51 protein-coding genes (2 of these 51 only partly in view) are annotated in these 57,671 nt (G+C 55.4%); 26 read left to right on the top strand and 25 right to left on the bottom strand.

The features are described 5' to 3' along the window. The 5 genes from LF95_RS13715 to LF95_RS13695 all read left to right on the top strand — a co-directional run. Positions 1-2,388 carry the 3' portion of an EAL domain-containing protein gene (locus LF95_RS13715; RefSeq protein ID WP_252509765.1) on the top strand. Its footprint begins 108 nt before the window's first position, so only the last 2,388 of its 2,496 coding nucleotides appear in the window; its start codon lies off the left edge, out of view; its stop codon occupies positions 2,386-2,388. 93 nt (positions 2,389-2,481) lie between these two features. Further along, positions 2,482-2,859 (top strand): response regulator transcription factor, encoded by a 378-nt coding sequence (locus LF95_RS13710; protein WP_073956288.1) that lies wholly within the window; start codon positions 2,482-2,484, stop codon positions 2,857-2,859. Further along, a complete protein-coding gene (locus tag LF95_RS13705) occupies positions 2,852-3,484 on the top strand; it encodes a chemotaxis protein CheC (RefSeq protein ID WP_073955602.1) in 633 nt (210 codons plus the stop codon). The genes LF95_RS13710 and LF95_RS13705 overlap by 8 nt, the downstream gene beginning before the upstream one ends. Positions 3,485-3,541: 57 nt before the next feature. Beyond that, a complete protein-coding gene (locus LF95_RS13700; protein WP_083607683.1) occupies positions 3,542-5,239 on the top strand; it encodes an ATP-binding protein in 1,698 nt (565 codons plus the stop codon). 57 nt (positions 5,240-5,296) lie between these two features. Further along, positions 5,297-5,677, top strand: a complete 381-nt coding sequence (locus LF95_RS13695) for a MerR family transcriptional regulator (protein WP_073955601.1) — start codon at positions 5,297-5,299, stop codon at positions 5,675-5,677. Between the two features lie 21 nt (positions 5,678-5,698). On the opposite strand, the gene LF95_RS13690 is transcribed toward LF95_RS13695, so the two are convergent. Then, positions 5,699-6,097, bottom strand: a complete 399-nt coding sequence (locus LF95_RS13690; protein WP_143182042.1) for a YbaN family protein — start codon at positions 6,095-6,097, stop codon at positions 5,699-5,701. A 165-nt stretch (positions 6,098-6,262) separates the two neighbouring features. On the opposite strand from LF95_RS13690, the gene arfB reads away from it, so the two are divergent. Together arfB and LF95_RS13680 are read left to right on the top strand one after the other, a co-directional pair. Continuing rightward, the gene (arfB, locus tag LF95_RS13685; RefSeq protein WP_073955599.1) at positions 6,263-6,679 is read left to right on the top strand and encodes an alternative ribosome rescue aminoacyl-tRNA hydrolase ArfB; all 417 of its coding nucleotides are present in this window, start codon (positions 6,263-6,265) and stop codon (positions 6,677-6,679) included. 129 nt (positions 6,680-6,808) lie between these two features. Continuing rightward, on the top strand, positions 6,809-7,603 hold the full coding sequence (locus tag LF95_RS13680) for an acyl-[acyl-carrier-protein] thioesterase (protein WP_252509764.1): 795 nt from the start codon (positions 6,809-6,811) through the stop codon (positions 7,601-7,603). A gap of 5 nt (positions 7,604-7,608) precedes the next feature. On the opposite strand, the gene LF95_RS13675 is transcribed toward LF95_RS13680, so the two are convergent. The 17 genes from LF95_RS13675 to LF95_RS13595 all read right to left on the bottom strand — a co-directional run bounded on the left by LF95_RS13675 (position 7,609) and on the right by LF95_RS13595 (position 26,352). Beyond that, positions 7,609-8,229: a ribonuclease HII gene (locus LF95_RS13675; protein ID WP_073956285.1), complete on the bottom strand. Its 621-nt coding sequence runs from the start codon at positions 8,227-8,229 to the stop codon at positions 7,609-7,611. Between the two features lie 132 nt (positions 8,230-8,361). After that, on the bottom strand, positions 8,362-8,754 hold the full coding sequence (locus LF95_RS13670) for a VOC family protein (RefSeq protein WP_083607781.1): 393 nt from the start codon (positions 8,752-8,754) through the stop codon (positions 8,362-8,364). A gap of 203 nt (positions 8,755-8,957) precedes the next feature. After that, entirely contained in the window at positions 8,958-9,359 is a 402-nt protein-coding gene (locus LF95_RS13665; RefSeq protein ID WP_073956283.1) for a Na+/H+ antiporter subunit G, read from the bottom strand. 11 nt (positions 9,360-9,370) lie between these two features. After that, complete coding sequence (locus tag LF95_RS13660; protein WP_073955598.1) at positions 9,371-9,640, bottom strand: K+/H+ antiporter subunit F; 270 nt, start codon at positions 9,638-9,640, stop codon at positions 9,371-9,373. Continuing rightward, entirely contained in the window at positions 9,637-10,131 is a 495-nt protein-coding gene (locus LF95_RS13655; protein WP_252509763.1) for a Na+/H+ antiporter subunit E, read from the bottom strand. The genes LF95_RS13660 and LF95_RS13655 overlap by 4 nt, the downstream gene beginning before the upstream one ends. An 18-nt stretch (positions 10,132-10,149) precedes the next feature. Continuing rightward, positions 10,150-11,706 carry a monovalent cation/H+ antiporter subunit D gene (locus LF95_RS13650; protein WP_073955596.1) on the bottom strand — a complete coding sequence of 519 codons (1,557 nt, stop codon included), beginning with the start codon at positions 11,704-11,706 and terminating at the stop codon, positions 10,150-10,152. After that, on the bottom strand, positions 11,706-12,059 hold the full coding sequence (locus LF95_RS13645) for a Na+/H+ antiporter subunit C (protein WP_073955595.1): 354 nt from the start codon (positions 12,057-12,059) through the stop codon (positions 11,706-11,708). The genes LF95_RS13650 and LF95_RS13645 overlap by 1 nt, the downstream gene beginning before the upstream one ends. Positions 12,060-12,063: 4 nt before the next feature. Beyond that, positions 12,064-14,931 carry a monovalent cation/H+ antiporter subunit A gene (locus tag LF95_RS13640; RefSeq protein ID WP_073955594.1) on the bottom strand — a complete coding sequence of 956 codons (2,868 nt, stop codon included), beginning with the start codon at positions 14,929-14,931 and terminating at the stop codon, positions 12,064-12,066. Positions 14,932-15,163: 232 nt separating this feature from the next. Further along, on the bottom strand, positions 15,164-16,369 hold the full coding sequence (locus LF95_RS13635) for an MFS transporter (RefSeq protein WP_073955593.1): 1,206 nt from the start codon (positions 16,367-16,369) through the stop codon (positions 15,164-15,166). Positions 16,370-16,412: 43 nt separating this feature from the next. Beyond that, the gene (locus tag LF95_RS13630) at positions 16,413-17,588 is read right to left on the bottom strand and encodes a trans-sulfuration enzyme family protein (RefSeq protein ID WP_073955592.1); all 1,176 of its coding nucleotides are present in this window, start codon (positions 17,586-17,588) and stop codon (positions 16,413-16,415) included. A gap of 296 nt (positions 17,589-17,884) precedes the next feature. Continuing rightward, the gene (locus LF95_RS13625) at positions 17,885-19,123 is read right to left on the bottom strand and encodes a phenylacetate--CoA ligase family protein (protein WP_073955591.1); all 1,239 of its coding nucleotides are present in this window, start codon (positions 19,121-19,123) and stop codon (positions 17,885-17,887) included. A 67-nt stretch (positions 19,124-19,190) separates the two neighbouring features. Continuing rightward, positions 19,191-20,012 carry an ABC transporter ATP-binding protein gene (locus LF95_RS13620; protein WP_073955590.1) on the bottom strand — a complete coding sequence of 274 codons (822 nt, stop codon included), beginning with the start codon at positions 20,010-20,012 and terminating at the stop codon, positions 19,191-19,193. Between the two features lie 172 nt (positions 20,013-20,184). Next, complete coding sequence (locus LF95_RS13615; protein WP_073955589.1) at positions 20,185-21,426, bottom strand: ABC transporter substrate-binding protein; 1,242 nt, start codon at positions 21,424-21,426, stop codon at positions 20,185-20,187. A 103-nt stretch (positions 21,427-21,529) separates the two neighbouring features. Beyond that, positions 21,530-22,603 carry a branched-chain amino acid ABC transporter permease gene (locus LF95_RS13610; protein WP_073955588.1) on the bottom strand — a complete coding sequence of 358 codons (1,074 nt, stop codon included), beginning with the start codon at positions 22,601-22,603 and terminating at the stop codon, positions 21,530-21,532. Between the two features lie 18 nt (positions 22,604-22,621). After that, on the bottom strand, positions 22,622-23,515 hold the full coding sequence (locus LF95_RS13605) for a branched-chain amino acid ABC transporter permease (RefSeq protein ID WP_073955587.1): 894 nt from the start codon (positions 23,513-23,515) through the stop codon (positions 22,622-22,624). A gap of 66 nt (positions 23,516-23,581) precedes the next feature. Then, positions 23,582-25,534 carry a long-chain fatty acid--CoA ligase gene (locus LF95_RS13600; protein WP_073955586.1) on the bottom strand — a complete coding sequence of 651 codons (1,953 nt, stop codon included), beginning with the start codon at positions 25,532-25,534 and terminating at the stop codon, positions 23,582-23,584. Between the two features lie 2 nt (positions 25,535-25,536). After that, the gene (locus LF95_RS13595; RefSeq protein ID WP_073956282.1) at positions 25,537-26,352 is read right to left on the bottom strand and encodes an ABC transporter ATP-binding protein; all 816 of its coding nucleotides are present in this window, start codon (positions 26,350-26,352) and stop codon (positions 25,537-25,539) included. Between the two features lie 990 nt (positions 26,353-27,342). Here LF95_RS13595 and acnA point away from each other — a divergent pair. Together acnA and LF95_RS13580 are read left to right on the top strand one after the other, a co-directional pair. Continuing rightward, a complete protein-coding gene (gene acnA, locus LF95_RS13585; protein ID WP_073955584.1) occupies positions 27,343-30,033 on the top strand; it encodes an aconitate hydratase AcnA in 2,691 nt (896 codons plus the stop codon). A 199-nt stretch (positions 30,034-30,232) separates the two neighbouring features. Next, on the top strand, positions 30,233-32,857 hold the full coding sequence (locus LF95_RS13580) for an EAL domain-containing protein (RefSeq protein WP_083607682.1): 2,625 nt from the start codon (positions 30,233-30,235) through the stop codon (positions 32,855-32,857). Positions 32,858-32,964: 107 nt separating this feature from the next. Here the strand turns inward: LF95_RS13580 and LF95_RS13575 are convergent, their stop codons facing one another. Further along, complete coding sequence (locus LF95_RS13575) at positions 32,965-34,299, bottom strand: sodium-dependent transporter (RefSeq protein WP_073955583.1); 1,335 nt, start codon at positions 34,297-34,299, stop codon at positions 32,965-32,967. A gap of 266 nt (positions 34,300-34,565) precedes the next feature. On the opposite strand from LF95_RS13575, the gene LF95_RS13570 reads away from it, so the two are divergent. The 10 genes from LF95_RS13570 to LF95_RS13525 all read left to right on the top strand — a co-directional run bounded on the left by LF95_RS13570 (position 34,566) and on the right by LF95_RS13525 (position 42,959). After that, positions 34,566-35,336, top strand: coding sequence for a DUF1223 domain-containing protein (locus LF95_RS13570; RefSeq protein WP_073956281.1), 771 nt, complete (start codon positions 34,566-34,568; stop codon positions 35,334-35,336). A gap of 191 nt (positions 35,337-35,527) precedes the next feature. Next, positions 35,528-36,298, top strand: a complete 771-nt coding sequence (ccmA, locus tag LF95_RS13565; RefSeq protein ID WP_083607780.1) for a heme ABC exporter ATP-binding protein CcmA — start codon at positions 35,528-35,530, stop codon at positions 36,296-36,298. Further along, positions 36,295-36,960, top strand: a complete 666-nt coding sequence (gene ccmB, locus LF95_RS13560) for a heme exporter protein CcmB (RefSeq protein ID WP_073955582.1) — start codon at positions 36,295-36,297, stop codon at positions 36,958-36,960. Before ccmA ends, ccmB begins: the two co-directional genes overlap by 4 nt. A gap of 120 nt (positions 36,961-37,080) precedes the next feature. Beyond that, complete coding sequence (locus LF95_RS13555; RefSeq protein WP_073955581.1) at positions 37,081-37,857, top strand: heme ABC transporter permease; 777 nt, start codon at positions 37,081-37,083, stop codon at positions 37,855-37,857. Further along, positions 37,854-38,054 (top strand): heme exporter protein CcmD, encoded by a 201-nt coding sequence (ccmD, locus tag LF95_RS13550; protein ID WP_073955580.1) that lies wholly within the window; start codon positions 37,854-37,856, stop codon positions 38,052-38,054. Before LF95_RS13555 ends, ccmD begins: the two co-directional genes overlap by 4 nt. A 15-nt stretch (positions 38,055-38,069) precedes the next feature. Further along, the gene (gene ccmE / locus LF95_RS13545) at positions 38,070-38,558 is read left to right on the top strand and encodes a cytochrome c maturation protein CcmE (protein WP_073955579.1); all 489 of its coding nucleotides are present in this window, start codon (positions 38,070-38,072) and stop codon (positions 38,556-38,558) included. A gap of 149 nt (positions 38,559-38,707) precedes the next feature. Next, a complete protein-coding gene (locus LF95_RS13540) occupies positions 38,708-40,819 on the top strand; it encodes a heme lyase CcmF/NrfE family subunit (RefSeq protein ID WP_073955578.1) in 2,112 nt (703 codons plus the stop codon). Further along, the gene (locus LF95_RS13535) at positions 40,816-41,355 is read left to right on the top strand and encodes a DsbE family thiol:disulfide interchange protein (protein WP_073955577.1); all 540 of its coding nucleotides are present in this window, start codon (positions 40,816-40,818) and stop codon (positions 41,353-41,355) included. Before LF95_RS13540 ends, LF95_RS13535 begins: the two co-directional genes overlap by 4 nt. After that, positions 41,352-41,855 (top strand): cytochrome c-type biogenesis protein, encoded by a 504-nt coding sequence (locus tag LF95_RS13530; RefSeq protein ID WP_252509762.1) that lies wholly within the window; start codon positions 41,352-41,354, stop codon positions 41,853-41,855. The genes LF95_RS13535 and LF95_RS13530 overlap by 4 nt, the downstream gene beginning before the upstream one ends. A 60-nt stretch (positions 41,856-41,915) precedes the next feature. Then, positions 41,916-42,959, top strand: coding sequence for a tetratricopeptide repeat protein (locus LF95_RS13525; RefSeq protein WP_073955576.1), 1,044 nt, complete (start codon positions 41,916-41,918; stop codon positions 42,957-42,959). Between the two features lie 44 nt (positions 42,960-43,003). On the opposite strand, the gene LF95_RS13520 is transcribed toward LF95_RS13525, so the two are convergent. The 4 genes from LF95_RS13520 to LF95_RS13510 all read right to left on the bottom strand — a co-directional run bounded on the left by LF95_RS13520 (position 43,004) and on the right by LF95_RS13510 (position 46,780). Further along, positions 43,004-43,513, bottom strand: coding sequence for a hypothetical protein (locus tag LF95_RS13520; protein ID WP_143182041.1), 510 nt, complete (start codon positions 43,511-43,513; stop codon positions 43,004-43,006). A gap of 23 nt (positions 43,514-43,536) precedes the next feature. Then, positions 43,537-43,689, bottom strand: a complete 153-nt coding sequence (locus tag LF95_RS22980; RefSeq protein ID WP_168173705.1) for a hypothetical protein — start codon at positions 43,687-43,689, stop codon at positions 43,537-43,539. After that, a complete protein-coding gene (locus LF95_RS13515; protein ID WP_083607779.1) occupies positions 43,664-45,514 on the bottom strand; it encodes a lytic transglycosylase domain-containing protein in 1,851 nt (616 codons plus the stop codon). Before LF95_RS13515 ends, LF95_RS22980 begins: the two co-directional genes overlap by 26 nt. 360 nt (positions 45,515-45,874) lie before the next feature. Then, on the bottom strand, positions 45,875-46,780 hold the full coding sequence (locus LF95_RS13510) for a uracil-DNA glycosylase (protein ID WP_073955574.1): 906 nt from the start codon (positions 46,778-46,780) through the stop codon (positions 45,875-45,877). A gap of 236 nt (positions 46,781-47,016) precedes the next feature. Here LF95_RS13510 and LF95_RS13505 point away from each other — a divergent pair, with 236 nt between their 5' ends. Then, positions 47,017-48,654 carry an electron transfer flavoprotein-ubiquinone oxidoreductase gene (locus LF95_RS13505; protein ID WP_073955573.1) on the top strand — a complete coding sequence of 546 codons (1,638 nt, stop codon included), beginning with the start codon at positions 47,017-47,019 and terminating at the stop codon, positions 48,652-48,654. An 89-nt stretch (positions 48,655-48,743) separates the two neighbouring features. On the opposite strand, the gene LF95_RS13500 is transcribed toward LF95_RS13505, so the two are convergent. Together LF95_RS13500 and LF95_RS13495 are read right to left on the bottom strand one after the other, a co-directional pair. Then, positions 48,744-50,279, bottom strand: a complete 1,536-nt coding sequence (locus tag LF95_RS13500) for an aldehyde dehydrogenase family protein (protein WP_073955572.1) — start codon at positions 50,277-50,279, stop codon at positions 48,744-48,746. Further along, positions 50,276-51,175, bottom strand: coding sequence for an NAD(P)-dependent oxidoreductase (locus LF95_RS13495; protein ID WP_252509761.1), 900 nt, complete (start codon positions 51,173-51,175; stop codon positions 50,276-50,278). Before LF95_RS13495 ends, LF95_RS13500 begins: the two co-directional genes overlap by 4 nt. A 255-nt stretch (positions 51,176-51,430) precedes the next feature. Here LF95_RS13495 and LF95_RS13490 point away from each other — a divergent pair, with 255 nt between their 5' ends. The 6 genes from LF95_RS13490 to LF95_RS13465 all read left to right on the top strand — a co-directional run. Further along, positions 51,431-52,360: a LysR family transcriptional regulator gene (locus LF95_RS13490; protein ID WP_073955571.1), complete on the top strand. Its 930-nt coding sequence runs from the start codon at positions 51,431-51,433 to the stop codon at positions 52,358-52,360. A 175-nt stretch (positions 52,361-52,535) separates the two neighbouring features. Beyond that, positions 52,536-53,366 carry a DUF3100 domain-containing protein gene (locus LF95_RS13485; RefSeq protein ID WP_073955570.1) on the top strand — a complete coding sequence of 277 codons (831 nt, stop codon included), beginning with the start codon at positions 52,536-52,538 and terminating at the stop codon, positions 53,364-53,366. Positions 53,367-53,368: 2 nt separating this feature from the next. Continuing rightward, positions 53,369-53,857: a hypothetical protein gene (locus LF95_RS13480; RefSeq protein WP_073955569.1), complete on the top strand. Its 489-nt coding sequence runs from the start codon at positions 53,369-53,371 to the stop codon at positions 53,855-53,857. A 95-nt stretch (positions 53,858-53,952) separates the two neighbouring features. Continuing rightward, on the top strand, positions 53,953-55,137 hold the full coding sequence (locus tag LF95_RS13475) for a M20 aminoacylase family protein (protein WP_073955568.1): 1,185 nt from the start codon (positions 53,953-53,955) through the stop codon (positions 55,135-55,137). 90 nt (positions 55,138-55,227) lie between these two features. Continuing rightward, positions 55,228-55,851, top strand: coding sequence for a DJ-1/PfpI family protein (locus LF95_RS13470; protein ID WP_073955567.1), 624 nt, complete (start codon positions 55,228-55,230; stop codon positions 55,849-55,851). 216 nt (positions 55,852-56,067) lie between these two features. Continuing rightward, positions 56,068-57,671, top strand: the 5' portion of a protein-coding gene (locus tag LF95_RS13465; RefSeq protein WP_073955566.1) for a tetratricopeptide repeat protein. It continues 115 nt past the right edge of the window; 1,604 of the gene's 1,719 nt are visible here — the first part of the coding sequence; the start codon lies at positions 56,068-56,070; the stop codon falls past the right edge of the window.

Genomic DNA, 57,671 nt, shown 5'->3' with positions numbered 1-57,671 from the left:
GGCTTTAGTGCGCTTCAGATTTTCTGGGACCTGCACGGAGAGCGCAATCAGATTGACCGCACCGTTAATCAGGTTCTCTCGACAGTGCGCGAATCCGCCACCCAGGCGGCCTATGGCCTGGATGAAAGCCTTGCAGAACGTGTGGTTTCGGGCCTGTTTGAATATGACCCGATCTATCACGCTTTGATACGCGATGATTTTGGCAATATTTTGGCCCAAAAACAGCGCCAGCAATCTTCATCCAGTCTGAACTGGCTGACCTCGATCATGTTTGGCGACAATCAGCATTACGAGATCCCGCTAACCGTTGGCGACTCCGCCGATCTGGTTGGCTATCTTGAAATCGATGTCGATACCGGCCTTATTGCTGCCGGTTTCATCAATCGCTCTGTTGTTATTCTGGTTTCCGGGCTGGTGCGCAATTTCCTTTTGGGCATTGCGCTGACCTTCTTTTTCTATCTGACCCTGACCAAACCCCTGTTGCGTCTTGTGCATTCCCTGCGCCAGGTAGACCCGGGCAGCCCCGCCACCACCAAGGTCGATATTCCCAACAGCCATTCCAGGGACGAACTGGGTTTGCTGGCCCACTCCACCAATGGCCTGCTCACAGAAATTGACGATAATCTGTGGCGCCTGCGCGAAGCGGAACAAACCCTGCGCGAACGGGAAAACCGCCTGCGCGGCATCATGCAGAACGTCGCCGATGGTATTATCAGTATCGATTCGGATTGCCGGATTTTGCAATGCAACCCGGCCTGCCTGCAATTGCTGCACCTGCCCGCCGATGCCGAACTGGTCGGGCACAATCTGCTGGACTATATCGTCGATGCTTCCCAGCTTAATCTGGCAGAGGTTCTGGCACGAACCGGCAACGACAATAACGGCACGTCTTTCCGGCCTGCGCTGGATCGTTCCGTCGAACTGATCCTGCGATGTGCCGATGGCAACAAAATCCGGGTGGCATCGGTTTTCCAGCCCATGCAGCTTGAAGACAACCTGCTTTATACCGTCGTGTTTCATGATGTAACCGCACAGCGCCGCTACGAAGAACGCCTGGTTTATATGGCGAATCACGACCCGCTAACCGATCTGCCCAATCGTGCGATGCTGGAACTAAGCCTGCGCGACGCCCTGCAAGGCTGCGACACCCTGACAGCAAACAGCACAGAAGGCGACATCCCCCGGGATATCGCGACGGCCTTATTGTTCATCGACCTTGACCGTTTCAAACTGATCAATGACAGCCTCGGGCATGATTTTGGTGATCTATTGCTTAAGGAAGTGGCCAATCGCCTGCGGGACATCATGCGTCGCAACGATACACTGGGCCGTTTGGGCGGAGATGAATTCCTGATCATTATTCCGCAATTGAGCGAAACCCAGGAAGCAGCAACACTGGCGCAAACCGTGATCGACGCTTTCTCGCCCACCTTTGAAATTCGGGGCCGGCAGCTTTTTGTAACTCCCTCCATCGGCATTGCCCTTAGCCCGGCGGATGGCGATGATTTTGCCACCCTGATGCGCAATGCCGATGCCGCCATGTATAGTGCCAAGGCACGCGGCGGCGGGACCTATCATTTCTTCACCAAAATGATGAATGAAAGTGCCGCTGCCCGGCTGGCAATGGAAAACGACCTGCGCGATGCCATCAAGCGCGAACAGTTTGAAGTCTATTATCAACCCAAAATACATCTGGCGACCGGTCGCCTTTCGGGGCTGGAAGCCCTGTTACGCTGGAACCGGCCGGGGCGCGGTTTTGTTTCCCCCATGCAGTTTATTCCCATTGCCGAAGAAACCGGACTAATTGGAAAAATTGGCGAATGGGTGCTACGCCGCGTTTGTGAACAGATCGTTGAATGGGATGCCCAGGGGGTCAGCCCAGTTGTGGTAGCGGTCAATCTGTCAACGCGGCAACTGATCGAAGGCCGGATCACCGAAACCGTTGCCAATATTCTTCACGAAACGGGTGTTCCTGCATCGCGCCTGGTTTTGGAAATTACCGAAACCGTAATGTTGCAGGGCATGAACCGCGCCATTGCCATCCTAAACGAAATCCGCAGGCTAGGTGTCCAGATCGCGATTGACGATTTTGGCACCGGCTATTCATCCCTGACCTATCTGAAACGGCTGCCCATTAATTCCATCAAGATCGACCGGTCCTTTATTCGCGATATTACCACCGACCCGGACGATGCCGCGATTACCAACACCATCATCCTGATGGGGCGCAATCTTGGTTTGCGCGTGATTGCCGAAGGGGTGGAAACCCACGACCAGCTGGAATTCCTGCGCGCCCATAACTGCGACGAGGTCCAGGGTTTTCTGATCTCCGAAGCACGGCCGCCTGCCGAAATCGTGCCCTTGATGGAACAACTGGAACAGGTATGACAATCTGGCCTATACTGACATGCCCCTGCACCTGTATAAAACGGCCAGGTCTTTTGCTCCGCCAGCTTCGTGCTGCACCAATTTGAGGATTTCATGTCATATCCCCGTTCCGTTCTTTTGGTTGATGACAGCAAATTTGCCCGCCTTCTGATCAGGGCCTTTATCGAAAGCGGTTTTCCCGACTGGACAATTGATGAAGCCGCCGAAGCCGAAAGCGCACAACAAAAGGCCGACGCCAGAAGTTTTGATTATTTTATCATCGACTTTAACATGCCGGGCAAAAACGGGCTGGAACTGGGTGCCATTATCCGCCAACAGCACCCCGATGCCACCGTGGCCCTGCTGACCGCCAATATCCAGCAGGATATTCAAAAGCAGGCCGAAGCCCTTGGCATGGATTTCATTGCCAAACCGCCGACCCAGGAAAAAATCACCGCCTATTTCTCAGCCAAAGAAGCCGCTCATGATTGATTTATCCGATCTCGAACGCGACACGATTACCGAGCTGATCAATATCGGTGTTGGTCGGGCGGCGGCGTCGCTCTCGGAAATGGTGGATCAATCTGTCGAACTGACCGTCCCCTCAATCAGCTTTGTGCAACGTTTTTCCGATGCCAACCTGATTGCAGCCCCCAGTGAAGTTGTTTCCGCTGTCACGCAAAGTTTCAATGGCCCGTTTAACGGCGATGCCCTGCTGGTATTTCCCGAAAAACGCAGCCTGGAGCTGGTGCGCCGCCTGTTGCAGGTCGATGTGCCGCTCGACAGCCTTGGCGACCTGGAACAGGAAGCCCTGATGGAGGTTGGCAATATCATTCTCAATGCCTGCCTGGGCAGTATTTCCAATATTCTCGGGCATCCCATCAATTGTTCGATGCCGATTTTCCGTAAATGTGAAACCCGCGACCTGATGACGGATACCTGCCCGCCCGGCACACCGGAAACGGAAACAAGCGCTCCGTTTCTTTTGATCCTGCATGTTCAGTTCATGCTGCGGGAAAACGATATCGACGGATATGTGCTATTTGTGATGGATCTGGATTCGATCCAGACCTTAAAGCGGATGGTAAACCGCTATCTGCAGAACGCACTAAGCTAGGATTATTCCGGCGCCCCCGTGCTACCGGCACTCCCGGCCGCAAGGAGCATCAAAGCCATGTCTGATGGCAAACATGACCCAACCGACACAAAACATTCTGCAGCAAAAAGCGGCGGGACAGCTTCGCACGATATAAAGGCAGCCCCCGAAACACCGGAAACGTCACAAGCCTCACAAATATCGCAAGCATCGAACATATCCGCCCCCTATTCATCGCCAGATGTAAACCTGTCTCTTGCCTTGCTGGAAAACAGCGATGTCGGCATCATCGCGGTTAAACATGACGGTAAAATATGCTTCTGGAACAGTTGGATGGAGCAGGCCGCCGGCCTTAAGGCCGAGGAAGTTTTTGGCAAAAGCATGGAAGATGTTTTTGGCACGGCCCTGCCGCGCCGACTTCACAATGCGATTGCCGACTGCCTGTCGCTGGGGATGCCAGCGATGATTTCGCCCTCGCTGAACAAATCGGTGCTGCCATTACGGCCCCAATCGCAATTTGCGCAAAAATTCCCGCAAATGCAGCAATCCATCCGTATTCAGCCCGTATCCATTCCCAATGATGGTGTGATCTGTGCCATCACCGTGCGCGATGTCACACTAGCCGTTCAGCGCGACCAGCTATTGCGTCGGCAGGCTGCCGAACTGGCCGATCTTGTAACACAAACCCGCCGCAGCGAAGACCGCACGCGCGCCATTTTGCAAAACACGATTGATGCCATTCTTGTCGCCTCCGAAGATGGCAACCTGGAACCACTCAATGCCCGCGCCCAAGAATTATGCGGGCCACAGGGCGACCCGGAAATCAAGAATATCATTCAGTTTCTGCTGCCTGACTGCGGCAATAATCCGCCCCCAAAACCGCCCAGCGACCGCCTTCTGACCGACCTTGGCACCGGGGTGATCGAAATTCTTGCCTGCCCGGCAAATGGTCACAATATTCCGCTGGAAGTCGCGATCAGCCATTTTACCGCCTATGGCCGCTATCATTACATCATTACCCTGCGCGATATTTCGCAACGCAAACGCCACGAACTTGAAATCCAGAACACCATGCAGGAATTGGAAAATTCCAATGCAGAACTGGAACAGTTTGCCTATGCCGCGTCGCACGATTTGCAGGAACCCCTGCGCATGGTCTCAAGCTACACCCAGCTTCTGGCCCGGCGCTATCGCGGGCAACTGGATGATACGGCAGACGAATTCATTCATTACGCCGTGGATGGCACCCAGCGCATGCAGCGCATGATTGACGATTTGCTAACCCTGTCGCGGGTCGGGCGACATGGCAAACCGTTTCAGCCGGTCCCGTTAACCGGTCTGTTTGATGCGATCGAAGCCAACCTTAAACGCGCCGAGGCCGCCCCGGCAGGCAATGTTATGCGCGAACCAGACCTGCCTGTCGTCATTGGCGACCCCAGCCAGCTGTTGCAGCTGTTTCAAAACCTGGTGTCAAACGGCCTGAAATACAGCGACCCGGCCCATGCCGAGGTCCGCATTTCTGCCCGCGAGTTTGAAAGCTTCTGGCGCATTTCCGTTTCCGATAATGGCATTGGCATCGACCCGCAATATCACACCAGCATCTTCGAGATTTTCAAACGCCTGCATGGTTATGGCGAATATGCCGGAACAGGTATTGGTCTGGCGCTTTGCAAAAAAATCGTCGAACGCCACGGCGGCAATATCCATGTGGAAAGCGCACCGGGTGAAGGCAGCACCTTCCATGTCGATTTGCCCAAAGAGCACAGCATATTGTGATTGCGGGCAAAACCATGTAGTTTTCGTTTACGTAAGCGTAAACTTTAAAGATGTTTCATGACTGACAGTTTTTCGATTACCGATCTCGCCCGCGAATTTGATGTCACCACTCGCACCATTCGCTTTTACGAGGATCAGGGCCTGATCGCCCCCGAGCGTCAGGGACAAACCCGCATTTATGGCCAGCGTGACCGGGTGCGCCTGCGCCTGATCATGCGGGGCAAGCGGCTGGGATTTGCGCTCAAGGAAATTCGCGATCTTTTGGACCTGTATGAAACCGACCGCAGCGAGATCACCCAGTTGACCACCCTGATCGACAAAATTGACGAGCGCCGTGATACCCTGCGCAAACAGCGCGCCGATATTGATGCGACCCTTGAAGAACTTGATATGCTAGAGGAAAATTGCCAGCAGGAACTCAGCCGCAAATCGGGCTGAGGGCTTTGGGGCTTTGGGGCCTTACGAAACCGAATGATCACTTTCTGGCAGGGGGGCGCGCGGAACTGACGGACGGGAAAACAGGAAAATGCACACCGGAATCGCCACCGCCAACTGCACCAGCGGTACCCAATAGGCCTGAACAAAAATCATCGACATGCCAATCATCACGGCAAATGTTGCTGCCGCCATAATTTTGGCCCGCAGACTGATCACACCGTGATGTTTCCATTGCAAAATGGGCGGTCCCAGGCGCGGATGTTCATGCAGCCAGCGATGCAGGCGCGGCGACCCCTTGCCAAAGGCCCAGGCCGCCAGCAACATAAAGGGCGTTGTCGGCAGCAATGGCAGAAAAATCCCTGCCACCCCCAGTCCGACCGACAACCAGCCCAAAGCAACAAAAAGGTGTCCCGGATGCAAAATTCAGCTCCTTGTACCGCCCGGCCCATTTGGCGGGTTTCATTCTTTTGAATCTAGGGCTAGCATCCCTAAAGTTCAACTATTTGCAAATCATTATCAACACGACATGGCATATTTTCGCATTTTTCCCGCTTCCCTTCCCTTTTCCTGTGCCGGAGCACGGGCATGATTCAGGTTGGCAACGGCCTTTTTCTGGATGAAAGCCATCTGGAATTTCATTTTGTCCGGGCATCAGGGCCAGGCGGGCAAAATGTGAATAAGGTTTCAACCGCCGTGCATATGCGCGTGCGGGTTAGCGAATTGACCGAACTGCCCGACCGGGTACGCAACCGCCTGCGCGAACTGGCGGGCAACCGCCTGACCAATGGCGATGAAATCATCATTGATGCCCAGCGTTTCCGTACCCAGGAACGTAATCGCCAGGACGCGATTGACCGGTTCGTCGACCTGGTGCGCAAGGCCGCCGAACGCAAAAAATTCCGCGTTAAAACCCGCCCGTCCCTGTCGGCCAAACGCAAACGGGTGGATGCCAAGAAAAAACGCGGTGATGTCAAAAAGATGCGCCGCAGTCCACTGGACTGATCCCGTAACGGGCTTGCAGTCTTCACCTATCCGACCTGTCCGGATAATACCGGCCCGTATCCGTATGGCGCATTGCAGCCCAGGCATTGCCTGCCTATGGTAATGTGATAATCCAGGCTTTGGAAGGATATGGAAACCGTCATGATCCCGGACTGGTCCCAAATTGCACAGGCCCCAATGCCCGAAAATTGCGGATGGCAGGGCCATTATCGGGTGCGTTATTCCGAAATTGGCGCAAATGGCCGCGCCACCCTGCCCGCCCTGGCCGACTACATGCAGGATTCCGCCGGTTGGGGGGCAAAAGACCTGCAACTGGCCTATGATGATACGGTTGCGCAAGGTGTTGCGTGGGTTTTGGCACGCATGGTCATCATGGTGCATCATTACCCGAGCAATGGCGAAACCCTGCACCTTGAAACATGGCCGTCGGGCTTTGCGCATCGCATGGCAAGCCGCGACTGGCGCCTGTTTGACGAAAAAGGCGATATTTGCGCCGTTGCACAAAGCTTCTGGGCCTTGTTCGACCTTAAACAGCGGCGTGCTGCCCGCTGGCCAGACTGGCTGGTGGAACGTCTGCCAGAGCCCCCCGGCCCCAAGCTGATTGATGCCTCATCACGGCCGGCATCACCCCCCGAAGACCTGATCTCTCGAAACAGCATCATCGCCCAGGCATCGGACCTGGATATTTACGGGCATGTCAATAATGTCAGGCTGATGCAATGGATATTGGGAACAACCAATAACGGCCTTGCCGATTTTCAGCCAAAAGGCATTGATATCCAGTTCCGGACCGAATGCCGCCAGCATGACCGTGTCATGATCCGCCAGACCAACGATTATGCCGCGATTTCCCGTATCGAAAATACCGATGCGGCAGGTCAGTCCGTAACAACCGATCTCGTCCGCGCCAGAGTCATGCGCTAAAACCTTCAGGCCTGCTCCAATGCCTCGAACAACAGGGCAACAGGTTTGAAACTGCGACGATGATGCACCGTCGGCCCGGCATCATTTAAACCAGCCATGTGCTTTTTCACCCCATAACCGGCATTCCCTTCCCAGCCATAATGGGGATAACGCACCGCAAGGCGGGCCATGGCACGGTCACGCACCACCTTGGCAACAATCGATGCCGCTGCAATCGACAGCGACTTGCTATCGCCCTTGACCACGGTTTGCACCGGGCATGGCAACCCCGGGTCCCGGTTGCCATCGACCAGCGCCTGATCAGGCAAGTTCGGCAGGCGCGCCACGGCCCGGCGCATGGCAACATAGGTTGCCTGCAAAATATTGATGCGGTCAATCTCGCGTACCGAAGCCGCGCCAATACCAACACGGGCACATTCCATAATGCGCGCAGCCAGCAGATCGCGCTTTTTGGCTGACAGCTTTTTGGAGTCATTTAGCAGGCTGTATAAATCGCCAATGCGCGCATCATCACGCGGCAATACAACAGCAGCAGCCACCACCGGCCCGGCCAGTGGCCCGCGCCCTACCTCGTCGATCCCGGCAATAATACCGCGATACTGGTCTTCAATTGCAAAGTCGGGCATGCCCGTCATCTACCTGTCTTGCGCTTTGTCTTCCGGGCTGGCTGGCCTCTTCAGCCCCCTTATTGCCCGCCCCCTCATATCACGGGGTATGGTCTGGAAAACAGTGCGTTTAAGCGCACAAATGCCCGCAGCTTATTCGGACCCGTAACAAACTGCCTGCAATTTATTGCCATCCGGGTCACGTATATAGGCGGCATAATAATCCGGCCCATAATGCGGGCGTTCGCCCGGTTCGCCTTCGCTCATCCCGCCGTTTTGCAATGCCTGTTCATGAAAGGCACGCACCTGTTCGCGCCGATCAGCAATAAAGGCGATATGGGTGCCGTTGCCCCACGTCGCTGGGCGACCATCTTCGGGGCTGTAAATGTAAATCGTTGGCATCTCGCCACCACGCTCATAAGCCAGCGGTTTTTCGGGGGGCTTGGGCAGGCGTTCAAAGCCGATGGCCCCTAAAACCGCATCGTAAAACCTGGCTGAACGAGCCTTGTCATTGGTTCCCAAAGTAATGTGGCTAAGCACGGTCATATCGAATGCTCCCTTGCATTTGTGGTTTTGTCTTTCGCCAAGCACTTTTGACACAGCATAGCAAAAACCACTCCTTAGGGTTTTATCGAAACGCCCGACCGATGCAAACGTCATGACAGAAGCCGACATCAACAAAAACACCGGCCCTGTCGCCAGAACCGGTGTTTGTTATTTTCATCCCTGCACACCTAAACCGCAACCTGTTAATCCTGCGGCAATTTGCCAGGATCTTTGGGCGGTTCTTCGGGGTTCCGCGGGTCAAATGTCGCCCAACCCTCGCTTTCGCCGGTGTGGGGCAATTCATCCTTAGGATCAATATGGCGCAGCAAATAGGCCTTGCCGATCAAGTTGGCCGTGATCGGCGCTGTCAAAAACAGGAAAATCGTGATCAGCAATTCATGAATGGTAAAGGTGCCACGCTCGATCCAGAAAAACAGCATCGATGCAATCAGGATGGCCCCAACCCCAACCGTCGTTGCCTTGGTCGGCGCATGCAGGCGCATCAAAAGATTGGGCAGCTTCACCAGACCGAACGACCCGATCAGGGTAAACAGGCCCCCGATAACGATCAAAACGGAAATGACGAGTTCAACAACAAATTCCATCACATCCATTCCTATTCGATGATGTCGCCGCGCAGGACGAACTTGCAATAAGCCACGGTGGAGACAAAACCAACCATCGCAAACAGCAAAGCCGCCTCGAAATACATCGATGTGGCCCGGCCAATGCCATAGAGCACCAGAAGCGCAATGCCGTTAATCGCCATCGTATCAACCGCCAGCACGCGGTCGGCAATGGTCGGCCCAAAGGACAAACGCCACAGATTGATCAGCAACGCCAGGCCTGCGCAGACAAACGCAAAGTTCAGGGCATATTCAATCATTCGAAAATCTCCTTCAAACGGCGTTCGTAGCGCGATTTGATATCGTCAACGACACTCTGCGGGTCCGGCGCATGCAGGCAATGCACCAGAAGCGAGCGGGCATCACGGGATAAATCCACCGTTACGGTACCTGGCGTCATGGTAATGGTCCCGGCAAGCGCGGTAATCGCCTCGGGCGATGTCAAATCCAGCGGCACGGTCACACTGGCCGGTTGCAGACTGTCGGCCTTGCGAAACAGCACAAGCCCCGCCACCACGACATTGGCGACCAGAATGTCCCACAAAACGATCAGCCCATATTCGCAAATCGCCCAGATATTGCCAACCTTGGGCCGCCCCGGCCAAAAGCTCTGGCTGATCAGGGGAATGATCACCGCAAGGATCACGGCAAAAAGCACGGTACCAACCGAAATCTCGTTGGCCAGCATTACCCAGATACCAACCAGGGCCAAACTGAGCAGCGGGTGGGGAAGATAACGTTTCAACATCATCACTGTCCTTTCTGCTGCTTATTGTGCAAATGGCGCAACGGTGGTGACTTCGGCAACAGGGGTATCAGCCCCCATCACCGCACGAATATAGCCGGATGTATCAAACAGCTCGGCACTGGTATCATGCAAATACCCCGTTACCGGCCCGGCAAACACCGTTAAGGCAACCAGCATTGCCAGCATCATGCCTGCAGCAATAATGGTCTGGTGCGGAAAGGTCTGGTCGGATGCGGTTTGAATGTCGCCTTCGATGGCAGAACTTTTCCAAAACAGTACACTGCCCGCCCGGCCAAAGCCGATAATATTAAGAAACGACGTGCCCAAAATCACCGCCCATATCCAGATCATATGGGGAGAATTCTGCGATGCGCTCAGGATTTGCAATTTCCCCAAAAAGCCCGAAAGCGGCGGCAGACTTGCCATTGCAATCGCCCCCATGAAAAACAGGGCCGCGATCAGGCCGCTTTGACGAATTTCCGGAGCGGCATGCAAACTGCCGCCAAATTGCCCGCGCCGCGAAATGATAAGATCGGCAATCAGAAACAGGGCTGCACCGGCAAAGGTGGAATGCAGCATGTAATAAAGGCCCGCCGCCACCGATGCAGGTGTGAACAGGGAAATTGAAATCATCAATGTTCCCATCGAGCCCACCACGGCAAAGGCCACCATCTGGGTTACATAGCGTGCGGCAACAACCCCGACCATGCCAACCACCAGCGTCACAATCGCGGCAGGCAGCAGGTAAGGTGCAACCAGCCATGAAAGGTCGCCCGCCGACCCGCCAAAAGCCAGCGAATACAGCCGCAGGATGGAATAAGCCCCCACCTTGGTCATAATGGCAAACAGGGCCGCCACCGGGGCCGGTGCATTGGCATAAGTACCCGGCAGCCAGAAGTGCATTGGCACCATTGCCGCCTTGATACAAAACACCAAAAACAGGATCAAGGCTCCCGCCTTGAGCAAGGCCAGGTCACTATCGGGCACCAGCGGCACCTTCAGGGCCAGGTCAGCCATATTCAGCGTGCCGGTGACAGAATAAATCAGGCCAACACCAATCAGAAACAGGCTGGAACCGGTCAGGTTGACAATAATGTACTGCATCCCGGCCTTCAGGCGTTCGCCGCCTGCCCCATGCAGCATCAGCCCATAAGATGCAATCAGCAGAACTTCAAAAAACACGAACAGGTTAAAGAAGTCGCCGGTCAGAAACGCGCCATTGATCCCCATCAGCTGGAACTGGAACAGGGCATGAAAATGCTTGCCACGCTTGTCCCATTCACGGGACGCATAAAACCAGACAATAGCCGCCAGGATGGAGGTTAACAGCACCATCATCGCCGACAGACGGTCCAACACCAGCACGATGCCAAACGGGGTCGGCCAATTGCCCAGCGCATACATTTCCGGCCCGGTATGGGCGGCATGAAACACCAGGGCAATCGAGACGGCCAGCAAACCAACCACTGTGAATGCCGAAAAAACGCGCTGCAATATCAGGTCATGACGGACCGCCAAAACAGTCAGTGCCCCCACGATCAAAGGCAGCACGACGGGAACGATCATCCAGTTACCCATTATTTCGTTTCTCCGGAATCAGTCGGTTCGCCGGGCAGGCCATCAACATGGTCATTGCCAATTTCAAGATAGGTGCGCAATGCCAGCACCACGATCACGGCCGTCATGCCAAAGGAAATCACAATCGCGGTTAAAACCAGCGCCTGGGGCAGCGGGTCGGTATAACCGGTCGCGGTGTCGCTCAGGATCGGCGGCATATCCACCTGCAAACGCCCCATCGCAAACAAAAATACGTTTACCGCATAGGACAGCAGCGACAATCCGATCACCACGGGAAAGGTCCTTCCGCGCAACAGCATGTAAACACCACATGCGCTTAGAAGGCCGATACTACTTGCTACCAGAAACTCCATGATATCAGACCTCGTTTCGCTGTGGCGACGACAGGGGACGTGCCGTGGATGGATCATGGTCCATCGGTTCGGTATTGATGTCGCTATGTTCGGCCATGCGTTCCACCTGCGAGAGTTTGGCAAGGGCCAGCATCACCGCCCCCACCACGGTCAGGAACACGCCAAGGTCAAAGCCCATCGCACTGGCCAGTTCGATATCGCCAATGAACGGAATATGGAAATGCCCAAACGTGCTGGTCAGGAAGGGATAACCCAAAACCCAGGATGCCATGCCGGTAATGGCCGCCGCAATCACACCAAGGGAAATCATCGCATGGTAATTGGCGCGCATACGATTCTGGGTCCAGCCAAAGCCCGAGGCCATATATTGCATGATCAGGGCAATGGACACGACCAGACCGGCAATAAAGCCGCCACCCGGTTCGTTATGACCACGCAGGAAGATATAGACCCCCACCATCAATGACAGCGGCAGCATCACCCGTGTTGCAATCACCATCATCAGCGGGTGGCGTTCAGCCGATTCACGATGATCCTTCACCCAGTTCGCCAGCCTTTCGGCGGCCTTGCCGCTCGCAACACTTTCGATCAGGGCGAAAATCGTCAGGGCGGCAATACCCAGCACCGTAATTTCGCCAAAGGTATCGTAACCACGGAAATCGACCAGAATAACGTTCACAACGTTATGCCCGCCGCCCTGCAATACCGAATTTTGCAGGTAATAATCAGCAATCGTCACGCCATCGCGCGTCATCACCGCCCAAACGGCACCGCCCATCCCCAGGCCTGCCACCACCGCGATCAAAATATCGCGGAAACGACGGCCCGAGGTGCTTTCCCTCGGGGTTTCCTTGGGCAGAATATTCAGGGCCAGCAACATCAGAATCACGGTGACAACTTCCACCGAGATCTGTGTCAGGGCCAGGTCCGGGGCCGACAGGTAAATAAAGCCCAGCGAGACGATCAGGCCAATCACGCCGACAAACAGCAGAACCAGCAACCGGTTGTAGTGCAAGATCAGCGTTGCCGCACAGGTCAGCATCAGCAATGCCCAACCAATCACCACCGGTATACTGACCGGCAGCAATTCACGCGTGCCCGGCATGAAACCGTCATGGGTGAAAAAGCCGGTGAAGCCAATGGCGACAGCCGCCAAAAGCATGATTGCCAGATAAAACTGCAACGACCCGCGATGGAACAGATCGGTCACACCGCGCGACAGGGCGACGACCTTTTGAATGAAGCAGTCAAACATGGCCTTGGCTTCGGGCCGCGACAGATTTTTGGTCGCATTCATTAGGCCCGCATGGCGCCACAGCAACAACAGGCCACCGATAATCGCAATCGCGCTTAACAGTAACGGCGTATTAAAGCCATGCCACAGGGCCAGGTGGAATTCAGGCAACGCCCCGCCAATCACGGCACGCGACGTGACCTCCACCAGCGGCCCGGCCACAGTTGCCGGGAAAAAGCCAATCAGCACCACCAGCACGGTCAACAGCGCAGGCGGGCCCCACAGGCCAAATCCCGGGTCATGCGGATGATGCGGATATTCCTTCTGTTTCGGGCCAAAAAATACATGCACGATAAACCGGAAGGAATAGGCCACCGAAAACAGCGCACCAACTGTGACCAGAACCGGGAATACCCAATCCTGACCCAGCCAAGCCATATGCAGCGACTGGTCCAGCATCATTTCCTTGGACAGGAAGCCGTTAAAGGGCGGGGTCCCGCCCATTGATGCCGCCGCAATAATGCCAATGGTGGCGGCAATCGGCATCAGGCTGGCAAGCCCGCCAAGGCGGCGAATGCTGCGCGTGCCCGCTTCATGGTCAATAATGCCTGCCGTCATAAACAGGGCTGCCTTGAAGGTGGCATGGTTGATGATGTGAAACACACCCGCCACGGCCGCCAGCGGCGTGCCAAAGCCAAACAGCATCGTCACAAGGCCCAAATGGCTGACCGTCGAATAGGCCAAAAGCCCTTTGAGGTCATCCTTGAACATGGCAATCCAGGCGCCCATCACCATCGTGATCAGGCCGGATGTCGCAACGATATAAAACCATTCATCGGTGCCCGACAGTACCGGCCACAAACGCGCCATCAAAAACAGGCCCGCCTTCACCATTGTGGCAGAATGCAGATAGGCCGAAACAGGCGTCGGCGCCGCCATCGCATGGGGTAACCAGAAATGGAAGGGAAACTGTGCTGATTTGGTCAGACAGCCCAGCAAAATCAAAACCGTTGCCAGGGCATAAAGCGGCGATGATTTGATCAGATCGCCATTCTGCAAAATCATGCTGATGTCATAAGAGCCCACGACATGGCCCAAAATCAGCATGCCAGCAATCATGGAAAGCCCACCGGCCCCGGTGACGGTCAGCGCCATGCGCGCGCCCTGTCGCCCTTCGGGCAGATGTTTCCAGTAACCGATCAGAAGGAACGAGCTAAGCGAGGTCAGTTCCCAGAAAATCAGCAACAGCAGGATATTGTCCGATGTGACAATGCCGACCATTGCGCCCTGGAACAATAGCAGGAACACATAAAACCGGCCCATCGGGTCATTCTTGGACAGGTAAAACCGGGCATAGATAATAATCAGCAGCCCGATCCCCAAAATCAGGGTGGCAAAAAGCAACCCCAACCCGTCGAGGAAGAAATTCACATTCAGCCCCAATGCGGGCAGCCATTCATAACGAACGTGAATAACCTCGCCCGACATAACAGCCGGTGCCAGTGAGGCCAGCAAAATCAGTGCCGTCAGCGTAACCGCACCGGTCGCGGTTGCGCAGGTATTGCGTCCGGCCCTTATCAAGATCGCTGGTAACAACGCACCAAGAAAGGGGAGCAAAACAATGAGGGTAAGACTCATGAAAGACCCTTGTTTTTAGGAAGATGACGCAACGCCCCGACGCGCGCGGCAAGAAAATTCTGGCAGAACCTAATATTTGTGCGAAATGTGGTCAAGAAAACCCCACACGCTGCACTTTTCTTGCTTAGGGCGCAGACCCGGACGGGTCAAGTGAACCTGATCACCTATGAAAAAGCGTTGTTTTTGCCCTTCTGGCAATAATTTTTTCTGATTTTTCCATATAAAAGAAAGGCTAACGCCGTCCCTGGGCCAATTTTCGGGCCTCTGGCATGGCCCGCAGGCGCGCCATTGCCACAACCCCCATCACAGGACCCATCGCCAGCATGGCGAAAGATGCCCACCAGCCAAAGGCATCGGCGACCAAAGGCACCAGATGGATCGAAACCAGGGCAATGAAAAAACCCACCGCATTTTGCAAGGTCAACGCCGTGCCCACATGGTCCGGTTCGGCCAGTTCGATCACGCAGGAAGAAAACTGGGCGGAATCCGCAATCACGGAAATGCCCCAGATCAGGCAAACAATCACCAAAACCGGCATCGGTGCCGATGCCAGTGCGCCGGTGACCAGGGCACATAACCCGCTTATGCTCATGGCGGAAATGGTAATGGTGGTGCGGCCCCAACGGTCGGCCCATATCCCGCCCAGCAAACTGCCCAGCGCGCCAATGCCAATAATGGCAAAGGTGGTTAAGGCCGCCCACAGCGACGCATCTTCAACGCCCCGGGCCTGATAGGTGCGAAACAGAAACAGCCCCGTCCAGCCCCACATGGCATAAAGTTCCCACATATGGCCGAAATAGCCATACCCGGCATGGCGCAGCGGCTTGTTGGCAATGATATGTCCCACGGCACGGGGATCAAACCGGGGGGACCGGCCAACAGCGCCGCCCAGTTTGACAAACAAAACCCCCAAAGCCGCCAGCCACGCCGAACAACTTGCCGCCACCATCACCAACCGCCAGTCCAGCGGCAGGGCCACCGAAAATAAATGTGGCAAAGCCGACCCTAGTGTTAATGCCCCCACCAGCAAACCAACCAGAAACCCGGTATCACCCCTGGCCCAGGTCGCCACCATTTTCATGCCAATCGGATAAATTCCCGCCATACAAATGCCGGTTAACAGACGCAGGAAAATAACCGCGATGCCATCCACCGGCACCGCCAAAATCAGCATATTGGCGCATCCCGCCACCAGCGCAGACAGGGCAAAAAAGCGCCTTGGGTCCAGCCGGTCCGCCAGCCCCAAAAAGGCACTGGCCAGGGTGCCCAAAATAAAGCCCATCACCACCGAACTGGTAAAAAGCGAGGATTGCACGGCCCCCAAATGAAACTCCGCCCGCAATTGCGGCAACACCGCCGTTGCCGAAAACCACAGCGACAATGCCAACAACTGGCAAAAAGTTATCAGGCCGACTTCCAGAAATTTGGTTCCGCGCACCCTTTTCCCCGCTTATTCTCTCCGGTGACATTACCGAACCTGTTTAACGGCCCTCTGCCTGCCCGACCATTTCCACAATCGGTTCCAGATCAGCCCACAAATCTTCCGGATCTTCCATGCCAATTGACAGGCGCAGAACAAGGCCATCGGGCGCATTGCCTTCAAACTGGCGCATCTCGCCAATTGCCATTGGCACCATCAGGCTGTGCGTCCCGCCCCAGGATGCGCCAATCGAAAAGGTTTTTGCCTGATCAATCAGCCGATTTAGCTCATCTGCCCTATCGGCCGGGACAACAATGCTGAAAAGCGCGCTGGCGCCGGCAAAATCACGTTTCCACATTTCGTGTTGCGGGTGGCTGGGCAAGGCCGGATGCAGCACCCGTTTCGGGTCCATCCTTTTGGCCATGCGGGTGGCGAAATCCAGCGCAACCTCGCTCGCATGTTTCAGGCGCACCGCCATTGTTTCCATACCGCGCAACACCAGCGAGCAATCGTCGGGTGAAACACCAATGCCCAGCATGTGCAGGGTCGATTTCAATTTTGCATGCAGGGCATCATCATTAACCGAGACCGAACCCATCAGCAAATCCGAATGACCGCCGAAATATTTGGTCAGGGCCTCGACGACAATGTCGGCATCAAAATTCAGGGGTTTGAAATGCAGTGGGCTGGCCCAGGTATTGTCAATCGCCACCGGAATGCCCTTTGCACGGGCGGCCCCGGCAATAGCGGGCAAATCCTGCACTTCCATTGTTGCCGAACCGGGGCTTTCCACCCAAACCAGTTTAACGCTGTCATCAAGCAAACCATCAATATCAGCACCGATCAGCGGGTCATAGACCCGATGATGAATGCCGCGCTCCGCCAAATAGCCATTACACAGCATACTGACCGGCGGATAGGCACAATCAGGCACCAAAACCGTATCGCCCGGCTTTAACAGGGCCAAAAAGACCAGCGAAATCGCAGCCTGCCCGGAAGGCTGCACCATCGTGTATTTTGCGCCTTCAAGTGCCGAGATCGCAGCTTCCAGCGTGCGGGTGGTCGGCGTGCCATGCAGGCCATAAACATAACCCTTATCGCCACGTTCCGCGCGGCTGGCATAGGCTGCCGAATTTTCAAAGGCAATGGTAGAGGCTCGATAAGTCGGCGTTGCCAGGCTGGCAAAGCCTTCATGGGATATTTCGGGCGGACAAACACAAACGGTTTGGTCTTTCATCTGGGGCGCTCCGTGGTGGCGGTAATTTCAGGGCATGACGGCAGAAAAATGATGACGCGGACATCAGGGACGACAAGGTAAATCCTTGCAATCCTTCCGCTTTGGCAAACAGCATTCATAACAGATCGCATTTCATCATACCATGCAAGGCCCGACACAGGGTAAGCAGACCCAAATCGCAGAATGCAAAAAAAAGCTGTGCGAGGTCATCGCACAGCCAGGTGATTCCCGAGCGGGAATAAAAGCCCGGCACGGACAGAAATGCGCCGGACTTTTTCAAATATGGTAGTCAGATTTCAATTATAGCTGCGCTGGTCATCAATCACCTTGCCGTCATTGGGCAGACTGCCCGGGGTTGCCGGTTCAACCACGCCGCGCAATTTGCACACATCATGGACGGTGGCTGCCACCGCATCGGCATCAAACCCGCTGGCATCGGTTTCGCAGGCCAGTGTCATGACATCATTATCATTGACCCGCGAAACAACCAGCCGTGCCCTGGCAATTTCAGGGTGACGGCGTACCACCTCGGCCACCTGCTCTGGATGAACAAACATGCCCTTGACCTTGGTGGTCTGGTCGGCCCGGCCCATCCAGCCCTTGATGCGCTGGTTGGTGCGCCCGCACGGGCTTTGGCCTGGCAGAATGGCGGAAAGATCGCCCGTGGCAAAGCGCACCAGCGGATAATCCATATTCAGCGAGGTGACCAAAACCTCGCCCACTTCACCGTCAGCTACCGGCGTACCCGTTCCCGGACGCACGATTTCCAGGATAATATCCTCGGCCACAATCATGCCGTCACGGGCGTCGCTCTCATAAGCAATAAGGCCCAAATCGGCACTGGCATAACATTGCAGCATGGTCACACCCCGTTGCGCAAACCAGCCGCGCAGGGATTCCGGCAGGGCCTCGCCCGAGACCAGCGCCCGGCTGATGGAGGACACATCCGCCCCCATTTCATCGGCCTTTTCGATCAGGATTTTCAGGAAGGACGGCGTTCCGACATATCCCGTCGGGCCGATATCGCCTATCGCCTTCACCTGAATTTCGGTTTGCCCAACACCCGCCGGGATCACCGCACAGCCACAGGCCCGCGCCCCGCTGTCAAAAATAAAACCGCCTGGGGTGAGATGATAGGACATGCAATTATGCACCACATCTCCGGGCCTAAACCCGGCCGCAAAATAGGCCCGCCCCATACGCCACCAGTCATCGCCCTTGCCCTCCGGATCATAAATCGGACCGGGGCTTTGAAAGATGCGGCCTAGCGCACCAACCGGCGTGGCATTCAACCCGGCAAAGGGGCGATTTTGGGCCTGCATGGCAATCAGGTCGGATTTGCGTGTGACCGGCAGTTTTGCCAGTTCTGCCCGATTGGTAACGGCACCGCTGGCAACATCCTTTAAAATGGTGCCAAAGCCCGCCGTTTTATCGCGGGCATGGGCAATCAGCCCCGGCAGCGATGCCATCAGGCGGCCTTCGCGGGCATCAGGGGCCAGGGTTTCCTTATCGTCAAAATAGGTTTGCAATGTCATGGCCTGTTCCGTCTGCTTGAATTTGCCTGTGTGCTGCCCAAAGTACGGATCGCGTCAAAAACCCTCCCTAGAGCCAGCGTTTACGCCGTTTGTAGGATTTGATGTTCTTGAAACTTTTGCGGTCTTCCGAGCCACCGCCAAGGTAAAATTCCTTGACGTCTTCATTGTTCAAAAGCTCGTCGCGGGTGCCATCCAGCACCACCTTGCCGCTTTCCATGATATATCCGTAATCGGCAACCTTCAGGGCGAAATTGGCATTCTGTTCAACGATCAGCATGGTAATGCCCTGATCACGATTGATCTTTTCAATGATGCCAAATACCTCTTTGACCAGCAAGGGTGACAGGCCCATCGAGGGTTCATCAAGCAAAATCATTTTCGGACGTGCCATTAATGCACGGCCAATCGCCAACATTTGCTGTTCCCCGCCCGACAAATACCCGGCAAGGCCGGTGCGTTCACGCAGGCGCGGGAAATATTCATACACCATATCAATGTCATCTTTGACGCCCTTATCCTTGCGGGTATAGGCGCCCAGACGCAAATTTTCGAGGCAGGTCATATCCTCGATAATGCGGCGGCCTTCCATCACCTGGAAAATGCCGGACCGCACGATATCTTCGGGATAGCGGTTGGAAATGGGCTGCCCGGCAAAGGTAATTTCGCCGCGCGTCACCTCGCCATCCTCGGTTTTCAACAGCCCCGAAATCGCCTTGAGTGTCGTGGATTTTCCCGCCCCGTTCGGGCCCAGCAACGTCACAATGCTGCCCTGTGGCACATCAAGCGACACGCCGCGCAACACAAGGATCACATCGTCATACACAACTTCGATGTTATTGACCGACAAAAGCGGCGGCGCGGTTTCAATTTTGCGGGCGGGTTCGGACATGGATCACCTTCGCAACAGCAGCTAAAAACAAAAAACACATCAATAAACGAAAAACAAAACAGTCATTCTACCGAGGCCTCCCCGCCACCAGGGTGCCGGAACCGTTTTGGGGAAAACAGCTGGTTCCGACACCCGGCGGGAGACATCCTTTCACATCGAAAGGCCGCAGATCTTAATAGCCCAGCCAGTCATCACGACGCGGCAGAGTAACCGTTTCAAGTTTGGTGACTTTCACATCACCGCCGTGGGCTTCACCGCTGTAAATATTGACGGTATTGATCCCGCGATGGTCCTCGGCTGTCCAGGTCGCGGGCATGCAAACGCCTTCCAGACCTTTGGGCACCCAATCGGTAAGGGCATACATGCCCTGTTTGATGTTCGGGCCGGTAATGCCGCCATTTTCCTTGGCCCATTCCATGGCCTCTTTCATGTAATAGACCGAGCAAATGCCGCGAATATAATGATGGGTGCGGAATTCCTTGCCGGTTTTATCCGATTCCTTGGAAATTTCGCGAACCAGATCCATGCCCGGCACCCCTTCGTCGGTCCAGAAGCTGGTCATGACCGGAAAGACGTAATTATCGACATCGCCAATAGTTTTGAGCGTTTCGTAATCACCCGCCCAGATATTGGCAAGCCAGGTCGGATCAACGCCCACCGTGCCACAGGATTTCACCAGCGAGACCACCGACGGCCCAAGGTTGCCAAGATAACCATAATCGGTCCCGGCTTCCTTGAGTGTCAGGCACTGTGCCTTGAAATCACCTGGCTTCATCGACACCACAACCGGGCTGGTCACATCAAAACCCAGTTCGGTGGCATATTCGGCGCAGGCTTCTTTGGGGGCGTTCGGATAAGGGTGGTTATCGCCGATATGGCTGAATACCGGTTTGCCTTCACCGCCCTTTTTCTTCCAGTCTTCTGCGGCCCATTGCACCATCGCCCGGCAGGCGTCGGAATAGGATGCACCATAGAAGAAGTTATAAGGGGCCGGTTTGGCGGTTTTCGGATTTTTGCCCGTCGGGTCGGTCAGATGGCCGGAATAGGACGCCGAATAAACCGGCACTTCATCCTTGGCAACAAACGAAATCAGAGCTTCGGTATCGCCCGTTCCCCAACCCTGCATGGCAACCATGTTGTTGCGCGAACGCCATTTTTTATAATTGGCAATCGCCTGGGGCACCTTATAGGCGTAATCGACCGATTCAAATTCCAGCGGGGTGCCGTCAATCCCGCCATTTTCCTTAATGTAGGACAGGGCATCACGGACACCATCGGCGTAAAACTTGCCGATAAAGCCGGTCGCCCCGGTAATATCCATCAAATGGCCGACAAACACGCTGTCTTCCGCCTTGGCCGCGCCAACCGAAAGGCCGGTTGCCATCATCGCGGTTGCCGCAATCAGTTTCTTCATCTCGACGTCTCCCTTGGACGTTTCATTGAACAAAAAAGCCTCCCGGTCTCCCCCGTCTTATTCTTTTCCGTGCGGGCTTTATCGCCGCCGGTGGGGGTTTTGGTCAGTACGAGAAGGGATAAAGCTTCCAGTACGCCCTGATCTGTTGCCAGCGGTGTGCCAGACCGTCGGGTTCAAAAATCAGGAACAGGATGATGGCCAGACCGATCGCCATCTCCTTGATATAGGCCAGGCCATCGGTCACAGCGGTGCTGTTGGCCCAGTCAAAAACGCTTAAGGCACTGACCCCGGTTTCCATCACTTCGGGCAACAGCACCATGAAAACGGTACCCATCAGCGCCCCCTTGACCGAGCCAAGACCACCAATGATGATCATGCCGAGAAACTGGATAGAAAGCAGGATAGTAAAACCCTCGGCCGAGACATAGCCCAGATAATGCCCATAGAGCGCCCCGCCGATACCGGCATAAAAGGATGACACGGCAAAACTGAGCAAACGGTATTTCGTCAGGTTAATGCCCATGATTTCAGCCGACAGATAATGATCACGCACCGCGACAAAGGCCCGCCCGTCGCGCGACCGCATCAGGTTGCTGCCCAGCACATACATGATCACCAGGAAAAACAGGCTGACATAAAAGAAGCTGAAATCATCCATGATTTCATAGCCAAACACATTGATCGGGTTGGCCGCCGCCCCATAGGAACCACCGGTAAACCAGTCCGCACGGGCAAAGAAATCTTCCAGAATGAACTGTGCGGCCAGAGTGGCGATTGCCAGATAAAGCCCCTTGATGCGGGCTGCCGGCAAACCAAACAACAGCCCAACTGCCGCCGTTGCCATCCCCGCGAGCGGAATGGAGAGCAAAACCGGAATGCCGGTGTGATTATTGATCCAGGCCGAGGCGAAGGCCCCGAAACCGAAAAAAGCCGCATGCCCCAGCGAAATTTGCCCGGTAAACCCGACCAAAATATTAAGGCCCAGGGCGGCAATGGCGAAATAGGAAATCTGAATGAACAGATTGACGTAATAGCCATCCAGAACAAACGGGATCAGCCCGACGGCAACAATGCCCAGGATCGCCGCATTTCGCACAAAGGTGGTGTCAAATATCCGCGTGTCCTGGCGATAGGTGGTTCGGAAATCGCCACAGGGACGCATTGAAAAACCGGCCATAATGGATCGTCCCCCCGATCAGATACGTTCGATGTCTTTGGTGCCAAACAGGCCGTAAGGCTTGATGCACAAAATAATGATCAGCACATAAAACGGTGCGATGGAAAACAGGTTGCCCCAGTGCAGATACTGCCCATCGACGAACTCGGCCCCGTTTTCAAGCAGGCCAATAATCACCCCGCCCACAATTGCCCCGATGATGGAATCCAGCCCGCCCAGAATAACCGCCGGAAACACCTTGATGCCAATCACCGACAGGCCCGAGGACACACCATTGACCATGCCAATCACGATGCCTGCGACCCCGGAAACCAGGGCTGAAATCGCCCAGGACATGGCAAACACGGTTTTCACCGAAATGCCCAGGCTTTGGGCCACCTGCTGGTCAAAGGCGGTGGCGCGCATTGCCAGGCCCAGTTTGGAATATTTAAAGAACCAGTAAAACGCGGCCATAATCACCAGCGAGATCACGAAGCTCATGATATAGGCCGTTTCTATTTGCATCCCGAACAGGCTAACGCTGCGGGTCTCAAACACCTGCGGATAGGTCGCCGTGGTGGCCCCGAAAATCCATTTTGTTGCCGCCTGAAAGAAAATCGAAAGCCCGATTGTCACCATGATGACGGAAATGATCGGTTCGCCAATCATGGGGCGCAAAATCACCATTTGCAGGATGATGCCAAAGGCCATCATGAAGAGCAGGGTAAAAACAAATCCCAGCCAGAACGGCATTTGAAATTCGACCAGAAACGCATAACAGACCCACGCCCCGATCAGCAGGAATTCGCCCTGCGCGAAATTGACCACCTGGGTTGATTTGTAAATCAGAACAAAACACATGGCGACCACGCCATAAAGCGTTCCGACAATCAGCCCGTTGAGCAATAACTGAAACAACAGTTCAAAATTCATGGTGCCATCCCTGTCATGGCGAGGATGCAGCCATCCCCGGTTTTGTTTTTTTGCCGCGTCTTTTGGTTATTCGGCGGCTTTCGGGGTTTTCTGCACCCCATTTGGACTTTCCAGATCCACCACACGCACGCTGGTTTGAATGCGCGTTTTTGATCCGTCCTGAAACGTAATCATGGTGTCGATATCAACCATGTCGGTGCCCGAATAAACCGCATCGATGATGTCGGCATATTTTTCGGCAACCACACCCCGGCGCACCTTTCGCGTCCGTGTCAGTTCGCCATCATCGGCATCCAGTTCCTTATACAGCAGCAGGAACCGGCGAATGCGCTGTGCCTCGGGCAGGGTTTCGTTTACCTGACGCACTTCATCGGCGATCATGTCATAGACCTGCGACTGGGCTGACAGGTTGGTATAGTTGGTAAAGGAAATACCGCGCTGTTCCGCCCATTTCGCCATGATCGAAAAGCGAATGCAGATCATGGCGGACAAAAACGGCAGGCCCTTACCCAAAATCACGGCCTCGGCGATGAAGGGCGAAAATTTCAGTTTGTTTTCAATGAATTGCGGCGAATAGCGGATTTTGGTCGATGTTTCAGCCAAATCTTTCAAACGGTCAATCACCACCAGATGGTTATTGTCCTTTTTGAAATATCCGGCATCACCGGTGTGCATCCAGCCATCCACCACATCCTCGTCATAAGCGGACTGGTTTTTATAATAGCTGGTAAACATGCCCGATGTGCGGGCGACAATTTCACCCACCCCGTTTTCATCGGCGTTGATCACCTTGATTTCCGAATTATCAAACGCCACACCAACGGTATCAAAATCAATATCGTTGGGCTGATGGATGGTATAGGCGCCGCACAGTTCGGTCTGTCCATAAAGCTGGCGCAGCGGAACCCCCATGGCATGGAAAAACTTGAAGGTTTCCGGCCCCATTGCGGCACCACCGGTAGCGGCAGAGCGCAAATTGCTAAATCCCAGCCGGTCTTTTAAGGCATTCATCAGCAAAATATCCGCCGCCTTGGAATGGCCACCATGATCCAGCGCGCCGCGGGCCAGCTTCATGCCCCAGTCATACATTTTTTGCTTAAAGGGCGTTGAATCCATCATGCGCGCCCGCACATCGGCGGCAATGGCTTCCCACACGCGCGGGGCCAGTAGCACAAAATTCGGTCCGATCTCGCGCAGATCGGCCATCATGGTTTCCTGCTCTTCCACAAAATTGACGATCTGGCGGCTGACCAGCGACTGCCCGACGACATAGACCTGCTCCATGATCCAGGGCAGCGGCAAAACCGAAACATAATTATCGCCCGGCAATTTCGGGTCGGCCCGCAAATAGGCGGCGCAATGATCAAGAAAATCGCCAGAATTCAGCATCGCCATTTTTGGCTTGGATGTAGTGCCCGACGTGGTGCACAAAATCGCGCATTCATCGCCCCGGGTTTCCGCCACCAGGCGGGCATAGGCCTGCGCATCTGCCGCCTCTATCCTGCGGCCAAGCTCATACAGGTCTTCCACTGCCATCAGGCGCGGATCATCATATTTGCGCATCCCGCGCGGGTCACAATAAATGATCTTTTTAACCGTCGGTATCTGGTCTGAAAGCTCCAGCAGCTTGTCGCACTGTTCTTCATCCTCGGCGATGATCACTTTTGCTTCGCCGTAAGTAATCAGGAAGGCCACTTCGTCATGCAGGCTGTCCTGATACAGACCAAGGGATCGGGCGCGCAACGCATGGGCCGAAATTTCCGCCCACACCCATTCCGGGCGATTTTCCCCAATGATACCCACAACATCGCCTGCACCCACACCCAGTTCACGCAGGCCAAGGCTCATCCATTTCACGCGGTCATTGTAATCGCGCCAGGTAAATTCCTGCCAAACGCCAAATTCCTTTTCGCGCATGGCAACATCACCCGGCCAGTTTTCGGCATTATAGGCCAGCACTTTGGGAAAGGTATCAAGCGCGGCGACGTCGGCATAATCAGGCACAGTATATTTATTCATTGTCAGGCGACCTTCCCCGATACGCTGTCGTCGTTGTCGTCGTCTTCCTCGCCAAGATAGGCTTTCTTGACGTGGTCATTGGCCATCACCTCTTCGGGCAGGCCTGCCGCAATTTTGCGGCCGAAATCCAGCACCATGACGCGCGATGAAATGTCCATCACCACCCCCATGTCATGCTCGATCATGACAACGCTCATGCCCCATTCTTCATTCAAATCAATGATGAAGCGGGCCATGTCTTCCTTTTCTTCAAGGTTCATGCCCGCCATGGGTTCGTCCAGCAGGATCAGGTCCGGGCGCAGCGCAACCGCACGCGCCAGCTCCACCCGTTTGCGCAAGCCATAGGAAAGGGTGCCGGCGGTTGCCTTGCGGATATGCGAAATTTCGAGAAAATCGATCACGTCTTCACAGAATTTGCGGTGTTCCAGCTCTTCTTTCTGCGCCCCTGAAAACCAGTAAAGCGGGCCAGTCAGGAAATTGTTTTTCAGAAGGTGATGGCGCCCGACCATGATGTTATCAAGCACCGTCATATGACCAAAAAGGGCAAGGTTCTGGAACGTTCTGCCCACACCCAGTTCAGCACGCGCATTGGGTTTCAGGCCCGTCACGTCCTGGCCCTTGAAATGGACCGAGCCACTTGTGGGATGATACCGACCGGAAATGCAGTTCAGCATCGATGTTTTACCCGCCCCATTGGGGCCGATAATCGAAAACAGCTCGCCTTTCTGCACCGAAAAACTGACGTCACTCAACGCCCGCACGCCGCCAAAAACCAGCGACACATCGTTGATGCTCAAAATAGGGTCCGATGACGTCATCGTCTTGGTGTCCTCCCTGACCTGGGCCAAATTCAGTGGCATGTCACCTGCTGGCAACCCTGCCCCCAAACCGTCCAAATTTCAGCGTTTCCCTGATTTGCGTTTGTTATTTAGTTACCCCGCCGGTCGATACCGAAAAGGTTGCAACGCAATTAATACGTATTTGAGTACCAAATTCACACTATAGCGTCAACGCGTTGCTGAGGCCGTATTTTCCCGCAACTGCACTTATCGCAACGCACAACCATGCCGATACCAACACCAGGATGGTCAGGCACCAACATTCCGTAAGGTCAATATTTCTCGGGATGAACGACACAACAAAGATGATTATCGCAATGCGGCATCGAAAAAAACGTCTTTCAACCAAACATTTCTTCGTTCGTCGCACCGGTTTTGAAATTTCATTTCATAAAATCACCGCCGATTCGGCACTATTTAATCTCGGTATCATGCCGCAATGTGATTGCCGCAGATGCTCCACCTAATAGGGTTTCCATCGCCCGAAGGCACTAAAAATCACCAGCTGCAGCTCAAAGGGACAAAAAAGCAGCAAGACTTTTCAACTCCCCCAGTCAGACAGCTTTCAGCCAACCCTTCGGGTGCACCCCAAGGGTTCTTTGATCACACCAGAGGCCCTAAATCACGGGACGCACGGTTTAACACGGTATTAACACGCTATTAGCTATGCCTTGAACATCGGGACTCGTGCCATTTGACATCCCCTTAAAGACAATGCTGGCCGCTTTTTTGCCCGTATGGTTGCATCAGGGCGATCATCGATCCCGGCAAAGCCCTGTTATCAGGGTGATTTCGCGAAAGACCCTTTTCGGGGTCTGGACTTTCCCCCGGATTTGTGGTGTAACCCCCTCGCACTTCTTATGTGTATCGTGACCCGCGTCACGATCAACAGATAGCCCACCGCTCGGCGCTCCGACGGTCGGGGTGTCTTGTCACGACAAGCCCTTTAACCACCTTGAGGAGGGTCTGATGTCCATTTGTGGCAAAGACAACCTGCAAACGCGCCGCACTTTGAAGGTCGGGGATGAATCCTTCGACTATTTCAGCCTTAAAGCTGCATCCGAAAAAATCGGCGACGTTTCCAAACTGCCTTTCACGCTGAAGGTCGTTCTTGAAAACCTTCTGCGTTACGAAGACGATTTCACCGTAAAGGCCGACGATGTCAAAGCCGTCGTCGAATGGCTGAAATCGCGTAAAAGCACCCACGAAATCAACTATCGTCCGGCCCGTGTGCTGATGCAGGACTTCACCGGCGTTCCCGCCGTCGTTGACCTTGCCGCCATGCGTGATGCCGTGGTCAATATGGGTGGCGACGCCCAGAAGGTGAACCCGCTGTCACCGGTTGATCTGGTCATTGACCACTCGGTCATGATCGACTTCTTTGGCACCGACGACGCACTCGACAAAAACATGGAAGTCGAGTTTGAACGTAACGGCGAACGTTACGAATTCCTGCGTTGGGGCCAGAACGCCTTTAACAATTTCCGCATCGTTCCCCCGGGAGCCGGCATTTGCCACCAGGTCAACGTTGAACATCTTGCCAAGGTCGTCTGGACCGGCAAAGACGCCAACGGCAAAACCGTGGCTTATCCTGATACCCTGGTTGGTACCGATTCGCACACCACCATGGTGAATGGCCTGGCCGTTCTCGGTTGGGGTGTTGGGGGTCTTGAAGCCGAAGCCGCCATGCTGGGCCAGCCGATTTCCATGCTGATCCCGGAAGTTATCGGCTTTAAGCTGACCGGTGCCATGAAAGAAGGCATCACCGCAACCGACCTGGTTCTGCGTGTGGTTCAGATGCTGCGTGAAAAAGGTGTTGTTGGCAAATTCGTCGAATTTTACGGCGACGCGCTGGCCCACATGTCCCTGCCGGACCGCGCAACCATCGGCAACATGGCGCCGGAATATGGTGCGACCTGTGGCTTCTTCCCGATTGATGATGAAACCCTGAACTATATGCGCTCCACCGGTCGTTCCGAAGAACAGATCGCCCTGGTTGAAGCATATGCCAAAGAACAGGGCATGTGGGGCGACCCCGATCTGGAAGCGGTTTATACCGACACCCTGGAACTCGACATTTCCACGGTTGAACCGGCACTTTCCGGGCCGAAACGCCCGCAGGACCGCGTTTTGCTCAAGGATGCCGTCTCCAGCTTCACCAAAACCTTTGCCGATATGGCACCGGGTGTTGACGCCGAGCGTAGCGTCGATGTCAAAGGCGAAGATTTCGCGATGAAAGACGGTAACGTTGTTATCGCCGCCATCACGTCCTGCACCAACACTTCCAACCCGAGCGTCCTGATCGCGGCTGGCCTTCTGGCCAAAAAAGCCACCGAAAAGGGCCTGTCGAGCAAGCCGTGGGTGAAAACCTCGCTGGCACCGGGTTCGCTGGTTGTTGCCGACTATCTGGAAAAGGCCGGTCTGCAGGATTACCTTGACCAGCTTGGCTTTAACGTCGCCGGTTTTGGTTGCACCACCTGTATTGGTAACTCCGGCCCGCTCGCCGGTCCGATTGCCGGTGCAATTGAAGACCAGGACATGCTGGTCACTGCCGTTCTGTCGGGCAACCGTAACTTTGAAGGCCGCATCAGCCCGCATGTGAAGGCAAACTACCTTGCCTCGCCGCCGCTGGTTGTTGCCTATGCCATCGCCGGTAACCTGAAAGTTGACCTGAACAATGACCCGCTGGGTCAGGATCAGGATGGCAATGATGTTTATCTTAAAGACATCTGGCCGACCAACAAGGAAATCGCGGATACCATCGCGGCCTCGATCTCGGCCAAGATGTACAAGGACCGTTACGACAATATCTTTGCCGGTCCGAAACCGTGGCAGGCAATTCAGATCACCGAAGGCGAAACCTACGAGTGGGATAGCAAATCCACCTATGTTCAGAACCCGCCCTATTTTGTTGATATGGCTGCTGAACCGGGTGATTTCTCCGACGTCAAGGGCGCTCGTCCGCTTCTGATCCTGGGTGACTCCGTCACCACCGACCACATTTCTCCGGCCGGTTCGATCAAGGAAGAAAGCCCGGCAGGTGAATATCTGAAAGCCAATGGCGTTGCCGTTCGTGACTTTAACTCCTACGGCGCACGCCGTGGTAACCACGAAGTCATGATGCGCGGCACCTTTGCCAACATCCGTATCCGTAACGAAATGGCACCGGGCACCGAAGGCGGTGTTTCGGTTCATTACCCGTCTGGTGAACAGGGCTGGGTTTATGATGTCGCCATGCGTTACCAGGAAGAAGGCACGCCGCTGGTGATCGTCGCGGGTCAGGAATACGGCACCGGTTCCTCGCGTGACTGGGCAGCCAAAGGCACCAATCTTCTGGGTGTGAAGGCCGTTATCGCCGAAAGCTTTGAACGTATCCACCGCACCAACCTGGTCTGCATGGGCGTTTTGCCGCTGCAGTTCAAAAATGGTGAAGGTCGCAAGTCGCTCAAGCTTGATGGTAGCGAAACCTTCGACGTCGTTGGCATCGCCGATGGCATCACCCCGCAGCAGGACGTTACCGTTCGCATCACCCGCAAGGATGGTTCGACCGAAGAAGTAACCGCCCTGTGCCGCATCGATACCGAAAACGAAGTTCTGTATTTCCAGAATGGCGGTATCCTGCAGTTCGTGCTGCGCAACATGATTAAAGACGCTGCCTGATTAAAAACCCTTCGGGGTTTTCAGGCCCGTCGAGAATACCCCGTCAGTTCTGCTGACGGGGTGTTTTTTTGATTTTGAATTGATCTATCTCCTGAACTTCACAACAAAGACTGTTTAAATATTCAAATCTGCTCTTGTCTGCCTTTTGAAACGGGTGACAAAAATGTGTTTTGCCATTTATGATTATGCTTCTTAACGAATGACCAGTTACGACAAAATGCAACACCCGCGTGCACCGGTACGCGTTGGAACCCTAAGCCAGGGAAAAGTCCTGACCTGTGGACCCGACCTTCCACTGGGCGAGGCCATTGCCCTGATGCACCAGCAGCGCAGAAGTTCCATCGTCATCACCGAACAGAACCGTCCGCTTGGTGTATGGACAGAACATGATTGTCTGACAATCCGGGCAGATGACGAGACGGCATTCCTGCGCCCGATTTCGGACTGGATGTCATCGCCTGTCCGGACGATGTCGGCCCATGCCTCTGTCGAGGCCGCAACATTTCGTATGCGGCGCGACAAGCTGCGCCATCTGATCATTGTGGACGATGCCGAATGCCTAGTGGGCATCATCAGCCAAAGCGACCTGATCCGTGTTCCCGGTGCCATTCATCCGTTGCGTGAACGCAATGTCGCCTCCATCGTGCGGCGCAACACCGTTTGCATGCCCGGCGACACGCCGATTGATCAGTTGCAAGCAACGATGCGTGATAACGAATGTGACAGCGCCATCGTTTTCAAACCCGCCACCTATATCGAGCCCGCCTTGCCGCTCGAACCACCGGCGGAAACGGAAACATCCAGTGTCACCTATGACATTGGCATTGTCACCGAACGCGACATTGTCGGTTATCTGGTCAAACGTGGTGCCCCTATTACCGCCTGGGAAATTGCCAGCCATCCCGTGCGCCAGATCCCGGATGCCACCAGCCTGCAAGACGCCCGCCAGATCATGATGGATCATCAAATCCGTCATCTGGTTGTGACAGACCCGCAAGAGACCGTACCGGGCATTCTTTCTTTTAATGACCTGCTGGCATCGATTGAGCATGATTATTTGCAACACATGCACAATGCGATGGAAGATCGCGATACAGCACTTGCCCGGGCACAAAAGGCCCTGCATCTCAGCCGCAAGATCATTGAAAGTTCCCCTGACGGCATCATCATTGTTGATGATCAGGGCAGGATCGAAGACGTCAACCCTTCCTTTACCCGTGTCACCGGCTATAGTCGGGCCGAAGCCATTGGCAGCAGCCCCAACATTTTGCAATCCGGGCGCCATGACCGCACCTTTTATCAGGATATGTGGCAAAGCATCACCCGCGCCGGGCGCTGGCAGGGGGAAATCTGGAACCGGCGCAAATCGGGGGAAATTTACCCCGAATGGCTATCCATCATTGCCATTCGCGACGAGGAAGGCCGGGTTTTACAATATGCCGGCATTTTTTCCGATATTACCGACCGCAAACAAACCAGCGAAGATATTCGCCGGCTGTCCCACTATGACGAGCTAACCGGCTTTCCCAACCGCCGACGGTTCCTGGATGTGCTGGGGCGCACCCTGAATGAACGACGCGGCAGCAAGGACAATGTGGCGGTTCTGCTCATCGACATCGATAATTTTCAGCGTATCAACAACACATTGGGTCATAGTGTGGGGGATGATGTGCTGGTCGATTTCGCCGGTCGTCTGAACCGTGCCTTGCCAACCGGTGCCTTGCTGGCCCGGATGGGGGCCGATGATTTTGCCATTCTCCTGCCCCAGACACATGAAAGCGACACGCTGGAAACCATCGCGCAGGATTTGATGGAAGTGTTTAATCAGCCACATTTCTCGGCCAACGGGACGGAGCTGTTTATCACAGCCAGCATGGGCATTACGCTATATCCCCGTGATGGCAATGATACCACCATGTTGTTGCGCAATGCCGAAATTGCCATGCTGCGGGCCAAGGGCCACGGTCGCAACCGGTTTAACCATTATAACCGGTCCATGAACACCGTCAGCCGCGACACCCTGGCCCTGGAAAGCGATTTGCGCCATGCCGTGGAGCGGCGCGAATTTTACCTCGCCTATCAGCCCCAGTTCATTGCAGCAAACGGCCAACTGTCCGGGTTTGAAGCCCTGATCCGCTGGCGCCATCCCAAACATGGCGTCATCGGGCCCGACAAATTCATTCCGCTGGCCGAAGAAATTGGCATGATTGATGAAATCGGGCTGTGGGTGCTACGCACAGCCTGTATGCAAACTGTTCAATGGCGGCAAAAGGGGCTGCATAACATCACAATGGCGGTCAATGCCTCGCTCCAGCAATTTAACAGCCCGATCGAGTTTGGCGACCTTGTGGCCTCGGCCCTGAATGAGACCGGGCTTGCCGGGGACCGCCTGGAAATTGAAATTACCGAAAGCCTGTTTATGCAGGATATCGAAGATACCTGTCGCAAATTGCAGCGTATCAGCGATTTGGGGGTTAAAATCGCGCTGGATGACTTTGGCACCGGTTTTTCCAGCCTGAGCTATCTGCGCCATGTGCCGTTCGATGTGCTGAAAATTGACCGCAGTTTTGTCAATGATATCGGCAAAGGTATTGGCGGTAGCGAACTGGTGCGCACCATCATCAACATGGCGCATAACCTGGGTAAAAGCTGTATTGCCGAAGGGGTTGAAAACCTCTCGCAGGAGCAATTCCTGCGTGAGCACGGGTGCGATTTCCTGCAGGGCTTTTTGCGCGGGCGTCCCGTACCCGCCGACGAGATCGAAAAGACCTTCGCCCATCTGTTTAGTCAGCCCCATAGCCAGGCCGAATATAAACCAAATTAACGCCTGTGCCCTTTATTCCGGCATGAATTTGGCCGACAGAAAAGGCGGAAACGGCATACCGTTTCCGCCTTAATTTTATCCAACAAGATGCGGATAAAGCCAATACCTTAGCTGATCAGTCCGCGGATCAGAATAAAGGCGATTGCCGCCGGGGCGATGAACTTCACCAAAATGCCCCAAAGATTGATCCAGACGGGCACCGTGCCATTATGTGAGGCAACATCGGCCTTGGCAGCACCCCAGATCACCCAGCCGACAAACAGCGAAATAAACAGACCGCCAATTGGCAGGAACAATTTCGACGAGACAAAATCCATCAAGTCAAAGAAGGTCAGACCAAAGAATTTGGTGTCCTTCATGATTCCCATCGACAGGGAAGACGGAATGCCAAGCACAAAAATGATCAAGCCCATGATGATGGACGCAACCTTGCGGCTGATGCCACGATCATCGACGAAATAAGCCACCACAACTTCAAGAATCGACACCGACGAGGTCAGCGCCGCAATTGCAAGAAGCAGGAAGAACAGGAAGGCAAAAACTTCGCCAAACGGCATCTGCGCAAAAACGGCTGGCAGGGTGATAAAGGTCAGGCCCGGCCCCGCAGCCGGATCAAAGCCAAAGGCAAAAACGGCTGGCAAAATCAGAAGACCCGCCAGAACGGCAACTGCCGTATCAAGCAGAACAACCCAGCCTGCAGCACCGGCAATGTTTTCCTTTTTCGACAGATACGAGCCATAGGTAATCATGGCCCCCATTCCAAGGGAAAGCGAGAAAAACGCCTGCGACAGCGCATCCGAAACGGTATTCCAGGTCACTTTTGCAAAATCGGGCTGCAACAAAAAGCTAAGCCCCGCATCAGCACCGGGCAGAGTAACGGCACGCACGATCAGAACCAGAAGCAGCACGAACAGGGCAGGCATCAGAATTTTGGAAGCACGCTCAATGCCGCTGCCAATGCCCGAGAGCACGACAAACACCGTCAGCGCCATAAAGATGGCATGATATACAAGCGGCGAAATATTGCTGGAAATAAAGCCGTCAAATGCAGCTCCCAGCACGGCCGGATCGCTGCTTGAAAGAGCGCCGGTCACAGCCTTGACCATATAGGCAATGGTCCAGCCTGCAACGACGCTGTAAAATGACAGGATTGTAAAGGCTGCGCCAACACCACACAGGCCAACCAGAGGCCAGGCCCCGCCCTTCAGTTTTTTAAAAGCACCAATGGCATTCTTTTCAGCCATACGGCCAATCACCATTTCTGCCAGCATCACCGACAGACCGATGGTAAAGACCAGTGCGAGATAAATCAGCAGAAAGGCACCACCCCCGTTACTTCCTGCCATATAGGGAAATTTCCAGATATTCCCCAGACCAACCGCCGAACCCGCGGCTGCCAGAATAAAGCCGAGGCGTGACCCCCAATGCTCACGTTTTATCATTTCCTGCAAACCCTCTTGTCTTGCCAGTCTCTTTATGTGCCTTGAAAGGGACGATGGACCGGCTTTCTTTTGCGTTATAAAAAAACAGGGGCACCCCGGCCCCTGGTATTATCCCCTACGATAAACATCCCTTAATATCACCGTTTTTTGGAAATTTCCTGGAAATATTGCGTTTATCCACGCAAGAAATGTGCATTTTACAGACCGTCGCTTGGTTCAACCGCTTGTGATTGGCAGGTGAGGACGCAATCGGCAATGATGGGCGCATGAAAATAGAAATGCTCAAAAACCCGCGGTATGGCGTCCTGACAGCATTGCTCTCGCTTGCTGTATCGGGCCCTTCCTATGCCGCCACAGCACAAAATACCAGCGTCACGCCGCAAGCGGTTGTTGAACTGTTTACCTCCGAAGGATGCAGTTCCTGCCCACCGGCCGATACAGTGCTGCGCGATATTTCCAGGGAAACAGACAACCTGCTTTTGCTGTCTTTCCATGTTGATTACTGGAATTATCTGGGGTGGAAAGACCGCTTTTCCGAACCTGCCTATACCGATCGTCAGCGCAAATATGCGTCTTTCAACCATCAAAACTATGTCTACACCCCGCAGATCATTATCAATGGGGCAGGTTCAATCCGCGCCACAAACAAGGATGCCATCCTTGAGGCTGCGTTAAAAAAACCGTCACCGCTGCAATCGTGGATCACCATCACGACCGACAGCACAGCCGGTCAAAAGCCCGGTGGCATCATTCATCTGGCAGCCCCGGCCAATGCCTTGCCGCATACGCCGCTTAAAATATGGCTGCTGGGATTTGACCGGCATGCCAGCACGGAAGTCGATGCCGGTGAAAATGCCGGTCTTAATCTCCGGCATGTCAATATCGTGCGCGAACTGGACGACCTTGGCACCTGGGATGGCAAACCGCGCGATATTCCCGTGCGCCTGGAATATGAATGCAATGGCGGCATTGCCGTTTTATTGCAGGAGGAAAATGGCGGACCGATCCTTAGTGCAAGCATGGCACGGTTCCATTAATGGCAAGATTTCCCGGTTTACCGTCAGGCCAGCGGGCACGTTTTTATTAAAATAATGTGCAAAAACGCACCTGCCTGAACCCAAGATTGACCTGAAACAAAGTCTCGTCGGCAAATGTCGGATAAAGCATGATTCCAATGACACTTCACGATATAGAAGTGCATAACTTGTGAATGGTTTGTGTGGCCTGGATGATTGTTTTTACCGGTTCTGATCTGACCTGCCGCCGGGGTGAAAGGCTTGTTTTTGCCGATCTGTCGTTCGATGCGCGTCCGGGCGATGCCCTGATGCTGCGCGGACGGAACGGTGCCGGTAAATCCAGCCTGCTGCGCCTGATGGCCGGGCTGTCCGAACCGCTGACCGGCACCATTTGCTGGGAAAATGAAAATATCCGCCAAGACATGCCTGCCCATCGCGCCCGGATGCAGTATCTGGGCCATCAGGATGCGGTCAAACCCGTCCTGACAGTGCGCGATAATCTGCGCCTGTGGGCCAGCCTGCGCGACGTTGATAATGTGGATGCCGCCATTGACCAGGCGCTGGATGCGTTGGGAATCCTGCATCTTGCCAATAGCAGCGGCCGGTTTCTGTCAAGCGGGCAAAAACGCCGTACCGCCCTTGCCCGCATCCTGATTGGCGAAAGTAACCTGTGGCTGCTTGATGAACCCACCGTCGGGCTGGATCGCGAATCCTGTGCTGATCTCGCACACCTGATTGATGATTTTCGCACGCGCGGCGGCGTGGTTGTGTATTCAACCCATATCGATCTTGATGTGCAATCTCCACGCATTTTGAACCTGGATGAATTCGCTATTCCAATGTTTGACTGGCTGGCTGACGATGCCCCGGAAGATGCGGATACCCCGAACCCCGACGGCAGCAGTATGACACGGGACAGCACATCAACATCATCGCGGAAAAAGGCACACAGCCCCTCAACCGATTTTGAGGGGATTGCATGAAAATACTCATCGCCATTCTCGCCCGGGATTTGCGACTTGCGCTTCGTCAAGGCGCGGATTCCATCATGGTGGTAGCGTTTTTCATTGTGACGACCACGCTGTTTCCTTTCGGTGTCGGGCCGGAAGCCAATATTCTGGCACGGATCGCATCAGGGGTTATCTGGGTGTCGGCCCTGCTCGCGGCGATGCTGTCACTGGAACGGGTTTTCCAGACCGATTTTGAAGATGGCACACTGGAGTTACTTGCCCTCTCACCGGTCCCGCTGGAGCTGGTCGTACTGGGCAAGGTTCTGGCACATTGGCTGACCACGGGCCTGCCACTGATTATTACAGCACCCGTCATGGCGGTCATGCTGAATATGAACAGCGCCGGTTTTGGGACATTGATGCTGGCAATGCTGGTGGGGACACCGGCGCTCAGCCTGATTGGCGCGATTGGTGCGGCCCTTATTCTCGGCGCGCGCCGGGGCGGAGTTCTGGTTTCACTGCTGGTTTTGCCGTTATATATTCCGGTACTTATTTTTGGCGCCGGGGCGGTCGAGGCATCGCTGCTCGGCCTGCCTGTCGGGGAGCATTTACAAATTATGGGGGCTATCCTGCTATTAACGCTGGCCCTGGCCCCCTTGGCCGCCGCACGCGCGCTGCGGCTGGCTGTTGAATAAACGATAATTCCGGCAAGCAGGGAAGACGCCCCTCCCTGCCCGCCACGACACAGACCGAGAGAAAGACCGTCAAACCGGTGTGGAGCCGTTTCCCGCCGTGATGCGAATGGACAAGGAAAAATGCATCGTTTCGCCAAACCAAGTGTATTCCTGAAACTGGCCAGTGCCATCATGCCCTGGGCTATTGGCATTACGGTCGTGACACTTGCTGTCGGGTTATATCTGGCACTGGTGGCATCCCCGGCCGATTACCAGCAGGGCGATACCGTGCGCATCATGTATATTCATGTGCCTGCCGCCTGGATGGGCCTGTTTTGTTATGTCGGCATGGCCATTTGCGGGACCATGAGCCTGATCTGGAAACATCCGCTGGCCGACATTGCCGCCCGGGCCACCGCACCGATTGGCGCCACCTTTACCGCCCTTTGCCTGATTACCGGCTCGCTTTGGGGGGAACCGATGTGGGGCACCTGGTGGGTATGGGATGCCCGGCTGACATCGATGCTGATCCTGCTGTTTTTGTATCTGGGTTACATGGCACTGGTAAATGCCTTTGATGACCCTGAACGCGGGTCAAAGGCCGGGTCTGCCCTGGCCCTGGTGGGTGTGATCAATGTGCCGATTGTGAAATTTTCCGTCGATTGGTGGAACACCCTGCACCAGCCCGCATCGGTTGCCCGCATGGGTGGGCCCAGCATTGACCCCAGCATGTTGTGGCCGCTGTTTTTGATCGCGATTGGCTTTACCGGCTATTATGTGGTTGTGCTGATCGTGCGGGTCCGCCTGGAATTGAATGAACGGCGCATTCGCGCCCTGCAACTGGGCGGTGTTGGCCAAAGTGCGGCCGACCAGCAACATCTGGCCGTCCCGGCCAAGCAGGCAGGAGCGGGAGAATGAGCAATTTTTTTGAAATGGGCGGCTATGCCGGTTATGTCTGGTCCAGCTATGGTCTTGCCACCATTGCGCTGGTTGTTCTTCTGATGGTTAGCCTGCGCGGCCTGAAAAAAAGCCGCCGCGACCTGGCCCATCTTGAAACCCTGTTAAAATCACGGCGACCGCGGCGCAAAAAAGCGCAGCCGGACGCAGAATCCTGATCGGAGGGGAAAACATTGTCCCTGTCACGTGCAAAATCACGCAAACGCCAACGCCTGTATCTGGCGGGGTTGGCCGTGCTCGCCGCCGCCGGTGCCGCCGCCCTGGGCCTGACCGCCTTTCGTGATTCGGTTGTTTTCTTTTTCAGCCCGACCGAACTGGCCGAACAATCGCCGATGTCGCCAGACCGCCGCCTACGCATAGGTGGCCTGGTCGAGGAAGGGTCACTGCAAAAACTGGCGGATGGCAAAACCGTTACTTTTACCGTTACCGACATGCAGCATGACGTCCAGGTCGCCTATACCGGTATCCTGCCTGACCTGTTTCGCGAGGGCCAGGGTGTGGTCGCCGAAGGCCACATGAACCCGAAAGGTCAGTTTGTTGCCCAGGAAGTTCTCGCCAAGCATGATGAAAATTACATGCCCCGCGAAGTGGCCGATGCCCTGAAAAAAAGTGGTCACTGGGAAGAGATCGAAGCGAAAAATGCAAAAAATATGCGTAATTAAGCCATATTTTTGAACCATCAGAAATATCGGGGATATTTCTTTTTTGGGATGGTTTCAATTTTGGCACGTTTTCAGATAGCCTTAGCGCCCATCACCAGATGGCAGGGGAAACCCTGTTTTTCTTATGACAGGACGAAGCACCAGACGGCATGATCGCAGAAACCGGACATTTCGCGCTTATTCTTCTCATGACGCTGGCCTTCTGCCAGGCCATCCTGTTTTCACCGCTTGGCATTTTTTTCCGGCGCGGTTCGCTTAGGCTTAACAGTGCTGCAAATTTGCAAACAACCGGGGGGACCGCATCGCTTGGCACGCGGGAACAGCCCGGTTTTCCGCATAACTTTTTGTCCACCCTTCTTCATCCTGGCGCGATACGGATAACCGCCAACACAGCCCTCCCGCCCATGCAAGGCTGGCCGTTACCGGTATTGATTTGCCTGTTGGCACTGGGCGCACAAGCCAGCCAGATTTACAGCTTTGTCACCAGCGATTTCACCCTGGCAATAGTGGCCGAATACAGCCATTCATCCACCCCGGTCATATACCGTATTGCCGCTGCCATCAGCCCGGATTGCGGGGCAACGCTGCTTTGGGTCACGCTGACATCGGTTGCGACCATTCTATTTCTGATCCAGGACGCCATTTTCAAAAAGGCAGAAAACCCGCAGGCAATTATATCCATCATGGGATTGGTCGTCGCCCTGCTTGCCGCCAGCGTTTTGATTGATGGCACGCCTTTTGCGCGCCTCGCCGCTCCGCCGCTTGACGGGCAGGGCTTTGATCCCCAATCGCAGGATATTCTCGATCTTTTCTACTCGCCGGTCCTGTATGCCGGGTTGTCGGGGTTGTCGGTTATTTTTGCCGCCACCATTGCCGCCCTGCCCCGCGCAGCCCTGCATCGCGCCTGGGCCGAAATGCTGCGCCCCTGGACCATTCTGTCCTGGACATTGCTGGGTGCGGCAATGGCGATCAGCGCCTATCGCGCCTATTCCCAGCAAAGCTGGGGCAACTGGTGGTATTGGGATGCGTCGGAAAATGCGGTATTGCTGCCCTGGCTTCTGGCGACCGCCTTTTTGCATTGCCTTGCCGTTCTGGAAAAAACCGAAGCCCTGAAACCCTGGACCGCCCTTTTGGCCCTTTCCGCCTTTGGTGCCGGGTGGTTTGGCACCTTTTTGTCCCGATCTGACCTGTTGGGTCCTCTGCCTGCCGCCCTGCGTTCCAGTGGCGATAACGCGGTTCTGCTCATCGGTTTTTGTGTGCTGTTTGCCGGGGCTTATTATCTGTTTGCGCGTGTGGCCGGGCAATTGCGCGAAAATGCCGATTTTACCCTGGTGTCGCGCGAAAGCGCGATGTTCATCAATAGTGTGATGCTGTCCATAGCCGCCGCTATTGTCATGATCGGCACCGTTTATCCGCTGTTTTTGCGCTGGCTGGGTGGCACCATCATTACCGTGGGGCCGCCGTTTTTCGTTCAGGCCTTAATGCCCGTTACCCTTGCAATGCTGCTGCTGATGGGGCTATCCCCCACCTTACGCTGGCGGGTTGATGGTGCCGCATCGGTGGGTCGGCGCATGAAACTGGCGCTGATCCTGTCCATCATTGTCACCCTGTTTGCCTGGATGCGCCACATTAATGCACCGTCCCTGCCGTTGCTGGGCATTGGCCTTGCCGCGTGGGTGGTGACGGCAGCCCTTGGCGATTTGTGGGAAAAGCTGTGGCGCCACCGCGATCATGGCGAAAGCAAATATCGCAATATCCAGTTACTCGGCCCGCGTTATCTGGGCATGTCGCTGGCCCATATCGGCATGGCATTGCTGATTGCCGGTGGATCCGCCAGCAGCATATGGGAAGACCAGTCGGTTCTGTCTGCCCGCACCGGGCAAAGCATCGAAATTGGCCCCTATAATTTGCAATATGAAGGGGTTTCCCTGCTGCCGGGCGAAAATTTTGCCACCCGCAAAGCCAAATTCATTGTTTATCGCAATGCGCAGCCCGTAACCGAACTTTATCCTGAAGTCCGCTATTATCCGATTCGTGGGGTTGAGACCAAAGAATCCGCCATTTGGCATGGCCGCGATGGCGACCTGCATATATCAATTGGCGACCGCGCCGAGGATAGTGGCCGTATTGTTGATGTCCGTTTTCTGCCCATGATGCCGTGGGTCTGGGCGGGCATGATGCTTATCCTGCTAGGCGGGATCATAAATGTGCTGACCCGCATGATCCTGCTTTTCAAGAAGAACGGAGTTTCCGCCCCATGAGGTTCTGGATCGCTGTCATACCGCTGGTGCTGTTTGCGGCACTGGCCGGTATTTTTCTGACCAATATCGGCAAGGACCAGTCCGTTATTCCATCGGCCCTGATTGGTAAACCCGCCCCGGAATTTTCCCTGCCGCCCCTGCCGGGACGCGACAAGGGGATATCACATAGCGACCTGACACAGGGCCATGTTTCCGTCATTAATATCTTTGCGTCCTGGTGCGTGCCCTGCCGGGCCGAACACCCGATGATCAAACGCCTTGCCGCCGAAGCCGATGTACCGGTCTATGGCCTGAATTACAAGGAAAAGGACCCGCAGGACGGTGTGAACTGGCTAGATGAAATGGGCGATCCCTACACCGCTGTCGGCATGGACATTTCCGGACGTACCGCCATTGATTTTGGCGTCTATGGCGTGCCGGAAACCTTCATCATCGATGGGCAGGGCAAAATCGCCTATAAACAGGTTGGCCCGATTGATGAAAAAACACTGGAAGACGTTCTGCTGCCGAAAATCAGGGAGTTGAAAAAAGGATGATGCGCTTTCTTCGCCTGAATGGGCCGTTAATGCTTCCGATGCTGGCCCTGATCCTGGCTCTGTCCTTTTATGCCCGCCCGGCCTATGCCGTGAACCCGGATGAAATGCTGTCCGACCCGGCGCTGGAGGCCCGCGCCCGCGAAATTAGCGAGGAATTGCGCTGCCTGGTCTGCCAGAACCAGTCAATTGACGATTCCGATGCCGATTTGGCCCATGATTTGCGCGTTCTGGTGCGCGAACGCCTGCTGGCGGGCGACACCAACGAACAGGCCATCAACTATATCGTCGCGCGCTATGGCGATTATGTGCTGCTGAACCCACCGCTCAAGCCCGATACCTATATTCTGTGGGCCAGCCCGTTTATTCTGGTGGGGCTTGCCGGGTTGGCCGTGTTCGGATTTTATCGTCGCAAAAAACGTGAAGGCCGCACCACACCGGCCAACCTGACCGATCAGGAACGCAAACGCCTTAATGAAATTCTGGATCCTTCGGGAGATTAAGCCGCCCATGACCGGCACGAAAGACAGCATCGCCAGCACCTTATACCGGACGGATAAAAAATGATCTGGCTGGGTATAGCAGGACTTTCCTTACTGTCATTCATCACCGTGCTTTTCACGGCCTTTTGGCATGGCAAAAATTCGGCGGTGGCGGGCGATGTTACCGCCCTGCATCGCAATACAACTGCGCGCCCACTGGATGCCAAACCCAAATACCAGATCGGTGACGTTGTTGATGACGATGACGACGACGATGAAGATGATCTGGATGATGACGTGGATTATATCACGGGTTCGCAAGGCCGGGATCATGACCTCGATCATAACCGCACGGATGCCCATGCTGCTGCTGGCACAGCTTCATCACCAACCACCACAGGCCATACGCCAAACCAGGCCGAAGGGATTGACCGGAAACGGGCTATCGGGGTTGGTTTACTGGCGATTGTTCCTGTCATCGCCGCCCTTGGCATCTATTTATGGCAGGGCCACCCGGAGATGCCCGCCCGCCCCTATGCCGAGCGGGCAAGTGAACGCAACATTGCCGCCGCAGCCGCGGCATCTGTTGATTCCGACGACCCGGATGCCCAGACCGACAAACAAATTCGCCGATTGCTGGGGCAAATTGTGATTTCACTGGAATCCAACCCGCGCAATCTGCAGGGCTGGCTGGTTCTGGCGCGCGGGTCCTTGCGGCTTGGCGATATTGACCGCGCGGTTGCCGCCTATCGCCGGGCCTATGCCCTGTCGGGGCAAAACCCGCTGCTCGCGATCGAATATGCCGATACCCGCATTACCGCCCAGGGCGGCCATATTGACGAGGTTTCGCGCAATCTGGTGCTTCATGCGCTGGGCCAAATGCCCAATCATCGCCTTAGTCGCTATTATTATGGTGTGATGCTCGAACAGCAGGGACATTTGGAACAATCCCTTCATGTCTTAAAGGACCTTGTCCGGGACCTTCCGGCGGATGCGCCACTTCATGCCTCGACCGCAGCTGAAATTGCCTCCCTGCAGGCGCAGATCGAGGCCAGTAAAAACAGTGGCAATGGCAGTGATAGCGACAGCGGCAGCGGCAACGGCACCAACGCCCCCGCAAATTAAAGACAAATCGCTTTAGGGGCCAAACCTGTCACCTTTAGGCATGCCTAAAGGCCGCTGAGCCACCCGGCCACAAACAGCCCCAAGACGATCAGGGCGACCAGCATCCCCAACGTGCCGATCAGCCCAATAATGCGGGTTAATAGCGGCCATTCCGCCAGGGCGGCAAGATCGGCACGGGACGATGCCTCATGCCCTTTTTGTCCTTCTTGTCCTTTCTGTCCGTCCTTAGGGTGTACAGCCCTATTCCCTAACCTTTCAGTGCCCTGTTCCTTTAACGGCTCCTGCACTACGGTTGATTCCGGTTTATTTGCTGCGGCATTGCCATCGCCGGGATCGTGTTTTTCATCCTGCCCGGCATATTTACGCAAATGCCCGTCATAACGGCGCAGGGCCTCCTCGCCGCTCATGGCGGGCAGGTTAATGCGGTCCAGAAACGTCCCATCTGACCGGGACGGCGTTTTAGGATTCGCCCGTTCCGATGACTGAGTGGATGCCGATGATTTTTGCCGCTCTTGTTGCGTTTGCTGGTCTTGCGGTTTTCGAGGGTTTTTCACGTATCAGGCTCTGGTTACAATCATCATGACGGGATGTAGGCACGCAGACAGGCAGGTAAAACAAAACCGCCATTGGCCGTTTGATCGCCAATGACGGTTTTTAAAAACCATTGTTCTGCCGCCACCATTGGTAGGCAGGCAAAACGCCCCTTACTGCGAAGAGGCCACGTCGTCATCCCCATCCTGGGACTGATAAACCGGCCATTTACCAGCGGCAAGCCGGTCAAGCGACGGGCGATCCTGGCCCAAACGCGAACGGTACATCCAAAGATTTGCCATCACCCGTTCAATAAACAGGCGGGTTTCACGCGACGGAATGCTTTCAATGAAATAAAGCGGGTCTTCATTATCCTTAAGCGCCTTTTGCCAGCGACCAAGATTGCCAATACCGCCATTATAGGCCGCCATTAACTGCAAAAACCCGTTATCAACCCCGTTCTGATCCAAAAGATGGCCGACATATTTTTGCCCCAGGCCGATATTGATTTCCGGCTCATAAAGCTCTGCCCGTTTGGCCCCGCGATAGCGGGTATTGCCAATATAGCTGGCGGTTGCCGGCATCAACTGCATCAGGCCCCGCGCGCCCACATGGCTGCGGGCCTCGGCATTAAAGCCCGATTCCTGACGCATCAGGGCGTAAATCAGGGCACGGTCAACGTTATAGCCCCCTTCAGGCACCCATGACGGCACAGGATATAACGCATTCACAATCACCTCGCCCGATTTCTGGGCGATGTAATTGCCAAGGCGCATGGTCAGCGCGGCAAAATTTTCGCTATCCGCCAGGGCCAAAACAGCGCGGCGCAGGCTGGGGTCGGTGGAAATGGCAGCTTTGCGCAATTCGCGTTCCGCCTCGTGACGGTTGCCAATCTGTAACAGGGCGAGGGCACGCCGCCCTTTCGGGTCCAGGCGCAATTTATTGGCGCGGTCCTGGGTCAGGCTCAGGCTGTCCCAGTCAAACACGTCATCACGACCCAATGCGCGCAAGGCCAGCAAACCATAAAACGAACGCGGATATTTTGCTGCCCGGTTCAAAAGCTTGTCAGCCCGATCAAACTTTCCCCCGGCCAGGTCAATACGTGCCGCCCAAAATGCCCCGGCCGACCGTGTCCAGCTTGACGCGTACTGGTTGGTTGAAAGATCATCAAACTGCTGGTGGGCTTCGTCAAACTTGTTCAGGCGCCAAGCGGTCAAACCGGCAACCCACAGGGCTTCGGGCAGGTATTTACCAGACCGTTTGGCTGCGCGCGCCGCATGCTTTAACGCCAAATCCGGTTTGCCAAAATAATAATAGCCCGAGGCAATCGCCGCCCGGGCCTGGTCCTGTTCATAGGCATCAAACAGATGCTGCGCTTCCTGGCTATCAAGGATTTCAAGCGCGCCTGTCGGCCAGCCCGAGCGTATACGCGCATGAATGCGGCGTTTTAAAACCGAAACCCGGCTGCGCTGTGCGGCAGACAGGCTTTTGGTCGATTTATGATAATAGGGACGAATGTCCTCGTAATCATATCCAGCGCCCTTAAGATAGGACCCGACCGGGCTTTTGGGCTTTGCCGCCGAACCACGGCGCATCATGGCAAGTTTGTAAATGCGCGGCGCTTCGGGCAGGTCGGCATATTTCGCCAGCCAGTCGCGCAATTCGGAAAACCGGGAACGATAGGCCGTCGGATGCAGATAACGCTGCGCCATGACATGGCCCATCAAAACATCATCGGACAGCCGCGATATCAGATGATCGGCATCCTTCCAGCGACCGTCCTCCTGTACCTTGAAAATCTGGCGATACAGTTCGGCATCACGGCTGGAAAGAACAGACGGGATTTTAACCGCATCGCTGTCAGATGCGTCGTCCAGGCCAGGGCTGCTAAGTGCGGCCTGTTCCTGTGCAGCATGCGCCACTTTTGGCCCGGTCACACACAAGGTGGCCAGAGCAAAAACGGTAAAGCTACGCTTGATCCGCGCTGAAATACGCGAACTGAACACTATGCTTGCTTCGATCAAAACCTGTTTTCCCCAATCGGACCCCGGTGTGAACGCGGTTTTTCTAACCCGAAGCAGTTTGTCGTCGCAACCTGTCTCAGCGGTTTTTTCCACTTTTCTGGGCAAATATATACCAGCAATTTCGCAGGCAACGAAGCCTTTTTATCCTATAATCAGCACCTTGCCCGACCCACGGTTGCGTTTGCATAGCAGCCCTGCCTGTCGCATAAAACGAGTCTTATTTTGGCAATTTTCCAAAAACAGTTATCGAATCCCGGCCATCACCCTGCCCGGGAAGCGTTTTTTGCAGGCATTATTCTGATATCAAGGATGAAAATGGCAGCCCCAAAAGGGGCAATAAAACCGCGCGGAATGCCTGGCCTAATTTGCCACGCCACGCCATTTTTTAACAATGGCGCGCAAATCCTGCCAGGCCACACGTTTTTGTTCGGGCGTCTTGATCAAATATTCCGGGTGATACATTGCCGTGACATCCACCTGCAGCGAATCGGAAAAGGCAATATCTTTCCAGGTGCCACGCAGGCGGGTAATGCCCTTGTTTTCAGCCAGCAAAACCTTTGCCGCATTCCCGCCCATGCACACCACGATGCGCGGGGATACCAGCGCAATGTGACGGCGCACAAACGGTTCGCACACCATTAATTCATCCGGGGTTGGCTGGCGGTTTCCCGGCGGACGCCAAGGCAGGATATTGGTCATATAAACCGTTTCGCACGATAATCCGATGGACCGCAACATCGCCTCAAGCAACTGCCCTGGCGCGCCAGCAAAGGGCAGGCCCTGCCGGTCTTCGTCGGCATCGGGCGTTTCGCCAACCAGCATGATTTCCGCCGCCGGGTCACCCGCACCAAAAACCGTGTTACTGGCCGACTTTTTAAGCGCACATCCGTCAAATGCGGTAACAGCCTGACGCAAATCATCAAGCGTTTGCGCATCCGACGCCGCCCGCTGGGCCGATTGGCGGGCCTCATGCGGGGCATCGGACAAAACAAACCCACCCGTGCCAACAGGTGGCATCATGGCACCAACACTGCCTGCCCCCGCCGCCGCGCTGCGGCCAGAGCCAGCACCTTTCAAACCAAAGGTCCCCCGCCCGCCCGGTGCGGTTTTCGGCGCATTGCCCTGGCGCGAAAGACTTTCCGAAGCCCGGAACCGGTCTAACGGTTCGTCGGCAATGGCTTCATCAACACCCATTTCATATTGCCAGATAAGGGCTTGCAGCGCATCGAGGCTATTTACATCAAAATTTGATATTGGTTTACTCATTTACACAATAAAGGCGTATGTTTTAAGTACATCCTTCAAAAGGACGACAACCGGCTGGCGTGACTTTAACGAGTTTGAGCGCGTTGTGCCATATACAAACAGAAGATTAATCGGTATAGATATACCGATTAAATACGCAGTGCAGTAAGGGGCCTGGGCGAGACCCCGATCATGACGATACCGCCGCAGCACACAAACGGCAAAAAGCCAACGCTGCGATAAAGGAGAGAGACGAGATGGAACGGGAATCCATGGAATTTGACGTGGTGGTCGTTGGTGCAGGCGTTTCGGGCCTTGCCGCTGCCATCCGCCTGATGCAACTCGCCCAGGAGCAGGAAAAGGAAATCACGGTTTGCGTGGTGGAAAAGGGCGCCGAGGTCGGGGCGCATACCCTGTCGGGGGCGGTTATTGAACCACGCGCCATTAACGAACTGTTCGCCGACTGGCAGGAACGTGGCGCACCGCTGAATGTTGCCGCCAGCGATGACCAGTTTATGATGCTCAGCGAAACGGGGGCGCGCAAACTGCCCACCCCGCCGCAAATGCACAATAAGGGCAATTACATTGTCAGCCTGGGCAATGTCTGCCGCTGGCTGGGCGAACAGGCCGAGGCACTGGGGGTAGAGGTTTATCCCGGTTTTGCCGCCGCAGAGGTGCTGCTTCACGATGACGGGTCGGTCAAAGGCATTGCAACGGGCGATATGGGACTGTTGCGTGATGGCACCCCTGGCCCCAACCACGAACCGGGCATGGAACTGCATGCCAAATACACCTTCTTTGCCGAAGGCTGCCGTGGGTCTTTGTCCGAGCAATTGATCCGCAAGTTCGATTTGCGCAAAAATGCCGATCCGCAAACCTATGGCATTGGCATCAAGGAATTGTGGGAAGTTGACCCGGCCGTGCACAAGGAAGGCACCATCCAGCACACGGTTGGCTGGCCGCTGGATAGCAAAACCTATGGCGGGTCGTTCCTCTATCATCTGGATAACAACCAGGTCGCGGTTGGTTTTGTGATTGGCCTGGATTACGAAAACCCGCATCTCAGCCCGTTTGACGAATTTCAGCGTTTCAAAACGCACCCGGAAGTGCGCAAGATTTTTGAAAATGGCCGTCGTATTTCATACGGCGCACGCGCGCTGAACGAAGGCGGTTTTCAATCCCTGCCCGATCTGGTTTTTCCCGGTGGTTGCATCATTGGCTGTTCGGCCGGCTTTATGAATGTGCCCAAAATCAAGGGCTCGCACACCGCGATGAAAACCGGCATGCTGGCCGCCGAGGCCGCGTTCGAGCAACTGACCAGCGACAGCCCGGCACCGGTGCTCGATGCCTATCCCAAGGGTGTTGAAAACAGCTGGATTTACCCGGAACTTCACAAGGTCCGCAACATCCGCCCCAGCTTTGCCAAATGGGGCTTTTGGGGCGGCATGGTCTATAGTGCGGTTGATACCTATGTCTTTGGTGGCAAGGCCCCCTGGACCTTTAAAAACCATGCGGACCATTCCTGCCTGAAACCGGCAGCGGATATGCCGAAAATTGACTATCCCAAGCCGGATGGCAAGATCAGCTTTGACAAGCTTTCATCGGTTTTTCTGTCGAACACCAATCACCGCGAAGATGAACCGATCCACCTGACCTTAAAAGATGACAGTGTGCCGGTGGATGTGAACCTTGCCAAATATGCCGGGCCCGAGGCGCGCTATTGCCCGGCCGGGGTTTATGAATTTATCGCGGATGAGGAAAAAGGCGGTCAGCGTCTGCAAATCAATGCCCAGAACTGCGTGCATTGCAAAACCTGCGACATCAAGGACCCGACCCAGAACATCGTCTGGGTGGTGCCCGAAGGCGGCGAAGGCCCGACTTACCCGAATATGTAAGCCGATACCTGTATTTAAACATTCAAAGGGCCGCATCATACGATGCGGCCCTTTGACGTATTACATGGTGAAAATGATGGCTGCCCGGTTTATTCAGGGGCATATCCAAATGCAGCAGGCGGGTTGGCCGCCGTTTCGGTCCAAATGCTTTTGGGCTGCATATATTCCATCAGCCCTTCCTTGCCGCTGGACCGGCCATAGCCACTGGCCCCAAAACCGCCAAAGGGCGACATGACATTGATGGTTTTGTAACTGTTGATCCAGAAGGTCCCTGCCCGCACTTGGGCCGCCACGCGGTGCGCACGATCTACCGATTGCGTCCAAACCGCACCGGCCAGGCCAAATTTGCTGTCATTGGCAATTGCCACCGCCTCGGCCTCATCCTCGAACGGAATAACGGAAACTACCGGGCCAAAAATTTCCTCGCGGGCAATTTTCATGTCATTGCGCACATCGCCCAGAACCGTCGGGCGGAGGAAATATCCGGCCTCACAAGCCGCACCGTCCGGGCGCATCCCACCTGCCAGCAATGTGGCCCCTTCCTTCTGGCCGTCTGCCACCAGGCGGCAAACGGTCTGATATTGGGCGTCATTATTAATTGGGCCGATCTGGGTGGCGCTGTCCATCGGGTCGCCAACCGGAATACGGTTAGCGCCCTCCACCAGCATATCAAGGAAGCGATCCATCACACTTCGCTGCACCAACAGGCGCGACCCGGCAACGCAGCTTTGCCCCGCCCCGCTAAAAATGGCGGCCTGGGCCCCCAATACCGCGCGTTTCAAATCGGCATCCTCAAACACGATATTGGCCGATTTCCCGCCCAGTTCCAGCACACAGGGCACAATGTTTTGTGCGGCTTGGGCGGCAATAATCGCCCCGGTCCGCGGGGAGCCGACAAAAACCACCTTGCGGGTGGCATCATGCGTGGTAGCGGCAACGCCGGTTGAGGTACCAAGCCCCGACAGCACCGTTATCACCCCGTCGGGCAGCCCGGCCTTTTTGGACAAGACCCCCAAGGCCAATGACGAAAGCGGCGTCATTTCCGATGGTTTCAATACGGCTGCATTGCCGGTACACAGGGCTGGGGCCAATTGCCAGCCGGCGGTAAAAACCGGCGCGTTCCAGGGGGTAATTTGTGTGACCACGCCAAAGGGTTCATAACGGGTATAGTTCAAATGGCTGGTCGGCACCGGGATGACATCGCCATGCAGCTTGTCGGCCCAACCGGCGTAATATTCAAACATCTCGGCGACTTTAAGCACCTCGACCTTTGTATCGCGAATCGGCTTGCCCGCTGTCATGGTTTCCAGCAAGGCCAGATCATCCAGATGATCACGTACCTGCTGCCCAATCCGCCACAGGATGCGCCCGCGTTCAGCCGCGCTCAAAGCCCACCAGACTTTTTGCCCGGCAACAGCCGCACTCATGGCGGCGTCCACAACTTCAGCTCCGGCATCCCTGATGCTTAAAAATGCCTTTCCGGTAGCCGGGTCAATCAGCTCGAACGCGTCGCCATGCCCGGGCATCATTGCGCCATTCACCCAGCTTCCGATGTCGTCTGTTCCAAAAAACGGGGCCATCGCCTTTTGGTAATCACGCGGCATCAATTTGGCTTGCTGGCTCATGCTTTTTCTCCTGCCGGGGTGGGCGCACATTCGGTAATCCGGTTAAAATCGTCATCATCGGCCAGAATTTCGGCGCTATCTGCCCAAATTTTTCCGGCCAATTCACAGACTGGCAGGGAAATATCCTTTTGCTCTGCCAGGCTCATGGCAAGGCGCATATCCTTGCGCATCAGGCCCATGGTAAAACCGCTGTCAAACGCGCCATTCATCACCCATTTCGGATAATTGACCTCGCTGATCGCACTGCGACCCGACCCGGCATTCAGGGCGGCAATCAGATTTTCGGTGGTCACACCGGCGGCATTGCCCAAACGCACCGCTTCACGCATGGTCAAAAGGTGGCTTGCCACCAGCATGTTATTAACGATTTTCACCGCATGCCCCGCCCCCACCGGGCCAACATGGGTAATTTTACCGCCCAATGAATTGAGGACCGGCCGCGCACGGGCCACATCGGCCTCGGCCCCGCCGACCATCATGGTCAAATTGCCGCTATTGGCTCCGGCCGGGCCACCGCTGACCGGCGCGTCAATCAGGATGTGGCCCTGCTGGCGCAAGGCCGCATCAATTTCGCGCGTCACATCGGGTTCCGATGTTGTTGTGTCAATCACCAGGCGCGGGTCCAGATCGCGGGTGGCAAGCCCTCCCTCGCCGGTTAAGACCGCCCGCACATGGTTTGCCGTTGGCAGGGACAGAATGATGGTCGAACAGGCGTCAGACACCGCGCCCAAACTGGCAACAGTCGTTACCCCTGCGGCGGCGGCACGGGCCTGGCTTGCGGGCGATACGTCAAACCCGACAACCGAAAAACCGTCCCGAAGCAGGGTGCGGGCCATGCCCAAGCCCATATTGCCAAGGCCCACAACACCAATGGCGCCTGTTTCCGCATTAATCACGATATTTGCCTCATTGCTGTCAGACAGCAGGGATGCCGAATAAAACCGCGTCTTCCTGTGACCACCCTGCCTGATCCGATGTGATTTTTAATTTTGCCCCGGAACTTTCCAATCGATACCCGGCGAACTCAAGATCAATTGCCGGAACATATTGTTGCCGAAACAGCAACAGGTATGGTCTGATTGCGTGATCCGTTTTATAAACCCGACACCCCCGGTACCCCGTCACACCTCCCTGCATCAGGCCGATATGCCATGAAGATCGACGATAAACCGCTGCGTTATTTCCTGGCCGTGTTCGAGGCCGGTTCCATCCGCACAGCAGCAGACAACCTGCGCATTGCTCCATCCGCAATCAGCCGGCAAATCGCCGGGCTTGAGGCACATCTTGAAACGCTTTTGATGGAACGCACCAAACGCGGTATCATTTTTACAGAATCTGGCCATATAGTTGCCGCCCATGCAAGACGGCGTTTTGAAATGGACGAGGCCTTTGCCGTGGACCTGGCCGCCGCCCGCGGGGCCATTGCCGGAACGGTGCGCATTGCCACGGGTGAAGGTTTTGTCGTCGATCTGGTCAACCATGTTGTGCGCCCACTGCGCGACGAATTTCCCGACGTGCGACTGGAAATCGATGTGGCTGGCACCGAAAAAATGACCCACGGTATTTTGCGCGATGACTATGACATGGGCCTGGTGTTCAACCCGCCACGCAACCCGGATCTGGAGCTTCTGGCCGAAGGGCACGCCCCGCTTTGCGCCCTGGTTCCTCCGGCATTTGAATTGGCAAAACAGCAAAGCTGTGTGCTGGCCGATACGGTCAATTACCCGCTGGCCCTGTTAAACCCGCATTTTGGCGTTGCCAAGCTGCTGGCGAATGTGGACCAGGGGCGCGGCCTGGCACGCGATGCCTTTTTGACCGCCGATTCGATCAATGTCGCCATTCATTTTGTGCTTTCGGGTGGCGGCATCACCTTTTTGCCCGCCTTTGCCGTATCACGACAATTACGCAGGGGCGAGGTTGTGGCCGTGCCCCTGACGGACCCTTATCTGGCGCGTGTGCCCTCGCACCTGCTTGTCCGCAAAGGCCGCCCCAAAACCGCCGCGGTTCGGGCTGTTAGCAACATGATTTGCAGCCGAATGGAGGCATTTGGCGCAGCCTGTTATCCCGATGAACATTCCTGACCTTCAATAGCTGTTGCCGTTTTGGCAACAAAGCCATCCCAAAATGGCACTTGCGCCTGCCGGGGTGAATTTTCATTCTCGGTCAAAATCCCCGGCAGCAAAAATGGCAAAATTGTGAAATCCGCCTGCGCCGGAGACCGAAAACAGGGCCGTCTAACATCAAGGAGACAGGGAAATGAACGCGCTTCGGGGGCAGTTGGAGCTTTGGCGGCTTCACCTTGCTGTTATTGTTGTTGGCACCATCGCCGAATTGATCGGCATTCAGAAAATTCCGCTCGGGATCGGGGCAATTTTGCTGCTGCCGCTGCTTTATGCCTTTATCATGGCGGCCTTGATGAACCCCAACCTTATGCCGAAATTCGGCAAAATCATCCGTCAGAAGGAAGTCCAGGCGGCATCACCGCTGATCGTGGTTGCGATCATGCCGTTTATTGCCAAATTCGGCACCACCATTGGCCCGGCAATCAACACCATTATCGAGGCAGGCCCTGCCCTTATTTTGCAGGAACTGGGTAATCTGGGTACCATTGTGCTGGCGTTTCCGCTCGCCGTATGGGGCCTTAAGATGGGGCGCGAGGCGATTGGTGCGACCTTTTCGATTGCGCGTGAACCCAACCTTGCCATCATCGCGGACCGTTACACCCTAAAAAGCCCGGAAGGGGCCGGTGTGATGGGCGTTTATGTCATTGGCACCCTGTTTGGCACCTTTATTTTCGCCATTCTGGCCTCGCTATTTGCCAGTTCCAACCTGTTTGACCCGCGCGCGCTGGCCATGGCATGCGGCATTGGCAGTGGCTCGATGATGGCCGCCTGCACCGGAGCTTTGACCGAAGTTGTGCCCGCCATGAAGGATGAAATCCTGGCCTTGGCCGGGGCCAGCAACCTTCTGACCTATGCCACCGGGCTGTATGCCGGGCTGTTCCTGGCCTTACCGATTGTGGAAAAACTCTATGATGCGACGGCAGGTAAAAAAGACCTCGCCCATGCCAGCAACAAGGAGGGCTGATCATGTCTGATAGCGCCGTTGCAACCAAATCGACCCGCGTGAAAATCAATCTGGTCGATCACGCGCTGACCCTGATCATTGTCTGCCTTGTCGGGCTGGTAATGAATACGGTTGGGCCGAAAATTCCGCTCGCCGATGGCTTCATGGGCATGGTGGTGATTTATGTCATCTCGCTGGCGGGCCTGGCACTCACCCGGTTTGCCCCGTTTTATCTGCCCAGTGTTGCCTGGATTTCGCTGGTGGGCATCATTGCGACCCTGCCGGGTGTTCCCGGGTCGGAATGGGTTGTCGAACAGGCCAAATCGGTCAATTTCCTGGCCCTTGCCACCCCGGCCCTGGCCTATGCCGGGTTTGCCATTGCCAAAAAGGAAATCGAGGTTGCCAAGCATTCCGGCTGGAAACTGGCGCTGGTGGCCTGTTTTGTTTTTCTGGGCACCTATGCCGGTTCGGTGCTGGTGGCAGAACTGATCTTGCGCCTGCAAGGCGTTTGATCCAGCATTAACGCCATAAAACCCTGCATGGCGGGGGCATCATGACATGATGTCCCCGCCTTTTCCCGCCCCTTTACAATGCAAAGAGCAAGCAAATGACCACCACCAAACCCGCCCTTCATCCGCGTGCCACCGAACTTGTTGATGAATTTACCGCCTGGCGGCACCATTTGCATGCCCATCCCGAAACCGCGTTCGAGGAAAAGCTGACCAGCGCCTTTGTCGCGGAAAAGCTGCAATCCTTCGGGCTTGAGGTCAAAACCGGCATCGCCAAAACCGGCGTGGTTGCGACCCTTCATGGCAAGGGTGGTACAGGCAAACGCATTGGCCTGCGCGCCGATATGGATGCGCTGGACATTCACGAAACCACCAATTTGCCCTATGCCTCCCAACATCCGGGAAAAATGCACGCCTGCGGCCATGATGGTCATATGACCATGTTGCTCGGCGCGGCGAAAATACTGGCGGAGAACCCGGATTTCACCGGCACGGTGGATTTCATTTTCCAGCCTGCGGAGGAAAATGAGGGTGGCGGCCGCGACATGGTGGAAGAAGGCCTGTTTGAAACCCACCCGGTTGACGCCGTTTACGGAATGCACAACTGGCCGGGCCGCGATGTTGGCACAATGGCGATGCAGGCCGGGCCGATGATGGCAAGCTACGATATTTTTGAAATCAATATTGATGGCCGGGGCTGCCATGCCGCCATGCCGCATTTGGGCCGCGATCCGATCACGGCGGCAGGCCAGGTGTTACTGGCGCTGCAAACCATTCCGGCACGCAATGTTAACCCGCTGCAAAGTGCGGTGATTTCACCAACCCAGATGTTTGCGGGCGATACCTGGAATGTCATCCCCGAAACAGCCACCCTGCGCGGCACGGTCCGCACCTTTGACCCGGCGGTGCAGGATTTGGTGGAGGACCGCCTTAAAACCGTGGCCGATGCCACCGCGCGCGCCTTTGATTGCACCGCGCGTGTGATGTATCAGCGCCGCTACCCCGCCACCATCAATAGCGAAGCCGAAACCGCCATCGCCCTGGCTGCCGCCACACAGGTTGTCGGGGCCGATCAAATCGACACCAGCCCGGAGCCCTCGATGGCAAGCGAGGATTTCGCCTTCATGCTCAATGCAAAGCCCGGCAGTTACGTTTGGCTGGGTAACGGGCCAACCGATGGCAACTGCCTGTTGCATAATTCGGCCTATAATTTTAACGATGCCGCCATCCCCTATGGCGTCAGTTACTGGATTTCGCTGGTCAAACAGGCCCTGGCCGCGTGATTTTGCGGCCCGCCATGCTTATTTTTCTTGTCTAGGCCGCAAACTGCGCGTTCAATGGCTGCCCTTTTTTAACTGCGGGCGGTAGGACGAATGAAAATCGCGATTGTGACACTGGATGGCTTTAACGAAATCGACAGCTTTGTTGCCCTGTCGATTTTAGGCAGGGTTAAGGCCGAGGGCTGGTCCGTCCAGATCACATCGCCAGAAAAAACCGTCACCTCGATGAATGGGGTGACGGTCACCGCGCAACAGCCGCTGTCCTTTGGCAACGAGGCCGATGTGGTGCTGTTTGGCAGTGGTACACGCACCCGCGACCATACCGCCGATGGCATCATTGCCAGCGAACTGAAACTGGACCCGCATCGTCAATTAATCGGCGCGCAATGCTCCGGGGTTTTGTTTTTGCATCAATTGGGCCTGTTGCCCGCCACCGCCACCACCGATGCCAAAACCCGCCCGCTTCTGGCGGCCACCGGCTGCATTGTCGAGGATAAACCCCTGATCGCCCAGGGCAATGTCGTTACCAGCGGCGGTTGCCTGGCGGCGCAATATCTGGCGGGCTGGGTCATTGCCCGGGGCCTGGACCTGGACAGTGCGCTGACTATTCTCGAATATGTCGCCCCGGTCGGGCAAAAATCCTTCTTTGTCAAAACGGCAGGCGATATTATCCGCCCGCAATTAAATGTGCCCGCCCAGGCCGCCCTTTATTGCTAAGAACTGCGGATATAGGGCGCAAAAGCCAACGATCGCCCGCCTCCCAAAGGCCGGACTCGCGGCAAAGTGATGAAATCCAGGCCCCGGGGCTGGCAAATGCTTTGCCTTATATAGGCCGAATGAGTAGGGTAGCGACATATGCTTAAACGGATTGCCCATACCGTTTGATCATCACGGTTGTAAACCGCGAGCAAAAATGAAAAGCAGGAAAAATTCTTGAAGCGCAATCTGTTACATCTGCTGGTCCCGGTAACGGCCCTTGCCCTTTCTGCCTGTGGCACACTTGGCCCCAATACCCAAAACCAGCCCTTTGACTATCCGCAAAGCGACGGTTTTGCTGGCAATTTCCTGGCAGGCAAGGTCGCACAAAGCGACAATGCCGATGACGCGGCCGCACAATATCTGTTTCGCGCCCAGAAACTGGAACCCGGCAATGACGATTTGCGCCGCCGCACCTTTCTGGCCCTAATTTCGGATGGCCGCATCGCCGATAGTGCCACCATCGCCAAACAATTGCTGGTCGAACACCCCCAGCAGGACCTGTTTGCCGTGCTGGCCGTCACCGATGCCGATATTCGCGCCCAAAATTACCAGGCCGCGCTTGATACCATTAATACCCTGCCCAATCGCGGGCTGAATTCCATTATCCGGCCCATTGCGCAGGCCTGGCTTTATACCGCGCTTGAGCGCCGAAGCGATGCCCTGGCCGCCCTTGACAGCCTGCAAATCAACAAGGGCCTGGCCCCGCTTTCGGAATATCACCGGGGCCTGATCCTGGATTATTTTGGCGATTTGAACGGGGCGGAACGCGCCCTTGCCAATGCCTATGGCGACCCGGCTGACGCCCCGCTGCGTGCGGCCGAAGCATTGGGCGCGATTTACGAACGCAAAGGCCAAAACCAAAAGGCGGAACTGCTGTATCAAAGCTATATGGACCGCCATCCCCAATCCCTGGTCATGCCCTATCATCTCGAACGCCTGAAAAAGGGCGAACCACCCCTTAGCACCGTGCTGACCCCGGCTTCTGGCCTGGCGGAGGGGTATCTGGATATCGCGACCCTGTTAAGCCAGGAAAACGCCGTTGAACCCGCGCTGATCATGGCGCAGTTTTCGCTGTCCCTGCGCCCAGGCGATGCCGTGACCAAACTTTTGGTGGGCGAGGTGATGGAAATCCAGAAACGCTGGCCCGAAGCGATTGCGATTTACAAATCCATTCCCGAAAATTCCCCGCACAGCTGGAACGCCCGCCTGCGCGAGGCCGCCAGCCTGACGGAAATTGACCAGAACGACGCGGCCATTTCGCTGTTGCGCACAATGATCAATGAACGCCCCGACCGGGCCGATGCCCTGATTCAACTGGGCGATGTTTTACGTGCGACCAAACAGTTCAGCCGTTCCGCCGATGCCTATAGCGAGGCGATTGACCGGCTGGGCGGCGCACAAAATGTGGGCTGGCGGCTGCTGTATCGCCGGGGCATTTCCTATGAACAGGCCGGACAGTGGGACAAGGCGGAACAGGACTTTTTGCTGGCCCTCGAAATGGAGCCTGATCAGCCCTACATCATGAATTATCTGGCCTATAGCTGGGTGGACCGGGGCATGAATTTTGACAAGGCCCAGGAAATGCTCAAACGCGCGGTCGCGCTAAAGCCCGATGATGGCTTTATCGTCGATAGCCTGGGCTGGGTTTATTACAAGCTGGGCCATTATGAAAAGGCCGTCACACAGCTTGAACATGCAGTTTCGCTGATCCCCGATGATCCAACGCTGAATGACCATTTGGGCGATGCCTATTATCAGGTCGGGCGTTATCACGAGGC

Source organism: Thalassospira sp. TSL5-1 (genome assembly GCF_001907695.1).
Lineage (GTDB): Bacteria > Pseudomonadota > Alphaproteobacteria > Rhodospirillales > Thalassospiraceae > Thalassospira.
Note: the sequence above shows the minus strand (reverse complement) of the source record. Positions and strands in the feature narration are given on the sequence as shown.

Coding starts and splice junctions, on each gene's coding strand:
- LF95_RS13710 (WP_073956288.1), top strand. CDS start 2,482: ATGTCATATCCCCGTTCCGTTCTTTTGGTTGATGACAGCAAATTTGCC.
- LF95_RS13705 (WP_073955602.1), top strand. CDS start 2,852: ATGATTGATTTATCCGATCTCGAACGCGACACGATTACCGAGCTGATC.
- LF95_RS13700 (WP_083607683.1), top strand. CDS start 3,542: ATGTCTGATGGCAAACATGACCCAACCGACACAAAACATTCTGCAGCA.
- LF95_RS13695 (WP_073955601.1), top strand. CDS start 5,297: ATGACTGACAGTTTTTCGATTACCGATCTCGCCCGCGAATTTGATGTC.
- arfB (WP_073955599.1), top strand. CDS start 6,263: ATGATTCAGGTTGGCAACGGCCTTTTTCTGGATGAAAGCCATCTGGAA.
- LF95_RS13680 (WP_252509764.1), top strand. CDS start 6,809: ATGGAAACCGTCATGATCCCGGACTGGTCCCAAATTGCACAGGCCCCA.
- LF95_RS13675 (WP_073956285.1), bottom strand. CDS start 8,229: ATGCCCGACTTTGCAATTGAAGACCAGTATCGCGGTATTATTGCCGGG.
- LF95_RS13670 (WP_083607781.1), bottom strand. CDS start 8,754: ATGACCGTGCTTAGCCACATTACTTTGGGAACCAATGACAAGGCTCGT.
- LF95_RS13665 (WP_073956283.1), bottom strand. CDS start 9,359: ATGGAATTTGTTGTTGAACTCGTCATTTCCGTTTTGATCGTTATCGGG.
- LF95_RS13660 (WP_073955598.1), bottom strand. CDS start 9,640: ATGATTGAATATGCCCTGAACTTTGCGTTTGTCTGCGCAGGCCTGGCG.
- LF95_RS13655 (WP_252509763.1), bottom strand. CDS start 10,131: ATGATGTTGAAACGTTATCTTCCCCACCCGCTGCTCAGTTTGGCCCTG.
- LF95_RS13650 (WP_073955596.1), bottom strand. CDS start 11,706: ATGGGTAACTGGATGATCGTTCCCGTCGTGCTGCCTTTGATCGTGGGG.
- LF95_RS13645 (WP_073955595.1), bottom strand. CDS start 12,059: ATGGAGTTTCTGGTAGCAAGTAGTATCGGCCTTCTAAGCGCATGTGGT.
- LF95_RS13640 (WP_073955594.1), bottom strand. CDS start 14,931: ATGAGTCTTACCCTCATTGTTTTGCTCCCCTTTCTTGGTGCGTTGTTA.
- LF95_RS13630 (WP_073955592.1), bottom strand. CDS start 17,588: ATGAAAGACCAAACCGTTTGTGTTTGTCCGCCCGAAATATCCCATGAA.
- LF95_RS13625 (WP_073955591.1), bottom strand. CDS start 19,123: ATGACATTGCAAACCTATTTTGACGATAAGGAAACCCTGGCCCCTGAT.
- LF95_RS13620 (WP_073955590.1), bottom strand. CDS start 20,012: ATGTCCGAACCCGCCCGCAAAATTGAAACCGCGCCGCCGCTTTTGTCG.
- LF95_RS13615 (WP_073955589.1), bottom strand. CDS start 21,426: ATGAAGAAACTGATTGCGGCAACCGCGATGATGGCAACCGGCCTTTCG.
- LF95_RS13610 (WP_073955588.1), bottom strand. CDS start 22,603: ATGGCCGGTTTTTCAATGCGTCCCTGTGGCGATTTCCGAACCACCTAT.
- LF95_RS13605 (WP_073955587.1), bottom strand. CDS start 23,515: ATGAATTTTGAACTGTTGTTTCAGTTATTGCTCAACGGGCTGATTGTC.
- LF95_RS13600 (WP_073955586.1), bottom strand. CDS start 25,534: ATGAATAAATATACTGTGCCTGATTATGCCGACGTCGCCGCGCTTGAT.
- LF95_RS13595 (WP_073956282.1), bottom strand. CDS start 26,352: ATGACGTCATCGGACCCTATTTTGAGCATCAACGATGTGTCGCTGGTT.
- acnA (WP_073955584.1), top strand. CDS start 27,343: ATGTCCATTTGTGGCAAAGACAACCTGCAAACGCGCCGCACTTTGAAG.
- LF95_RS13580 (WP_083607682.1), top strand. CDS start 30,233: ATGACCAGTTACGACAAAATGCAACACCCGCGTGCACCGGTACGCGTT.
- LF95_RS13575 (WP_073955583.1), bottom strand. CDS start 34,299: ATGATAAAACGTGAGCATTGGGGGTCACGCCTCGGCTTTATTCTGGCA.
- LF95_RS13570 (WP_073956281.1), top strand. CDS start 34,566: ATGAAAATAGAAATGCTCAAAAACCCGCGGTATGGCGTCCTGACAGCA.
- ccmA (WP_083607780.1), top strand. CDS start 35,528: ATGATTGTTTTTACCGGTTCTGATCTGACCTGCCGCCGGGGTGAAAGG.
- ccmB (WP_073955582.1), top strand. CDS start 36,295: ATGAAAATACTCATCGCCATTCTCGCCCGGGATTTGCGACTTGCGCTT.
- LF95_RS13555 (WP_073955581.1), top strand. CDS start 37,081: ATGCATCGTTTCGCCAAACCAAGTGTATTCCTGAAACTGGCCAGTGCC.
- ccmD (WP_073955580.1), top strand. CDS start 37,854: ATGAGCAATTTTTTTGAAATGGGCGGCTATGCCGGTTATGTCTGGTCC.
- LF95_RS13540 (WP_073955578.1), top strand. CDS start 38,708: ATGATCGCAGAAACCGGACATTTCGCGCTTATTCTTCTCATGACGCTG.
- LF95_RS13535 (WP_073955577.1), top strand. CDS start 40,816: ATGAGGTTCTGGATCGCTGTCATACCGCTGGTGCTGTTTGCGGCACTG.
- LF95_RS13530 (WP_252509762.1), top strand. CDS start 41,352: ATGATGCGCTTTCTTCGCCTGAATGGGCCGTTAATGCTTCCGATGCTG.
- LF95_RS13525 (WP_073955576.1), top strand. CDS start 41,916: ATGATCTGGCTGGGTATAGCAGGACTTTCCTTACTGTCATTCATCACC.
- LF95_RS22980 (WP_168173705.1), bottom strand. CDS start 43,689: ATGACGACGTGGCCTCTTCGCAGTAAGGGGCGTTTTGCCTGCCTACCA.
- LF95_RS13510 (WP_073955574.1), bottom strand. CDS start 46,780: ATGAGTAAACCAATATCAAATTTTGATGTAAATAGCCTCGATGCGCTG.
- LF95_RS13505 (WP_073955573.1), top strand. CDS start 47,017: ATGGAACGGGAATCCATGGAATTTGACGTGGTGGTCGTTGGTGCAGGC.
- LF95_RS13500 (WP_073955572.1), bottom strand. CDS start 50,279: ATGAGCCAGCAAGCCAAATTGATGCCGCGTGATTACCAAAAGGCGATG.
- LF95_RS13490 (WP_073955571.1), top strand. CDS start 51,431: ATGAAGATCGACGATAAACCGCTGCGTTATTTCCTGGCCGTGTTCGAG.
- LF95_RS13485 (WP_073955570.1), top strand. CDS start 52,536: ATGAACGCGCTTCGGGGGCAGTTGGAGCTTTGGCGGCTTCACCTTGCT.
- LF95_RS13480 (WP_073955569.1), top strand. CDS start 53,369: ATGTCTGATAGCGCCGTTGCAACCAAATCGACCCGCGTGAAAATCAAT.
- LF95_RS13475 (WP_073955568.1), top strand. CDS start 53,953: ATGACCACCACCAAACCCGCCCTTCATCCGCGTGCCACCGAACTTGTT.
- LF95_RS13470 (WP_073955567.1), top strand. CDS start 55,228: ATGAAAATCGCGATTGTGACACTGGATGGCTTTAACGAAATCGACAGC.